Consider the following 56,065-nt stretch of genomic DNA (forward strand, 5'->3'; position numbering starts at 1 on the left):
GCTGGTGCTATCCGTTGCGCAACGCTGCGCCCAGTTGTGTGAGGAGCGAGGGATGAACGATACCGCACGCCTAAGCTCCGGGCTGCGCGGTATGCGCGTGGGCGGCGGCCTAGTCTTGGGTGCGGGCTTGCTCATATTCTCGCTTGTGACCTCGGAGAGTATGGATTGGAGCCCGCTCGGCCTAGGAATCCTCTTCGGCGCCTGTGCCGCGGTGGCCTTATCGGGCCTGTTTCCGATCGTGGCGGCTTGCATGCTGGCCGTTGCCCTTCCGCTTGTGTGGTTCACTCCGGACAAGACGATGCAGCTCGGATCGCTCTCCACGTTCATCGTGCTGCTCATGTTGCTCTGGCACCGCCAGCGCGTAGCCGCCGCCTTTTTCGGTGTGTGGTATTACGTCTGGTCGGTAGTACTTATGATCCCCACAACCACGGGGACGGAACTTATTACCGGTGCCCTTGTGTGGGCGGGCCTGATGGCGGCCTTTGCGGTTGTTGGCGAACTCCTCGGGCGCCAGCTTGTCCAAAACGAGGAGCTGGAGATACGCCGCCGTCAAGAGCTCGCCGATCAGCGGCAGGCAATTGCCCGGGAGCTGCATGACACGGTGGTGTATTCAACCACGATGATGGTGATGCGGGCTGAGGCAGCAAAGCTCCACATAACCAAGGATCCGTCGCATCCGGAGGCGGCTCAGGCGCCCGACGCGGATTTCACGGCCGATCTGGACTTCATTGCCAACACGGGCCGGCGGGCTACTGCTGATCTGCGATCCATGCTTGCGGTGCTTCGGATGAACGATTACGAAACCGCAGATGCAGCTCAGCGCTTCACTATCCCGCAAACCTCGTTTGATCGCGTCCTAACCGATCAATCCCACAAGGTGCGCGAGGCCGGCCTCACCGTCCAGATGGCGGTTGAAGGAGATCTGGGTACGTTGCCGGAAGAGGTTGCATCTGCGCTCTCGATGATTGTCACGGAGGCGTGCTCCAACATGGTCAAGCACGCCGCGCGTGACGTCCCGGCAACGATCATGATCGAAGTCAACGAGGATGCCGTTGAAGGGGCGTTCGTCAACGGTTTGGCCACGGCACGTAGTGGCAAAGAGGGGCCGGGCTACGGCCTTGTTGGGGTCCAAGAAAGGGCCGAGGCGCTGGGCGGAACAGTGGATATTTCCACCACCGATTCGCGCTGGATTATCCGAATCTCAATTCCGACCAAGAGATGAGCAGTGAGCATGATGAGTGAGAGTGGGGGAGAAGCGATTCGCGTCGTCGTCGTCGATGATGATGATCTCGTACGTGAGAATATACGTACGTACCTCGCGGGCGCGCCGGATATCGAAATCGTGGGTACGGGGGCTACCGGTTTCGAGGCGACGCGGCTAGCCGGTGATTTGGCGCCGGATATTCTCATGATGGATATTCGGATGCCGGTCATGGATGGGATTTCCGCAGCTGAGCAGATTCGCCAGTTGTATCCGGCCGTCAAGGTTGTTTTACTGACTACTTTTGACGACGACGACGCCATGCTCGCGGGCCTCCACGCCGGCGTTTCTGGATTTCTGCTCAAAAGCACATCGCCGGAGGATCTAGTACACGGGCTGCGGCAAGTAATGGACGGCGGAACCGTGGTTTCCCCAGGGCCCACGGCACGGCTGGTCCGCGATTACCTCGTGAGTCCGCAGCCGACGGAGCGCATCGAGATCGAGTTTTCGATGCGTGAGCAGGAGGTTCTGGACTTATTGTGTCAGGCCTACACGAATCAGGAGATCGCGGAGAGGCTGTTCGTGCGCGAATCCACGGTGAAGTCTCACGTCTCCTCGATCATGACAAAACTGGGTGTGAGCAGCCGCCTGAAGGTGGTTGTTCGTGCACATGAGCTTGGACTGGTGCGGCATTAGGTCCGAATGACGGGCCGCGAGTCTCAAAGGGTGGGCAAATAGGGATCTTGCTGGCTCTAGTTTCGGGGGCCGAGGGCTAGTAAATGGCGCATTGGTGCGGCTCTCCAACTTTAGTAGGAATAGAAATTCCTACTTTCGGGGGAGAGACTCGGGTGAACTGTCCGGATACTCTTTGTTTATCGGATAAAGGAGGGTTTCGATGGCGAAGACTGCAGCTTTGACTGCCGCCGTTGGCTTGGTGTTGGCTGGCGCGGTTGGTCCTATTGTGGGAACTGTCGATACTGCGGTAACGGATACAAGATCTCCGGTATCGGTTACCGAGGCGCAAATTCGGCCTATGTTCCTCTGCTCGTGGTTCCCCTACCTACGTCCGCTCTGCAAGGGTTAGCCCTCCAGAGATAAAAGAATAGGTTGGCCAACGGTTGATGGATGGGTTTTTCGGATACGCCCGTCTACCAAAGGTGCAAGGCTGATCGTCTAGGTGCGAGGCTCGAATGGAGCGTGAACATTCGAGCTTCGCACTGTTTTATTTGCGCGGTCTTGTAGGATGCACATCAGAGATGTGGAGGTAAGGCATGCCAAAGATTGAGGCGCCAACAGTTCGTGAGCATCACGCCATGGTCAAGGCCAAGCTCATTGGGGCAACCGAGGCGATACTTCGCGAAAAGGGGCCCGATAGCCTGAGTGCGGGTGCAGTAGCTGAGCAGGCGGGAATTGCCCGCAATTCGATCTATCGGTACGTCGATTCGGTAGATGATCTCAAACTTCTGGCGTTAGAACAGCACGTGCCCCGCTGGTCTGAGGCCGTCTTTTCGCAGGTTGATCCCGAGGCGGATCCGGCGGAGAAGCTCGCTAGCTTCGCAGTGGCGAGCCTCCGGCAAACCCAGGATTCTTCGCACGGGTTCCTCATGAGCCTCATGCGGACGGCCCGGCCGCGCAATACTTCCCACGTACGCATGCAGGCTGAGGGTGAAGTGAAGACGATTCACTCTCAGGTATTCGGGTTTATTCGGGAGCAGTGGCAGGCCCTCGATGTTGCTGAACCGGAGGTGTGGGCCGGGTACGTGCACGCGATCATCTTCGATTCGTTCGGTCAGGCTGAAGCCGGAGCGGATGTTGAGAAGTTGGCCGGGCCACTGCACGATTCGGTCTTGGCGCTCGCCCGGGCGGCCGCGATGGATAAGGTTAGGTAATGGAGAAAATCAAGGTAGCAATTAACGGATATGGCAATCTTGGGCGGGCCGTAGAGCTTGCCGTGACGGGCAGCGAGGACATGGAGCTGGTTGCCATCTTCACGCGCCGCGACCCGGCGGATCTGGAGACGGCCAGTGGACTCGCGGTGGCGCAATCCGAGATGGCCAAGTGGGTTGGCAACATCGATGTGTGCATCAACTGCGGCGGGTCCGCCACCGATTTGCGCCATCAATCCCCTGAAGCCGCCACTCTGTTCAACGTTGTGGACACCTTTGATACTCATGCCGCGATCCCGCAGCACTTCGCGGTTGTTGATCAGGTGGCGCGTGAAAACGATCGCCTCGCACTTATCTCTACCGGGTGGGATCCAGGCCTCTTCTCCCTCAACCGCCTGCTTGGGGAGTCCATTCTCCCGCAGGGCGAGACCTACACGTTCTGGGGACCGGGCCTATCTCAGGGGCACTCCGATGCGCTGCGGCGGATCGATGGCGTGGCCTCGGCCGTGCAGTACACGATCCCGAACGAGGATGCGCTTGAGAGCATCCATGCTGGGGAGCAGCTTGAACTGAGCACGCGAGACAAGCACCGGCGCGAGTGCTGGGTTGTGTTGGAGGATGGCGCGGATGGAGAGGCCATTCGCGAGCAGATCGTCACCATGCCCAACTACTTCGCCGAATATGACACTACGGTCAACTTCATCAGCCAGAAGGAATTCGACCGCGACCACACGGGAATGCCCCATGGCGGCACGGTGATCCGGCAAGGTCAGACGAGCGACGGTACCTCACAGGTTATGTCCTTCAAGCTCGCGCTCGATTCGAACCCAGAGTTCACCGGTTCGGTGGCGTGTGCAACCGCTCGGGCGGTTGCGCGGATGGCCGCCGAGGGGGCGCGCGGGGCGATCACGCTGTTTGACGTGCCACCCGTGAAGTTTTCGCCGGAGGCTCCTGAGGCGTTGCGTAAGCGCCTGCTCTAGCGCCTCCCGGGAGTGCGTCAAGTCCGGGGTACCCCAACCCGGGAGTGCGTCAAATCTCGGGGTGGAGGGGTACGTGGGTGGCCGCCCGGTAGAGCCAGCTCTACCCAAACGCGATAGGTGAATCCATAGCCTCCCGCCGCTCCCGCGGGTTGAATGGAGCTATGACAACGGAAGCAATGCTGGCGGGGCGGGGCCTCGTCAAGAAGTTCGGTTCGGTCCCGGCCCTCGCTGGCGTAGATATTGATATCCCAGCCGGGCAAACACTGGCGATCATGGGGCCGTCTGGCTCCGGTAAGTCCACGCTCCTACATTGCCTCTCTGGGATTCTTGCGCCAAACTCCGGCGAGGTCACGCTGGGGAATCGGCAGGTTTCGGGACTCTCGGATGCCAAGCGCTCTCAGCTCAGGCTCCACGAGTTCGGATTCGTCTTTCAGGACGGCCAACTGATCCCGGAGCTCCCAGCCCGTGAGAATGTGGCGCTTCCGCTCATGCTTAGCGGAACGTCACGCCGGCAGGCGCTGCGTGCGGCCGATGAGTGGTTGACGCGCCTTGGCCTCGAAACTGAGTCCCAGCGCCGCCCCGGCGAAATGTCAGGTGGGCAGGCCCAGCGGGTTGCAATCGCCCGCGCGCTGGCCGTGAACCCTTCGGTGGTCTTTGCCGATGAGCCCACAGGCGCTCTGGATCAGGCCACGGGCCACGAGGTGATGCAGCTCTTGACTGTAACCGCACGCCGCACCGGATCCACGCTTGTTCTAGTGACGCACGATCCGCAGGTCGCAGCGTGGTGCGATCGCCTTGTGGAGATTCGTGACGGCAGGATTCATGCTGATTCGGCAGCGGAGCGCGCTCAAGCAGACGTGCAGGTGGAAGCCGGTGAGGCCCGATGAAGCAGGCACTACGGCTGGCCCCCTCGCTCACGGCGGCACGGCTACGTTCCCGCACGGGAGATGCATGGTTGGACGTTCTGGCCGTGCTGTCTTTTACCCTCTCAACCGTCATGGCATTAACACTGTCGGGCGGTATATGGATGTTTTCCCAGTGGAGCGCCCATCCTACGGCCCATCAGATCGCACTAGGAAGCGATACTGGCTGGGGCACAGACGGCAGCTTCCTTGATCTGTATCTCTCGCTGGCTCTCACGGCGGGAGCACTCCTCGTGTTCCCAATCTTTACGCTTGGTGCCTCGGCGGCCCGGCTCGGAGCACGCGGCCGCTCCCAGAGGCTCTCCTCACTGCGCCTTCTCGGGGTGACGGGCGGACAGACCATCGCAATGTCCCTCGTAGAAACCGTGGTGCAGTGGACGATTGGTGCGGTGATCGGCACGATCGCCTATTACCTCTCCCTGCCGCTATGGGGGAACATCACGTTCCTCGAGGAGCAGATCCATCCATCCGAGATGATGCTGCCCGTTGGCCTCCTCGTGCTTGTGCTAGCCCTACTTTTCGTAATCGCCCTACTCTCCACTGTGATGGGCCTGCAGCGCGTGCGCATCTCCCCGCTTGGGGTGGCCCGGCGCGAAGCCTCTCCGGCGATGAAGCATTGGCGGCCTCTCGCTTTCGCGGCGGTACTAGTTTTCTACGTGATATGGGCACAGAAGAACCCTGCCCAAGTGGGGAACTCGGCGCAGTACATGGTCATGGCGGGAATGATCCTCCTAGTGGTGGGGGCTATTTCGGTTGTGGGGCCGTGGATACTCCAACTCTTTGCATACCCCGCAACCAGAACCAGCTCGGTTCCACGCCTGTTGGGAATGCGTCGCATCCTCGATGATCCTCGCGCGGCTTGGCGCACGGTGAACGCCATCGCGCTGCTGTGCTTTATCGCGGGATCCGTGGCAATCATCCCAATGGAAGCCGGAGAATCGGATGCTTTCCTCTTCCAGGACATCTTTACTGGTGTGATGATCACGCTAGGCTTTGGCTTCGCTGTGGCCGCTTTGTCCACTCTCATGAACCAATCCTCCACTGTGTTTGATCGAGCACCCGAAACCGCTGCCCTGACTCAGGTGGGTTTCCCGCATAGAGTGTTTGCATGGACACGGATGTATCAGGTGATGATGCCGCTGGTGCTGGCGGCGCTTGGAGCCTCGGCTCTGGGGCTCGGGCTCGGGGTGGTGTCATCCACAATGCAGGTGTCCATGTCCGGAGTCACCAGAGTTGTTATTACCGTGCTCATTGGCGTGGGCCTATCCGGAATTGCTCTGGCCGTGTGTCAGCCGCTTGAACGCCACGTCCTTGCAAACCGTGGCCGTGCCAACGATTAAGCCGCAGGTTGGGACTGACGGCCTTTTCAACGGCGGTTTTGTGTGAAATTCTTGAAGGGTTGAACGATTCAAGTTCGCAGTGCATCGAGACTCGACATAAGGTAGATCCATGATTATCGCAACACCTGTTACGCCAGACGGTCAAGTTGACCATAGCTGGGGCAAGGCCCCACGCGTGGCCATCACTGACATTGAAGATGGAGTGGTCCAGAGCTGGGACGAACACGAGGTGGGCTGGGACGTCCTCCACGACGAGGGTGCTCATGGAAGCCACCACGCACGCATCGTCAAGTTCCTACGCGAAAACAACGTTGATGCCGTGATTATCAACCACTGCGGCGCCCCTATGCTCAACACGATGCAGAAGATGGGCCTCATTATCGCTCTCGATGCTGAAGGGCCGGCACGCGATGTAGCCCTCAACACTTCCCCAAAGATTCAGGACATCCTTAACATGGAGGCCGGTGGCGGCTGCTGCGGTGGTGGCGAAGCTGGCGGCTGCGGATGCGGTGGCGGCGCTGCTGACGAACTGCCGGAGCTAGAGCTTGAGCCCGCGGGCGCTGGCGGCTGCGGTTGTGGTGGCGGCGGTTGCGGCTGCGGCGGCCACTAAGAACTAATCCCCGGAGGCTTTACGCTTCCGGGGTTTTTCTTTGCCCTCCCATGACAATCGTCATGATCAGCTAATGATTCCTGACAGTTCCTCCTGCCCTGCAAACTCGGCACGATGGAAACATGAATACAGAGCAGAAAGCCGTCAGTATCGAGGCGGTGACGAAGCGCTTCGGTAGCCTCACGGCAGTAGACGATGTCAGTTTTACCGTGCCCGTTGGGGAGGTTATGGCGTTGCTGGGCCCAAATGGTGCCGGCAAGACAACCCTCCTCGATATGATCTTGGGCTTTACCAAGCAGAATGCAGGAAGGATCGAGGTCCTCGGCTCCCAGCCAACGGCCGCCACTACGGGTGGAAGGGTTGGGGCTGTGCTCCAAACAAGGGGCCTACTCGATGACCTCAGCGTTAGGGAAACCCTCCAGATGGTGGCGGCGTGCCACTATCGCCACCTTCCGGTGGAGGACGTGATGGCCCGCGCGGGCATCGATACGTTCGGTGGCCAGAAGGTCAAGAAGTGTTCGGGAGGTCAGGTTCAGCGGCTCAGGTTTGCCCTCGCGCTCCTGACAGATCCGCAGCTCCTCATCTTGGATGAGCCAACGGCTGGCATGGACGCGAGCGCGCGGCGCGATTTCTGGAATTCGATGCACGCGGAGGCCGAACGCGGCCGCACGATCGTGTTCGCCACCCACTACCTTCAAGAGGCGGATGACTACGCGGATCGCGTGGTGCTGCTGGGCAAGGGCCGAGTTGTGGCCGATGGTTCAGTGGCTGATATGACGAACGGTCATGGAAAGACCGTTGAGGGCATTTGGCATGGTCGGACCGAAGGCTTGGAGCCGGAGGAAGTATGCCGTCGCTTCGGTGGCGATAACATCCGCTTCGAGTACGAAGGCGCTCGTATCGCCTTCACCACGAGTAACTCGGACGCTCTCGCGCTCTTCCTCTTGGAGCGCTCCTTGATCAGCGATGTTCGGGTAACGCGACCCTCGATGGAGAATGTGTTCTTTGAACTGACGGACGATCAAGCTAGGAGTGAACGATAATGACAACTACGCTCTCTCAACCAGCAAGCAAAACTCAGATCCTGTTTCGCTACACCGCGTGGGAATTCTGGCGCAACATCCGGATGATCGAATCGGCGTTCTTCGTGGTTGTACTGCCAGCGGCCATGTACCTCATGTTTGGGGTGGGAATGAATCAGGGCCAAGGCCAGGCCAGCAACGGTAACGTGCCAGCCTATGTGATGACCTCGATGGCCGTGTACGGCGCGGTGGTTGCCACAACAGCTATGGCGGGTACCGCCGCGGTGGAACGTGATTATGGATGGGGACGCCAGCTGTCCATGACGGGTCTGTCTAACGCAGGGTATTTCACGGGTAAGACCCTCATGTCCGTGGGAGTCGCAGTGATGCCGATTCTTGTGGTGTTTGCCCTAGGGCTAGTTACCGGCGCGGAGTTGGACGGAACGTGGCGCTGGTTTGCCACGGGTGCCCTTACGCTCCTAGTAGCTCTTCCGTTCGCCCTCTACGGCATGGCTATTGCCCTGATCTTCCGTTCTGAAACAGCGGTTTCGGCAGCCTCGGGCCTGCTTGTAGTGTTTGCCTTCTTCGGGAACCTCTTCGTTCCCCTATCCGGCACGCTCCTCGCGATCGCGAAGTTCACGCCCCTGTACGGTGTGGCAACCCTAGCGCGCTGGCCCCAGATGGAAGGGTTCATAATCCCACTGGACGGAACGGGCCCGGGGTACCGGCCAGAGTACGATTCACTTGGGCTCTCCATCCTCAGCCTCGTGGTATGGACTGCCATCTTCGGAGCGATCTGCATGGTTGCCAGCCGCCGCCGGACCCAGCGCTAATAGACTGATACCGTGAGCCCACGTCTAGGATCCTGGGATCCGCCAGATTGCCAGACTCCCGCCGAACAGCGCACCACGCTCTTATACGGCGGGATCTGGCTTGTGTTCATGTTGTGGCCGCTCGCCATCATCGTCACATCGGGAGCGGGCGCGCTCTGGACGGTGATCGGTGTACTAGCACTACTAGTATTCGTTGCGGTGTATCTATTCGCTCTCACGCATCCGAAGATACTTGCATCGGTTCCGCGCCCCATTTCAACCCTCCTGTACACGGCCATTATGGCGGCAATGGTGGGGTTGATGATGCCGGCTGCAGGTGTCGCGATCCTGACCTCCTCGCCATTCTTCATGGCCCTCTGGCTCTTTTCTTACAAGCTAGGCATAGGCGTGGTCGCGGCCCTGCTCATTGCGATGTCCGCTATTCTCACCGGGCACATCGTCTACCCAGATCACCCCACCGCGGCGCTAGAGATTCCGGTGGGGATGACGTTCATCATCCTCATAATCGTCCGTATCAGCACGGAGCGCGATGAGCAGGACCGCCAGCTGAGCGAGAATCTCGCACTGTCCGAACAACGCGAGGAGCTCGGCCGCACCGTCCATGACGTGCTCGGCCATTCCCTGACCGCGATCACCGTTAACGCACAGCTTGCCCGCCGTCTCATCCGTACGGATCCGGAAGCCGCAGAGGAACAAATCGACTACGTGCTCTCCACGGCTAGGAAGGCTTTGGGGGAGGTGCGCCAGACCGTCGTCGCCCTAAACCAACCGGAACTGGCCGAACAACTTATGGTGGCCCGCGAAGTCTTGAGGCACGCTGGAATCAGTGCGCGCGTCCCAACGGAACCTCCCGAAATCCCGGAGAAGGCCGGGGAGTTATTCGCGTGGTGCCTTCGCGAGGGGGTCACGAACGTGGTGCGCCACTCTGGGGCCAAATCGTGCCGGATTAGTTTGGGGGAGAGTTATTTGAGGGTCGACGACGACGGCACTGGCCCCGCCGGGCCCGAGGGAAATGGACTCCGCGGGCTTCGCGCACGGGTGGAGCAGTCGGGCGGGACGCTGACAGTGGAGGATCATCCAGATCATCCGGGTACGCGCATGGAGGTAACGTTATGATCCGGGTGTTGATCGCTGACGATCAGGAGCTTGTGCGGGCCGGGCTGGCGGCCCTGCTGAACCTCGAAGGGGATATCGAGGTGGTGGCGCAGCTGGCCTCAGGTGAGGGCTGCGCCGACGCCGTGCGGGAGCATGGGGTGGACGTAGCGCTGCTGGATATCGAGATGCCCGGGATGGATGGGATCGCGGCAACCGAGGCGTTGGCCGGGCTGTGCAAGGTTCTGATCGTGACAACCTTCGGCCGGGCCGGATACCTCCAGCGTGCAATGGAGGCGGGGGCCGCGGGATTCATGGTCAAGGATGCTCCGTCCGAGCAGCTCGCGGAGGCTATCCGCAAGGTGGCGGCTGGCGGTAATGCGGTGGATCCGGGGCTTGCGGCGGAGGCGCTGGTGGCGGGTATCAATCCGCTGACTGAGCGCGAGCGGGACATCCTTCGCATTGCGATCTCCGGGGCTTCGGTCAAGCACATTGCTGGGGAGCTATACCTTTCCCCGGGGACAGTGCGCAATCACCTCTCCTCCGCCATCGGCAAGACGGCGACGGCGAACCGGACTGAGGCCGCGCGGGTAGCTCAGGCCAAGGGCTGGCTGTAAGGCACGCCCGTCTAAATGCCGGCAGCTGGCGCTGGGGCTCTCCAAGGGGTTGAAGCGGTTTCGGGCGCGGGAAGTGAGGAGGCGTTCCCAATTCAGGTCGCGGTTCCGTATTCACATTGTGGTTCAGCATGAGGCATATAACCTAAATACTCGGCAACAAGGTGAATCCTGAACGGGTAACTGACGATGCGCAAGTTGGATATGCTGGCTCTGTAGGTAAGGGGAGCGAAGATGCATCCAGTCGGAAAACGTTGCATTTATTGGGCTATTGGTCTTTTTATCGTGGGTGCGCTCGCGATTGTATTTGTGCCGGATATCGTGTTTGCCATAACAAACTATTTGGGTGTGAACGGGTCAGCTGGCGTTTATCCCGTTGAAGTGATCCTGACGATCATCCGCTGGGCGGCCTTCCCCACGGGTGCTGCACTCATTGGTGCCGCGGTGGTGATTCAGGTTCTGGCGCCGCGATCGGACGAAGAATCCGAGGATTAGGGCCGACTAATGGGTGAATGGCACTGTCTGGGTAACGTTACCGGTATGAGTTGAACTGATTTCGTCGATGCTTATATTGCCATCGTGGGAGAGCCTAAGACCAATGACAGCTCACGTTTGTTCCACGTACACTGGTGGCATGTCTATGAGTGTTGCTGAGATCGAACAGGCAATGCTCGCGCTTGATCGGCGCGACCTTGCTGCTGTGGTTCACCGCGGCATTCAAGCGCTCGATAATGGTGACGTGAACGAGCCACAAGAAGAAATCGATGCGGCTTGGCGTGATGAGCTCAGTAAGCGCATTGACGATCTACGAACTGGCAAGGCCGAGACGATCCCGGCTGAAGATGTGTTCACGCACATTCGTGCAAAGCTTGCGGCTCGTCGCCAGTGAGACTCGTCCGCCGTTTCCATTCTGAGGCAGAGTTGGAATTCGAAGCCGCCGTTGATTGGTACGACGTCCAACAGCCGGGCCTCGGTGACGATTTCCTTCAGAGTGTCGAAGAAGCTTTAGAATTTGTCCTCGAATGGCCCTCAATTGCACCAGTGGTTTCTGGCTGGGATCAAGAGCCCGAGGTGCGCACCCAAAGTGTTGCAAGATTCCCATATCAGGTGCATTTCTTCCTCATAAATCATGAACTCATAATTGTTGCAATCGCGCACCACCGTCGCAGGCCGAACTACTGGAAGGGCCGTGTGTAGTACGCGCAGAAGCGGCACTCATTGGTGCTGCGGTGGTGATTGGGGTTCTGGTGCCGCAGTCTCTGAGCTCACCAATCTTGGGTTGAGGTTACCGCCTTGGGAGGCCAATATAGCGGCAACCCACAGCGGAAGAGGCAACCCAAGTTGAGGCTGCTGCCACAGTGGGTAGGGCGGAGGATTCGCCGCGCCAGACTGCTAGGATGCGAGCGCTCTAGGCCGCGAGGGCGCACTAGGCCGTGAGCGCCTCCACGGGAGAGATCTTGGCGGCCTTACGGCCCGGCATGAGCGAGGCCACGATGGCGGCCAGGATCGCCACCGCCACCACACCAATAACTTGCAGCCACGGGATCACGATGACCGTTTGGGCAACATCGAACGGCATAGCCAGCGTTCCTACCCAGCCGAAGAAGATGCCGAGGGCAACGCCGATTATGGCGCTGGAACCAGCGATGAGCGTTGCCTCTAGTACGAGCATGCGCTTCATCTGCTTCTTGGTGAGGCCAAGGGCGCGGAGCAGCCCGTTCTCGCGGGTTCGCTCGAATACGGAGAGCGAAAGGGTGTTTGCCACGCCCACCAGAGCTACAAGCACCGAAACAGCCAGCAGCCCCACAATCACCAGGAGCACGGTATTGATCATTTGGGTGTACATCGCACGCTCGGCGGCTGCGCCGCCCACATCTAGATTCTCGTCCATTGAGGTCAGCGAATTCTGGACCTCGGTTGCGTCCGCATCGTCCGCGAGCTTCACGTAGATCTCGCGGATGCTGGATGAATCGGTTACGCGATCGAAGTCCTCGGGAGAGATGAGGATCTGATCGGTATCCTCGTCCTGTGTGACGGCCAGCTCTTCGCACTGGGTGTCCCCGCAAACTTCTAGGGAATCGAGGTCCAGATAGCTCGGCACGCGGGCCTCACCGCTCTCAATCACCGGGACGGTTGAATGCGCCACTGAGTTGAGATCGGGCTGAGCTAGTACGGCGACAGTTTGATCGTCTTCGGTAGCCTTCGCTGGATCGCCCAGAGTGAGCGTGTTGCCGCTCAGAGTGCCGTCGGTGCCGCGGACTTCTACCGCCGTGTCAACACCCTCGGTCCCATTCACCCGGTCAACAACGTTCTCCGAGATTCCGGAGCTTGTGGCCACGAGATCGTAGGGACGGTGGGAATCCACCTCAGTCAGGAGCGTCTCACGCATCGATCCGGCAGCAACCGCCATCGTGGTAATGAGGGTGACGCCTAAGATGATTGCTGTGCCAGTGGAGCCGGTTCGCTCCGGATTGCGAACCGTGTTGGAGCGGGCCATGATGCCCACGACGGAACGGAAGGGCGCGCCAAACAGATAGGTGACCTTGGGCAGAATAACGGAGCACACGAGGAGCGCCCCGATGAAACCGAAAACGCCGGAGGCGAAGGCGACGAGGAAGCCAATATCCTCGCCCATATCGATCCCAAAGTAGAGTCCTGCAAGCGATACGGCCACGATGGACGTTCCAACAACAACGCGTACCTTGTGGCTGCGCTTAGCAGCTTCGGCATCAAGGGGAACTAGCGCCTCTATGGGTGAAACCTGCGTGACACTGCGGGCAGGGCGGGTCCCAATGAGGAAGGTGAGTAAGGTGCCCACGATCCAAACGATCGCCATCTGCCCGAGGTCCTGCATGGCGAAACCCTCGCTAAGGCCGTCGGCCACATCGATCCACACCAGCACAAAGGAGCCAAGCACGGCCCCAACCACAATGCCGATCAGTGAGGATACTGCACCAACCAATAGAGTTTCGCCTCGAATCATCCCGCGAACTTGGCGTGATGTGGCGCCGAGGGTGCGAAGGAGCGCGAGCTCGCGGCGGCGCTGCTCGAAGATGATGCGGAAAGTTGTGGACACCACGATGGCAGCCACGGCAAGCGCGATCACCGGGAAGACGAGCATAAAGACCGTCATGGTTCCCTGCCCGAGTTGCATCTGAGTGAGATCCTCGTCCATCGCATCCGCGCCGGACTGGACGGTCACGCCGGGATCGTCAATCGCCGATTCAATAGCCGCCGTCAGCTCGCCGCTTCCGGCTACGTAGAGGGCGTTAGGTTCGAAGGTTGGGTCAACGGCGCGAAGCGCTTGGGCGCTGGCTACAGTATCCGTACCGGATGTGGTGCCGCCTGACGATTCGAGGATCCCGGAGACTTGGAGGGTGTGCTGGTCCTCGTCGCCCCATGCACCCTGTGCAGTTACGCTGTCTCCAACGCCCACGCCTAAGGCATCGGCGTTGGCTTGGCTCAGTGCTAGCTGGTCAGGGCCGGATGGGAGAGAACCCGATACCAGTTCCTGCGCATGAGCCACGCTCACCGAGGGCGAAACCTTTCCTTCAGAGGTGCGAATATCCCAGTATCCATAGCCAAACTCGCGCACCGAATCGACGCCGTCCACGCCTTCGACAACTGCAATGTACTCATTGAGGGGACGCTCTGAAGGATCGTCATAGTTCAGGGCGACCACAGCATCCACGCCCTCGTACTGCTGGCGCACGGACTTGGTCAAAGAAGCATTCAGTCCTGACGATAATGCAAGGGCAACCACCACGAACGCCATCGAAATAGCTACGGCCAGTGCGGTGGCCATATACCGGCGCGAATGCGCCCTGATATTTGCTCGGAGAAGTTCTCCCATTGCTAAATCTCCCTCAGCTGATCGGCTGTGGGGTGATCGAGCGAGGCGGAGATCTTCCCGTCCCGCACCGCGAGAACCCGATCGGCAATCAGAGCCGAATTCTCATCGTGGGTCACCATGATGACGGACTGCCCGAGCTTGTCCACGGCCTCACGGAGCATTGAAAGAACCTCGGCGGACGCCTGCGAATCCAGATTTCCGGTGGGCTCATCGGCCACGATCACGGCCGGGCGCATGAGAAGGGCACGGGCCACCGCCACGCGCTGCTGCTGGCCACCCGAGAGCTCGGAGGGCCGGTGAGAAAGGCGTTCGGAAAGCCCAAGTGAAGAAGCGATCTGATCGAACCACTGTGGATCCACGCGCTCGCCCGCCAGCTTCAGCGGTAGGAGCATGTTTGCCTTGGCATCCAGCGTGGGGACAAGGTTGAAGCTCTGGAATACAAAGCCGATGCGTTCGCGGCGTAGGCGGGTGAGGTCGTCGTCGTCCAAATCCGTAATCTCACGTCCTTCGATCTGGACGGAGCCCTCGGACGGGGTGTCCAACCCGGCCAGAACGTGCAGCATGGTGGACTTGCCGGAACCGGATGGCCCCATGATGGCGGTGAAGCGGCCGGCTTCGAAGCCGACGGACACGTTGTCGAGGGCCACAACGCGCGTGGCGCCGCTGCCGTAGATCTTGGAAACGCCGTTCAGGGCGACAATGGGAGTGCTCATGGTATCTATTCCAACGCATGGGCCAGGGGCAGCGGGAGTAGGTGAGCTATCTTCTTGAGGTAGAGCCAGCTCTACCCTCTAAGCTAGGTGGTGGGAAGAGAGGAAGGCATGGGGATGCGCAAGATTAAGTGGCTGATTGCCGTACCGGTAATCGCTGGCGCAGTAGCGGCCCTCCTCTTAGGAGCTGGCTTCATCTTAGGCACTGGCGGGAGTTCGATGGCCTACATCGCCAGTTGGGGAGCTGCCGCGCTGGCCGCACCTTTCCTCGTTTGGAAGCTGGTGGAATGGGCGGCACGTAAGATCACCGCGGCGGTGGATCCGCGCGAGCCTGCCGAGATAGCTGCCCTCACCGAGTCAAGGCGCGAAATCGTGCGCGCTTTTGAGATCGAGCGGCGGCGGATCGAGCGCGATCTTCACGATGGGGCACAACAGTATTTGGTGACGTCATCCATGGCGGTGGGCGAGGCCGATCTGATCCTCGAAACCGGCGGGGATGTGGACGCGGCGCGAAAGCTGCTGGCAAAGGCTCAGGACGATGGCGCGGCAGCTCTACGGGCGCTGCGACACACGGTGGCCGGCGTGCATCCCAAGGTGTTGTCCGATCTGGGGTTGGAGGCGGCCGTGCGCAACCTCGCCGCCGATAGCCCACTGGAAGTGACCGTGCGCGTACCCCACCAACTCCCCGAGCTCCCCGAGGGCGTGGTGGCCGCGGGCTACTTCATGGTGGCCGAGGCCCTGACTAACGCCGCGAAGTACGCGGGAGGCGCATCAGTTTCGATCCTTCTGGTGGCCGATGACGATTTACATATTAGTGTTGTCGACGACGGACCCGGCGGCGCCGTGATATCTCCCGATCATGGGTTGGCCGGCATGAAAGAACGTTTGGCCGCGTTTGGTGGAAGCTTCGGCGTGATGAGCCCGCCGGGTGGGCCAACAACCGTACAGTGTCAGATCCCGCTGCTACTGCGGCAGGGCGAATTTGGAGTGGTGATTGATGAAGCTGATCGTAGCTGACGATTCGGCGCTGTTTCGCGAAGGTTTGATCGGGCTGCTGGAGAGGCAAGGGCACGAGATCGTGGCCTTCGCGGCGAGCGCCCCCGAGCTCGAGACTGTGGCCGCAGCAAACGAGGCGGATGTGATCGTGACCGATGTGCGCATGCCTCCGCGTATGGCCAACGATGGGTTGGCCGCCGCCGTGGAGATCCGGAAGAAGCAGCCGGAAACCGGGATCATGGTGCTCTCACAGTACGTGGCCCCGGCCTACGCCTCTGAACTCTTTAAGCCGGGAGCTCCCACCGAGGGCGTTGGCGGCCTCGGGTACTTGCTCAAGGACCGGGTCGCGCGGGTGGCCGATTTCATCCGCTCGCTTCAGGTGGTGGGCGCCGGCGGGGTGGTGGTAGATCCTGAGATTGCTACAGCCCTCGTACAGGGCCGGCCATCCCGGCTGGACGTGCTGTCCCAGCGCGAGGAAGAAGTCTTGGAGCTTATGGCCCAGGGCCTGTCCAACCAGCAGATCTGTGGCAAGCTCTATCTCTCCAGCGCGGCAGTGTCCAAGCATGTGGCCGCCGTATTCTCGAAGCTGGGGATGGCACCTGGCGAAGACAACCGGCGGGTTCGGGCGGTTTTGGCCTACCTCACCGAGAAACAGGGAATGTAGTTGGAGGATCTGCCGGTTTCAGCCAAGATCGCAGATATTCGGGCGGCACTCGCGAGTGGCGCCGTAGTTATTCAATCGCCTCCGGGCACAGGTAAGACTACGGTGGTTCCTCAGATAGTTGCCGAGCAGTGCTCAGGGCGGGTGCTTGTGACGCAACCGCGCAGAGTCGCTGCCCGGGCGGCGGCGCGGAGGATTGCTGATCTACGCGGTGAGCGGGTGGGCAAATCCGTGGGTTTCTCCGTGCGGGGTGAGAGCCGCGTGGGGCCGGATACGCGGATCGAGATGGTGACTCCGGGCGTACTGGTGCGCCGCCTGCAACGCGACCCTGAGCTGGCTGGCGTTGGCGCGGTGATCCTAGATGAGGTTCACGAGCGACACTTGGACAGCGATTTGGCCATGGCAATGTGTGTGGACGTGCGGGACGCGCTGCGCGATGATCTCCTGCTCATAGCCATGTCCGCCACCGTGGAGGCGGAACGGACCGCTCGCTTGATCGGCGGCGAGACCGTGGACATCCCGGGGGCGATTCATCCGGTTCGGACGGTGTGGACACCGCCGCCGCGGGGGATGGAGCCCCTCGGGGGATACGGCGTGCGGCGCGAGTTTCTTGGGTGGGTGGCTGATACCGTGACCCGCGCGCTGGCGGAGGTTCCCGAGGGCGATGTGCTCGTGTTTCTGCCGGGAGTGCGGGAAGTTCGTGAGGTTGCGGGCCTCGTGGGCCGCAATGCGGAGTTGGCTGTGCTGGAGCTGCACGGCTCGCTCTCCGCGGCAGAACAGGATCGTATTTTCGAGGGGTCGGGGAGGCGACGGGTCATCGTGGCCACCGCCATCGCGGAGTCCTCGTTGACCGTTCCGGGCGTGCGGATTGTGGTGGATGCTGGGCTTTCACGCGAGCCGCGGATGGACTACGCGCACGGCATGGGTGGGCTGGTAACGGTCCGCGAATCGCAGGCAGCTGGCACCCAGCGTGCCGGGCGTGCCGGACGATTGGGGCCCGGCAGCGTCTATCGCACGATGGACCAGACCACTTGGGCTCGCCTTGCTCCTCAGAGCGAACCGGAGATCCGAACCGCCGATCTGACGGACTTCATGTTGGAGGCCGCGGTGTGGGGCGCGCCTAGCGGTAAGGATCTCGCGTTGCTCGACGAACCGCTGGAGGCTGGGCGTGAGGCCGCCGAGGAGGTCCTGCGCGGGATCGGTGCAGTGGATGAAGAGGGTAGGGCCACCGGACTGGGGAAGCGTATCGCGGAGCTTCCCGTGGGCCCGCGTATCGGCCGGGCGCTGCTCGAATCGGCACCTGAGATGCCGGCGGCGCAGATCTGCGCACTGATTGAGGAGAACGTGCGTATTCCGGACGCTGATCTGGTGGGCAACTGGGCTCATGCCACCCGCAGCGCTCCAAACTGGAAGCAGCAAACAAAGCGGTTGCAGAAGATGGCGGGCAGCTCTGGCGAATTGGGTAGCCTGAGCGAGCCGACCGAGCGACAGATCGCCGCCGTGATCATGCGGGCCTATCCGGATCGGGTAGCCCGGAGGCGGCGCGGGACGGGCCGCTACCTTCTTGCCAATGGTGTGGGCGGCGTACTCCCGGAGCACTCTCCGCTTCAGGGCTGCGAGTGGCTCGCAATAGCTCAAATCGATCGCGGACAGGGCCGGGCGGACGCCATGATTCGCATGGCAGCACCGCTGGATGAGGACCTTGTGGATACCCTCCCCGTGACCACACAACATGAGGTGACATTCTCTGGCGGCAAGCTCCGCGGGCAATCACGGAGGATGGTGGGGGCGATTGAGGTTGCCGTCGTCGGTGAAAAAACAAATCCGGAGGCGGCTCGAAAGTGGGTTTCCTCAGGGAATCTGGTGTTTGACTGGACGGAGGCGGCAACGAAGCTGCGGCAGCGTATGGCCTTCTTGCACCGTGCGTTGGGGGAGCCGTGGCCGGATGTGAGTGACGCGGCGCTGGCCGAGCGGCTGGAGGAGTGGGCAGGGCTGGAAATTGAGCGGTTTATTCGGGGCGGGAAGCTGGCGCCGGTGAGCCGTGGACAGTTGGAGCGGCTCTTCCCATGGCCGGATGCGGCCAACATTGACGTACTGGCACCGGAGAGAATTGCGGCGCCGAGTGGGCAGAGCTTCGCGGTGGACTATTTGGGGGAGCGCCCCAAGATTCGGCTACGGGTTCAGCAGGCGTTCGGATGGACCGAAACTCCCGAGATCGCGGGGGTTCCTCTGAATCTTGAGCTACTTTCGCCCGCCTCGCGGCCCGTGGCTATCACGGACGATCTGGCGGAATTTTGGGCGGGGGCGTACGCCCAGGTTCGCGCAGAGATGCGCGGGCGGTACCCGCGCCATCCATGGCCCGAGGATCCGGCACATGAGAAGCCGACGAATCGGGCGAAAAGGAAGGCATAATTTACGGTAGTGGAGGGACAACGATATGACTGATGCTACGGTAACGCTCATTGTCATGGGCGTAGCGATTGTCGCGTTTATTTCCAACCGTTTGCCGGTGGCGTTGTTGCCATTTTGACAGCCCTGTCCCTGTATGGGCTTGGTGTTTTAGACCTTGGAAGTGCGGTGGCTGGCTTTGGTGACCCGGCCGTGCTGTTCTTGGCCTCGCTCTTTGTGGTAGCTGAAGGCCTAGATGCCTCGGGTATCACGTCGTGGATAGCCCGTTCCATCACAGCACGGGTGCACGGGGAAACCGCGCTAATGGTAGCTCTCATGGTGGTGACTGCCGTTCTGGCCGCCCTTCTCACTCCCAACGGTGCGGCGGCGGCCATGGTTCCCATCGTCTTGACCTCGGCCAGATCCATTGGCGTGAGCCCCGCCAAAATGCTCATGCCCGTTGCCTTCGCGGCAAGCGCCGGAGCTTTGCTTACTCTGTCCGGATCCGTGGTGAACGTTCTCGTATCCCAGACCGCTCAGGAGGCCACAGGTCAGGGCTTCGGCTACTTCGAGTTCGGTATCGCGGGTGTCCTCCTCGTGGGTGGCTCAATCCTTGCAGTTGTGACCGTACAGCGCTGGATCCCAGTGGAGCGCGATACGAAGCAGACGAAGGACTTCGGGCGGCATGTGGACGCTCTTGTAGAACATTATGAGCTAGAGCAGGGCTTTTACCGGCTGCGGGTGGATGAGGAGTCCGGGGTGTCCGCTCAGGGGTTGGGCAGTAGAGCGGAACTATACGCGGTTCAAACACCGGACGGCGGGGTTCGTGGGCTTGACGAGGATCTGCATACAGGCGACGAGCTGCTGGTGACCGGACAGGATGAGGACATTGAGGAACTGGTTCGTTCGGCCAACCTCAGCATTGTCCAAACCCCGCTGCGCCGTTCAACTCAATCTCAGCTGGTGCTGGAAGAGGCGGGGGCTGCCGAAGTGATTGTTGCCCCGCGTTCAGCGTTGGCCGGGCGGTCGGTGTTCACTGGCATGCGCATCGGCACCGTGACCATTCTGGGTATACGACACAAGGGCAAGGATGCCCGGACCGCGGAGGTGGAACTTCAAGAGGGCGATACGCTGCTAGTGCACGGACCACGGGACGGGATCTTCCGGCTGGTGGACTTTCAGGAGGTTGTTCTTGTGGACTGTCCTGAATCCATGCGGCGGCAGCTGGCGCCCTTGGGGCGGCGGGCATGGGTGGCTGGGGCCATCACGCTGGTCATGATCGTTGCCCTGTCCGCCAATCTGCTAGAGCCAGCGGTTGCGGGGCTTCTAGCGGCGTGTGCGATGGTGCTGGTCAAGGTGGTGAGCGCCGAACAGGCCTATCGAGCGATCTCATGGCAGATGCTGGTGCTCATCGGGGCACTCATTGCGCTTTCAACCGCGATCACCTCGTCCGGGGCGGCAGAGCTTCTTGCTGATGGGGTGCTGTCTGTTGCGGGAGGTGGGGGAGTTGTTCCGGTTCTCGCAGTGGTTTTCTTGGTGACGGCCGCCCTCGGTCAATTCGTCTCAAACACCGCGTCTGTGCTTGTGATGACTCCCGTGGTGTTGGCGATCGGTGAGGCGTCTACGATAGATCCGCGCATGATGCTCATGTCTTTGGCCATCGCCTCGGGGGCGTCCTTCCTCACGCCTATCGCCACGCCCGCTAACATGATCGCCGGAGCAGCCGCCGGCTATCACTTCTCCGATTACTGGCGTCCTGGCCTTGCACTCATGGCCGTGTGGTTCATAGTGGCCGTCTTCTTCGTACCGATTGTTTGGTAGCTAGTCCGCGGCTCGTTCGAGGGTACCTAGCGTCTCGCCATCCGCGCCGAGGATTGTCAAGGTATCGCCGTCCAGCGTGGCGGAATCTAGCCCGGACAGCCAGGCGTCTACATCCGGGCAGGCCATCATCGTGGAGGCGACGGGGGAGAAAGAGATGTCTTTGCCGTCCTGAGTCCACGAACTTGTGAGGCGGTTGCAGCCGTCGGTTCCGGATACCTTGCCGTCCTCCTCGAACGTGAGCGACGGCTGACCCTCCGCGTCCTCACCCCATGTGCCTACCACAGTGTCCGAGCTGGAACAGCCGGCTAGTCCGGCGCTTGTGAGGCTTACTGCTGCGAGAATGGAAAGGATCCGGCGGTTCATGCTTCGATTGTTCCACGTGTATACCCTTCGGGGCTACGACGCGACTTCGTCTTCTTCTTCGAAGCTAGCCGCCAAGACGTCCGCGTTGGCCGCAACTTGGCGAATCACCCGCAGAATGCCCGAGCGGGTCATGCCCTGGAACGGGAGGCTGGAGCGCAGGGATAGGGCACCGTCTGCGAACACCACGCCGCCCTCTAGGAACTTGGCGGCTTCCTCCATTGCCTCGCGCACCTGAGCATCGCGCGGCGATTCGATGATGGGGGCGGTGATGTAGGCGATCTGGCCTAGTTCTCCTACCGGGGCATAGGCCACGGTAACGGTGCGCTTCCGCTTCTCCGTCTTCCACTCCACGGTGAAGCTGAGCGCTCCTGAACCGGTTTCTTCGGCGTCCATATCCCCGATTAAGGCGTCTTGAAGGCTCTGCCAATCATCGATGACGCGCTCGCGCTTCTTCCCGAACATCAGATCTCCCTCATGAGTGCGTGAGCCTCAGTGACAGCTAGGCGAATAGCCTGATCTAGGCGTTCCGCTTCTAGGCCCGCGAACGGCAGGGCCTGATGGAGGTGAACTGTTTCGTTCATGATCCGCAGGGCGCCGAGCGGGAGATCCTCGGAGGCCGCTGCCAGATGCAGGAGATCCGTCTTATCGGCCGGGGCGATCGGGGAGGCGATGTGCACTACCGTGTACTCCGGATCCGCCGTCGATTTACCGTTCCAGACCATCGCGGGCCCGGCTTCGAGGCGCAGGCGGGCATGGATTGAACTGGAATCGTCCGATTCGAAGGTCTCTTTCACGTGGGCAAGGCATTCGTCCCAGGAAGCAAACATGGGTACTAGCCTAGCGGAGTTCCTCGGCTAGGAGATTGCGCGGCGTGGCAAGCGTGCGGACGCGGGCCAGAATCAGATAAGACGCCACCAAGATGACTAGGTACGGAATCCCCGCAATCCACACGGCGGGAAGGATCCAGAGCATAGCAATGAAGATCGCGACGGCCGCAACGATCACGAGGATCGGAACGGCGGGCGCACCCCACAGGTGGTGCTTCGTGATTGGTAGGCCCGCGCGGGCCCTCTTCTGCCGAAAAACCATGTGAGTGATCATCACGATGATCCACGTGACAAGAACGCCAGCCGTGGCGGCACCATAGAGCTGCATAAATGCGCTGTCCGGGCTCACGAGGGAGAGGATCGAGGCGAGCACCATACCGAGCGTCGCGATAAGCACCGCCCCACGCGGCGCACCACTCTCAGACGTGCGCGCCGCCCAGCGCGGGGCCATGCCATCGAGAGCGAGCGAATGGATCATCCGAGAAGAGGAGTAGAGGCAGCCATTGGCTGCCGAGAGAGCGGCCACGATGAGCACCGCGTTCATAATGTGCGCGGCCGCGGGAATGCCAGTGGCATCCAGGACTGCAACGAAGGGAGATTCCAGTACCGTCCCGTGCGAGGCCGCGGATGTAGTCCACGGTTGGAGCGTCACGATGATGAGCATCGCGACGATGTAGAAGAGGAGCAGGCGCCAGATCATGTTCCGGGCCGCGCGCGGTACATCGCGCTCGGGGTTCTCGGATTCGGCGGCACCCACGGAAACGTTTTCAATGCCGCCGAAGGAAAATACGGCCATGCAAGCCGCGGCGAGGATCCCGCCCAGCCCGTAGGGAGCAAAGCCGCCGTGAGCGGTCAGATTCGAGAAGCCCGCGGCAGGATGATCGGGTAAATCCACGAAAATCAGGATGATCCCCAGAACGATGAACACGGAGATGGCCGTGACCTTGATGAGGGAAAACCAGTACTCGCTCGAGCCATAGAGCCGCACTGTCGCCAGATTGAGTCCCACGATGAACAGGGAGCACAGGATGGTGCCCAGCCCAAGCGGCAGGCCCGGGAGCCAGAACCGCAGGTAGGTGGCCGTGGCCGTCACCTCAGCACCCACGGCAATCAGCATCATAAACGCGAAGTTCCACCGTGTGACATACCCGCCGAACTTTCCCAAATACGAGGCGGCCACTGCGCCGTGCCCGCCGGGGACCGGATGAACCGTCACCATTTCGGCCAACGCCCACACCACGGAAAGTGCCATGAGCCCGGCCAACGCATAGGAAATAACCGTTGCCGGCCCGCCCAGTGCGATCGTGGAGCCGGATCCCAAAAAGAGCCCGGTGCCCAACGCCCCCGAGAGACCAATCATCGAAACCTGTGCCGAGGTCAGGCGGCGGGAGAGTGATGTGTGCTGCTGGGTGTCCGGCATGTATTCCTCGTAAAACTAGCGGCTAGATCAACCTCTTTACCCTACGCCGCCGTGGAAACCCACTGCTAGGACGTTTTGTGAAGCCCGTTTTGATAGGCGCGGACCAGAGGAAGAAAAACATCGTCAATGATCGCAGTAACTGCGTCTATGTCAATCTTGCTCCCTGCCACGAGAATTTCGTCTCTTAATAGGCGCAGTGGGAGATTGATGACTCGATCCGGGAGATCAACGGTCAATTCACCGCGGTCCCGTGCTTGATCCAAGAGTTTTTTCATGACTGGATTGCCCTGAGACAGGACTTGATCGCGCAGTACGGCAAGATTCCGAGCATGCTCTCGAGGAAATACTCCCATCACGGCAATTAACGAAGCTATGCCCACCTTGTTAGCGATCACCTGATCAAGGAGAGTGAGGATGTCTGATCGCAGTGATCCTGTGTCGGGCAGAACAAAATCAAATGCTTCGAATTGCCTCTTCAGCGCCGCAACGGCCATCTCTTCGCGTGTGGACCAGCGCCTATAGAGGACAGGGCGTGACGTTCTGGCACGATTCGCCACCCCTTCAAACGTCAAGCCGTCCAGGCCCTGTTCCATGATTTGTTGCCAAGCGGCATCTAGGAGAGCACCTTCTAAGTCCGCTCCGTGACGCCTGACTGGAGCTGTTCGCTTTGTCATACTCATCCCCTCAAGATTCACTTGTGTATCTTACACAGGTACGCTACGGTCGGTCCATATGGAGATACGGGAATGTATCTAAGTGTCGCCCAGAGAAGAGAGCAGCAAATGTCAGCTCCAACAGAAAACCGGAGCCAGTGGGATCCACGCGCGGAGATTGGTATTGAGCCCGCACTGAAAGATCCGTGGTATGGCGCCACCTTTGGGCAGGCCCTGAAGCGCTACGTTCAAAAGGCGCTCCACTTCCGGGGCTACGCTTCCCGTGCAGAATTCTGGTGGGTGCAGCCAGTTCTGTTCATCACCAACGTCTGCCTGGTGGCCTTTCTGCGAAATGTTGTCTGGAATTCCGCGGGCGGCAATGTAGCGGTGTGGGCCGTCCGCATCACAGCGCTGATGGTTGTTTGGCTGATCCAGATCGCCATGCTGGTTGCCCAGCTCTCCCTGATCTGGCGGCGCCTCCATGACACCGGCCGTTCGGGAGCGTGCTTCTTTATTACGTTCGTTCCTGTGATCGGCCCCGTCATCACTGCAGTTCTTCTCGCGTTGCCAGCGAAGCCCGCTAGGCGCCGAGGGGAGTGGAGTGATATCGATGAATACGTCGTGGGCTGGTTGGGATGAATATACGAAAACTCCCCGCCGGGAGCGAATCACCGACAGGGAGCCTCTGCGCGCCCGAAGGGACTCGAACCCCCAACCTTCTGATCCGTAGTCAGACGCTCTATCCATTGAGCTACGGGCGCATGCCCCATTTTGGGACGTCCATAAGCATACATCCGTTGGAGAAGGACGGCCAAATCCCGCGTAATGGTACCCGTCACACAACAGAGTGCTTTAGTATTCCTTTAATCTTCTGAGTAGAAAGTTTACAATCGCATCATGACTAATAACGCTGAAGCACGCTGGCGTGAGTGGCACGATAAGCGCAATGAGGAGCTGGCCTCCAGCCATGGCTGGCTAAGCCTGATCTCCTTCACATGGCTTTCTGAAGAGCGCTCCGGGATCAGCAGTTTCCCAGGTTCGTGGTACGCGGATCGCGGGGAAGCGGCCGTGTCCTTCAAGGACGTTGAGCACGCCTATGCCCTGCCCGTCTACAAGGACGGCGAAAAGTTCACCGGCGAGGCCGTCTATGACCTGGCCGAGGGCGAGTCCCAAACCAATCTCGAAGCCGGCACCCGCGTGGCCGAAGTGGCGCGGCGCGGAGGCAAGTACGCCGTGCGAGTTCGCGATTCGCTGGCTCCCACACTCAAGGCCTTCACTGGCGTCCCCACCTTTGATTACGATCCGAACGCCGTAGTTTCGGGCCGCTTTGTCCCCTACCCCGAGCCGAGAGTGGTCCCGATTGAGACCGCACGATCCTCGGTAACGAGCGAGACCACGCTAGTTGGAGACGTTGTTTTTTCAATCGACGACGACGAATTCTCCCTCGCCGTTTCCCGCTCTGGCAGCGGCGATCTCATAGCTGTGTTCCATGACGCGAGTAACGGTGAGGAAACCGCCGACTGGCGGTTTGTGAGTGTGCCGGGGGATGACGTCGTCGTCGACTTTAATAAAGCCCTCAACTTCCCCGCAGCTTTTACGCCGTTCGGGACCTGCCCAAAGCCTCCGGAGGGCAACACTCTTGGGGTGAAAATCCTAGCCGGGGAAAAGCGCCCCGCGGAATGGATCGATCCTCACTCCCAGAGCTCTTTGTAAAGGTCTGTTGAGCTGGAGTTATAGAGGTTCGCGAGATCGTCGAAGCTGAGATTGAGAATCGTTGGATCGGACACCTCGCTTTCTGGGATGAGGAGTGAGACTCCCATCCCGGCGCGGTGATCCTCCACGCCGAACCCGAGTGCCTCGAGAATCGTGGGGTACAGGTGGGCCTGAGTGCCTTCTGTGCGGGCCAGCTCAACGCCGTCGGGGCTCCACATCGCGTTGAAGAGCGGGAGCTGCTGCTGGGCCGTCCAACTGAGGCTGCGCTTGTATTCGGCGATCTCCGCTGTAGTGAACGCCTGGTGGTCGGCCATCACCACAACCATCGTGTCATCGAGTATGCCTTCTTCATCCATGTAATCGATGAAATCTGCGACAATCTGGGACTGGCACTTTACCGTGTTCTTTTCCAGGCTTCCCGTCGTATCGGGGCAGTAGCCAAAATCCTCGATCGGAGCGTGGTTGTCCAGCGTGATCATGGAGAGAGTGAAGGGGCTGGCGGAATCGTGGAGCGAGCGAACCTCCTCCTTGGCGTTCTCGAAGAGGCGCTGATCGGAGAGTCCCCAGCCCGAGAACTGGGTTTCGCCGATGGACTTCCAGTGGTCGTAGCCGAGCACCGTATCGAAGCCGTGCGTGTTGAGGAACGTGCCCTTACTCGCGAACGATTCCGGGGCACCGCCCATGTAGACGTTGGTGTAGCCGGCCTCCTTGAGAACGTCACCTAGGCATGTGGCACCCGGCATGTAGGTGGCTAGGCCGTCACCGATGCCATTGTTGGCCTGCGGTGCCGCCTCCGTCATCACCATGCCCTCTGCCGGCTTGGGTGGGATGCCGCACTGGGAGGTAACCACTCCTCCCATCGTGTAGCCGTAGTAGGGGCTCATGGTTAGGTTGGGGAGGCTATCCCAGTTTGACGTGGATTCGTGCAGGGAGGCTAGGAGGTCCTCACCCATGTATTCGGCCGAGCCGAAATCATCATCCATAGACTCCAAGTAGATCAGCACGAGGTTCTTGGGGTCGTCGGGGGTGGAGGTGATCACCGGCTCCTTGTAATAGTCGGAGATCGAAGTGTTCGTGACGATGCCGCGGATGTAAGAGGGCAGGCCCATCGCCGAGGACGCGCTGAACGTGCCGGTTGCGAACAGGACGAGGCTTGTTGTGCCCGCGAGGAACCGGCTGTGACGGGCTACGAAGTTCTTGGGGGGATTCCGGCGGACCCATGTGTAGTAGATGAGGGCAGCGCCAGTCAGGAGCGCCAACGGGATGGCGACTGCCTCAATGATGAACGATCGTATAAAGGCAGGATCTGCGCCTGCCCCTTCGCCTCCTAGCCCCGGGATGTTCGCGATCATCTGCTGGAAGCTAATCTGGCCAAACGTGTTGAGCACCCAGATGCTTGAGCCGCAGAGGATGACGCCGAGAATCGCGGCAATCCAGCCGAGCCACGTGCCCGCCCGGTGGAGGGTGGAAGGTTTGGCTTCGTGCTTTGCTGCGGTGGGGGCCTGCTCGCGGGACGCTTCGCCACCTAAATCCGTCCTAGAAGACGGGGTTTCGCTCTCGTCTGCTGCTCCCACATCGTCCTCTCGTGCGGAATAACTGCTCCTACAAGTACACGAGCATATAGCGGGAAGCTGTGGAAATCACGGGGGAGAGCCGCGGGTGCGGAGAGAGGGCGCAGAAATTAGCGCGGTACAACAGGCCAAAAATGGCGGAGACGGGGGGATTTGAACCCCCGAGGGACTTTTAAATCCCTACCTTCTTAGCAGGAAGGCGCACTCGACCGGACTATGCGACGTCTCCGAGCACATGCAATCCTACCGGTCTGTCCGAGCCGATGACAATTCGAGACCAGCGGCGGCCTGTGACGTCCCTCGCAGGGAGGGGGCTCTGCGGAAGGTAAGGGATTCGAACCCTTGGTACGGTTGCCCGCACAACGGTTTTCAAGACCGTCACATTCGGCCGCTCTGTCAACCTTCCTTTGCTGAAAGAAATTCAGCACGTTAAGTCTAATGCAAAGAATCGGGTGCCCAAACATCGGCAGCGGAACAACCTAGGTTTTGTGCGCAAGATCAAACGAGGGACGCGGTCTGGGTCTTGTGGATTGATGGTCTTGGCGGCTTGGAGGTAAGTGCTTTTCGCCTAGATCAAGACCCGTGTCACCATAATCAATTCCCTAGTAAGAAGGTTTGGGAGCTCACCATCGGAATCCAGTAGCTGGATCAGCCACCTTCAACACCGCAGAAAAAGGTGTGGGAGGTGGTCGATAGGCTTAAGACATCGAAAGAAACTTCGAGGGTTAGAGAGGTGATAAGCGTGATGGATACGTTGTTTGATCAGGGATTGGCTCGGCCGCAGCCTGTGGCCGAGGGGCCACCGGATAGGGGGAAGTCGCCGCCGGGAAAGCCAAACCGGCCACCGGGTAAGAGTAAGTGGGTGCGGGATGCGGGGCAGGGCATCTCAGGTTTCGGGGAGTACGCCTCGGAGCGCGAGGATGCTCATACTGCTTTTGGGGTATTGGCCGATGCCTTGCGGGGTGTGACGGGTTTGTGCCAAGCAGTCTCTGTTGGTCAGGGAGGATTGACGGAGACGGTCGAACTCGTTACCGCTGTCAAGGAGGCCATCCGGCACTTGGACGGTGTAAAGCTGGCCGGTATCGCACGAATCGATGAGATCCAGAATCGGCAGGCCGAGGAATCGCGGAGTGGGAGGCGCCCGGCGCTACCTGGCGAGGAAGCGACCCTTGCGGCCTCACTGATGCGGGCAGGCAAGCAGTCTAAGGCTCAGACCGGGCGGGAAATGAAGCAAGCACGCGCGTTGTCTACATATCCCCTATTCGCGAAGGCAATTGAGAAGGGTGTTTTATCGGACGCTTACCTAGACGTCTTGACCTCCCACATTGGAGAGGGTTTGGTTCCTGCTGCCCAACGCGACGAGCAGAATCTGCTCGAGTTGGCGCTGGCCGAACCTGTTGAGTACTTCAAGAAGAAGGTGCGCTCGTGGCGAGTGGGGCAGTCTCCGGCCACCGCTGAAAAGGAAGCGGCCATCCAGGCCGCACAAGAATCCTTCAGCGTGTTTCCCGATCGCGATGGCTATCGGCTGTCTGGGTGGCTCACTAGCGCAAATGGGATTGCTCTCGCGAGCGCGTTACGGGAAATTGTCGGTGTTCCGACGAAAGATGACTACCGGCGGCCGCAGCAGCGGAACGCTGAGGCGCTCGTGACGCTGGCCAGTTCGCGAGTTCCGAGTGCGGCTGGTGGAGCGCCTAGTGATGCGGCTGCTGGAGCTGCGTCGCCTCGCCACGAGATCCTCGTCCACGTCCCCCTCTCCACTCTGGTTCAGGCCGAGAAGGCGATAGAGGCCGGATGCGCGGCGCTGAGTGAGCTGGACGGAAGCGGTCTGGCAATAGCGGGCAGAGAAGCAGGAAGCGACTGCGCTACGCGAGGTGCTGGGCTGGGGAGAGCTGGCGAGTGCCTTGCGTCTCGAGTGGGGCAGGAGGCTGATCTGGGGGCTGTACTAGGAGTGATTCGCGCCGGTGTTGAGACGGACATGTTGGACGGCTTCACCCCTGCATCTCTCCCCGACGGCAGTTCGCTTGCTCCCAGCCAGCTCGCGGAGCTGATGTGTGATAGCCATCTGACGCGTGCCGTGTTCACCGCCGCTGGGGAGCCGCTGGACGTTTCGCGGCGACAGCGCTTGTTCAGCCCGCGCCAAGCCAAGGCGGTGATTGCCCGAGATCGGCACTGTCAGTTCCCGGGATGTACCCGGGGCCCGGAGTACGGGGAGGTGCACCACGCCCAGCAATGGGATCGGAGCGGCCCAACCATAGTGGACAACGCGGTTCTGCTCTGCTTCGCACATCACCGCGTGATCCACAGCGAGCACATCACGATCACCCATCACACAGGTGGTTTCGGCTTCACCCGAAAGGATGGTGAACACATCGGGACGAGTAGGACCCGGCCGCTGATCGAGTAACCGAGTCCTCAACTGGCGCCTCGAGGGGAGTATTGGTCAACGTCTAGGGGCGCCCGATGCGAGCTTTGGTTCCTGAGTTACTTCCGGTTCAGATGGTGAGTTCTGTTTTTGGGACGACGACGAATCTTGCTCTCCCTGCACGAACCCGACGAGCAGTGGCAGCAGCAAGATCGCGGCCATGCCGGGAATGACTATGCCCGAATCGTTCAGCGCGAAGGCCAATGTGGTGCATACCGCGATGGAGATGAGGGCGGGCTTCAGCGCGGCTGACGCATGCCCAGAAATCTCCGTTGGTGCTAGCCAGCCCCAAGCGCTGAGGTAGGACATGCGGATGTGGTTCCACCAAGTTGGCTTCCAGCCCTTATCGATCGGTTCGCCAGCGTCCATCACCGCGTGCTTGCGAAGAATCTGGAGGAGTACCAGCAGAACGAGGAGGAGGGCAGCGAGCGTGACCCAACGATGAGTAGAGGAGAAGAGTAAGCGTAGGTTAGTGCCACCCTTACGGATGAGGATGTCCCAGAGTTCGCCCTGAAGTACGGAATCGAAGAAGCGGCCCAGATGAGTTCGCTCAGCGGCCGGGCGCAACCAATCGACGAACGCCAGGCCAGCCGCGAGCAACCCGGTAATTCCGACGATTCCGAGAGCCTTACCCCAGGACACACGAATTTTGCCTATGAGCATCATGAGCACGATGAGTGCTGGCAGGAAGGAAAGGGCTCCGCCGAAATCGGCGCCCATGGATGGCATGGCGTCAATCGCGGCAACGATGAGTCCGAGGAATCCAATGACTGCAAGAGCCCAGTTGCGTCCCGAAATCCGCGCTGAGGTGCGGCCTGAAATCCATACGCCCAAGAAGGACAGAATCACGAGTGCTCCGGTGGCTAGCAGCGAGTACGCCTCGTTGCCTAAACCGTAGAACCGCGCGGCCGTCAGGATGTTGAAGCCCATGGGTGAATCGGCCATGAGGTGTGATCCCGTGGCGGTATCGAGGAGGAGTACACCAGCGGTGAGACCCGAGATGGCAAGCAGGGGAGCCGTGTTTCTCAGCCTCTGAAGGTTAAGACAAATGAGTCCGATACCGCCGGCCAGAAGCCAACTCCCGCCTATGAGGGCAAGCGGCGGATTGCTCGTATTCCACCAGCTTAGGAGGTTGATGAGAAGACTGGACACGGGCACGGAGGCCAGTGTGTACCCAAGCCAGGACCATACGCGCCGCAACGGGAAACGCCGGTACACCGGTTGCATGAACAAGACCAAGCTCAGGAGGAAGAAGCCGATGGCCGTATTTGTGACGAACCGAAGGAAGAGCCCGCGGTTTGCCAACATCTCGCTTGAGTGAACTGCGTTATCCGAGAGGACGGTGGTGCGCTCGGCCAGAGTAGCAGAATCACTGTTGGATGTTATGGGTGCTCCGGTCACGTCGGTGGAGTCCAGCCCCAGCATGTCGAGGATTGTCGGAGCGATGTCGGTTTCGTGAATCAGCCCGGTCTGCCGCGTGGTGCCAGATGTCCCCAGAGCTCCCTCACCTTGATCGCCCACCGTCCCGGAGATGGCAATCTGGAGTGCTCGATCGTTCCCGAAATCGGTGAGGGAAGCTACGAGTACCTGTGTACCTTCGGGTACCTCACCAAGCACGGTGTCAACGCGTGCGGCGTTGTCTTCCGTGAGTTCCTCACGCATGGCATCGCGGGAATCTTCGTAATTCTCGCGTGACTCCTCTGTCTGAGCAGTTTCGAGGGACTGGATCGCATCCTCAAAGCTCATGCCCTCTTCGGGGAACTCTGGTTCGGGAGTTTCTTCGATGACTGGGGGTTCTTCAGTTTCGTCGTCCGGGGCACGGTTGGGATCGGGCAACGGGGGAAGCCCTTGTGCCAGCCGAGTCTGATTCTCTGCCTTACGCTGGGAGGATTCGCGCTGCAAATCGTTCTTGTAAGAATGGGTATCTGCATCCACTACCGTCAGTGCGTTATCTGACGCACTCTGGCTGACAATGCTGGCGAGCTCGGTGTTGTCCGACGGAGCCTCAACATAGTTCTCGGGAACGATGCCCGATTGGGGAGCAAGAACGTATGCACCGCCTGTGCCGACGGCCTGCGAAGAAACGTCACTGACCGAATCCCCAAACGTTCCCGGGGCTGCCCCAGCCGTCCGCTCTAGCGTGAGCGTTGGGTCAATGGCAAGCGCTTGAAGCGACTGCCCCCAGAACGTGATCTGGTGCCCGGCATTCACCTTTGGTTGGGGGCATGTGATCATAGACTGCGCGCTGGGATAGACCTGTCTTCCAGCTGAGATCTCCAACCACGAATCAAATGGGCAGCTCACCCCGCTTAGCGGCATGGGTGCCATGTTAGCAACGGTTCCATTGGTTGCTAGCTGTTCCAGATGCGGATAATTCTCTGCGTCCAGCCGGTTCCACGTGAGTCCACCGGTGAGGATCACGACTACATTGTCTTGGTCGGAGGAGGCACTTGCCGCCGTGGTCGGCAAAAAAAGGCACGACACAAGAAGAATCAGGACTCGCTTCAGCATCGTACTCACCACCTCAGTATAAGGATTCAAGGACCTCTGCTAGGCCGTCTTCGTCTACGGGTTTGGTCTGGGCGTTGGCAGCGGCAACTACGCGCGGGCTCGCGCCGCCCATCGCCACACCGTACTCCGCCCATCGCAGCATCTCGAGATCATTCCCGCCATCGCCCACGGCAACCGTGGCCTGCGGGGCCACCCCAAGAGCAGTGCGCATGTCCTCAAGCGCAGCGCCTTTAGAAATGCCGAAGGGGGAAACGTCCAGCCAAGCGGACCAACCCACGGCATACTCCACACCCTCCATGCCGATGGAACGTACGGCGGCATAGAGTTCTTCGGAGGTGAGATCGGTGGCTCGGACGGTCAGGCGGGTGGCGTTCTCTACGCCCAGCTGGTCTACCGGAAGAACAAGGTTCGGTCCCGAGAGCTCGCCGGGAGGGAAGGCCCGGTTGATCCGCCGCGGCCCGTCCAGCTCCTCAACTGCCAGAAGCGCCTCTGGTAGGGCTTCGTGCAGTAGGAGGATCTGCTCGCGCGGATCGAAGGTGGAATAGGAGAGCACACGGAAGTTGGATCCGACGTCTAGGCGGCGCAGCTTGGAGCGCGACTCAATGATCTCTCTGCCGCCCAGTACTGAGGTGGGAAGAAAAGTCTCGCCCAGTCCTAGAGATATGGCGCCGTTCGAGCACACGGCCACTCCCTCGGTCATTTCAAGCTGGCCCAGGGCGAGCTGCGTACCGTGGATTCCGCGCCCAGTGGCCAACATGAGCCGTGTTCCGGCGTCAATATGGGCGTGGATAGCCTCCTTGACGCGCTTGGATAGAGAGCCGTCGTGCCCCAAAATGGTGCCGTCGATATCTAGAGCGATCATGAGATCACTGCCAGCATGGGGTAGAAGATTTTCCATTAAGCCACCGGGTCGAAGTGGTCCTTTCCTCCAAGGTAGGGGCGAAGTGCCTCAGGGATATACAGCGAGCCATCGGCCTGCTGATGGTTTTCGAACAGGGCAACCAGCCAGCGCGTGGTGGCAAGGGTACCATTGAGCGTCGCGGCCGCCGCGTTTTCTCCCTCGAACTTCTCGCGGATACCCAGACGGCGCGCCTGATACGTGGTGCAGTTGGATGTGGAGGTGACCTCCATGAATCGATTCTGGGTGGGCAGCCACGCCTCACAATCGTACTTCTGTGCGGCAGAGGATCCGAGATCGCCAGCCGCCGTGTTGATGACGCGGTAGGGAAGCTCTACCTTCGCCAGCATCTGCTCTTCGAGCTTCAGGAGGCGATTGTGCTCCACGATGGAATCCTCCATGCGGCAGTACACGAACATCTCCACCTTATTGAACTGATGCACGCGGATGATTCCACGGGTGTCCTTGCCGTAGGAGCCGGCCTCGCGGCGGTAGCAGGAGGACCAGCCAGCATAGCGCCGTGGCCCGCCCGAAAGATCCAAGATCTCGTCCTTGTGGTAACCGGCCAGCGCCACTTCGGATGTGCCCACGAGGTACTGATCGTCTGCGGGCAGGTAATAGATCTCATCAGAGTGTGCGCCGAGGAAGCCGGTTCCGGACATGATGTCCGGGTTCACGAGGGTGGGAGTGATCATGAGCGTGAAGCCGTTGGCCTCGGCTACGTCCGCCGCCATAGTGAGCAGCGCTAGCTCGAGGCGAGCACCCACGCCCTTGAGATAATAGAAGCGGGAACCTGACACCTTGGTTCCACGCTCCATATCCAGAGCGTCCAGGCCTGTTGCCACATCCAAGTGGTCCTTCGGCTCGAAATCGAACTCGCGGATATCGCCTACATGGCGCAGGACCGTGAAATCGTCCTCGCCCCCGGCGGGAACGCCCGGTAGAACCACATTATCGATCGCCCTGTTCGCCTCGGTGTAGGCGGCGTCGGCAGCTTTCGCGGCCTTGTCTAGATCGTCGACTTCCTGCTTCTTCTGCTTGGCTTGGGCGAGGATCGCCGGGCGGTCCTCCTTCGAGGCCTTTCCGATAGACCGAGAGAGCTCATTCTGGGCGGCGCGGGCCGTCTCGAATGCTAGGAGGGCTGAGCGGCGTGCTTCATCGGCGGCGAGCAGCTCATCCACCAGCTGCTCGCTCGCACCGCGCCTGCGCTGGGATTCACGTACAGCTTCTGGGTTCTCGCGGACAAAACGGATATCGATCATAAGAATAAGGATAGCGGTTATGCTGTGGCCATGATATGGATCGCGCTGTTGGCGCTGCTTGTGGCCCTTGTGGCGTTGTTTGTCGCGATTTGGTTGCGGGGGCAAGTGCATGCCCTTCAGCTCGCTTTGCAGCAGTTGCAGGGAAACGAGCATGAACAGCCACGCGGAGACGGCCCCATCTGTGTTGTTTATAACCCCTCCAAAGACGCCGATTTTGAGGAGATGAAGCGGGTTGTTGCGGAGAGTGCCGCGGACGCCGGTTTCGAAGAGCCCATCTGGCTTGCCACCACCAAGGAGGATCCCGGGGTTGGGCAAGTTCGCCATGCGTTAGAGCTCGGAGCATCAGTTGTGATCGCCGCCGGCGGGGATGGGACCGTCCGGCTCGTGGCCGGTGAGTTGGCCGGAACTGGCGTTCCGATGGGGCTTTTGCCCGTTGGCACCGGGAACCTTCTTGCACGCAACCTCGGGCTCCCGCTCGATTCCATTCGCAACCTCGCCTCCATCGCGGTTACGGGGCGCTCCCGCCGCGTTGACGTGGGTTGGCTGAGCGCGGACGAAGGTGAGAAGGTTCCGTTCGTTGTTATTGCCGGGCTTGGTTTTGATGCCCAAGTGATGAATAGCGCCGACGACGATTTGAAACGCGTCCTGGGCTGGTCTGCCTATGTGGTGTCAGGTGTCAAACATCTCAAAGAGAAGAGGCTACAAGCCACTGTGGCCACGGGATCTCACGAGTTCCCCATTGAGGCGCGTTCAATCATGTTCGCTAATTGTGGCGGACTTCCCGGCGGGCTCATGCTGGCCCCCGATGCCCGCATTGATGATGGGTGGCTGGACATTGCCGTGATGGACACCAAGGGCGGTATCTTGGGTTGGGGTGATTTGGTGCGCCGGATCGGGCTGCAGAAGTTCGGGATGCAGGACAAGATGCTTCCCGAGGCCGGGTCCATTGACTTCCGACGCACGCAGAGCGCTCGTGTGGAGATTGAGGAACCTGAGCTCGTTCAAGCAGATGGAGACCCGCTGGGATGGGCGAAATCCGTGACGGCGTCGATTGAAAAGGGCGCGCTCCTGGTCCGCGTGGGCTAATCGAAGATCTCTACGTTGTGGCCCAACAGTCCCGCCACCCAACCGCGTGCCGAAATGAAGTCCGAATCCGCAGTGCCCGGCTGGGGCCGTACACGTTCTCCGGACGCCGAGGGATAGGACCCCAAGAAGATCACAGACGGGCACACTCGGTGTAGGCCCACGAGCACGGCTTGGATGCGTTCGTCTTCGATGTGGCCTTCGGCATCGATAGAAAAGGCGTAGCGTCCCATTAAGTCTCCGATGGGACGGGACTCGATGCGCGAGAGGTTCACGCCTCGCGCGCTGAACTGTTCGAGCATAGTGAGTAGCGCCCCCGCCTCATCGGACGGCAGCTGGACCATGAGCGTGGTTTTGTCCGCGCCCGTACGTTCCGGCTGGCGCCCCGGAACCGCCGCCATAATGAAGCGGGTTACCGCATTCTTATTGTCCGCAACATCGTCGCTCAGAATATCCAGACCATATTCCGCGGCGGTGGGTACCGGGCAGAGCGCAGCCTCGAAATCTGTGCTGCCGGATGCGAGGATCTCGGCTCCGGCCGCCGTGGAGGTGGCGGGCACGTGAATAACATCGCCCAAGTGATCGGTGATCCACCCGCGACACTGTGCCCACGCGTGAGGATGAGTGGCGATGCGGTGAATGTCACTGATAGTGGTCCCGGGCCGCACCGCCAGTGCGAAGCGGATGGGCACGAGCATCTCCGCTTTGATCTCGAGCGGCTTACCGTGCGTCAACGTATCTAATGTGGCGTTTACCCCGCCCTCAACGGAGTTCTCGATGGGTACTACCGCGTAGTCAACCTCTCCCTCGCGCGCCATCTTGAGCGCGCTGGGCACATCAAGGGCCGGGATAAGCTCGGCCGATTGGTCCGCTACCTGCGTGACGGCAGCATGGCAAAATGTGCCTCGAGGTCCAAGAAAGGAAAACCGTAAATGTCCGTCGCTCACCACGTAACCATACCGTAGATTAGTCTTAACTCATGAAGCTACGTGCGATCGCAGGGATACTGCTCGCTCTGTGCTCGATAGTTGCCGCACCGAGTGTGGCGGCGGAGGAGGAAGACCCCGTCGTCGTTATTGGTTTTTCGGGGCTACTGTGGCGGGACGTAACGGAAGAAAGCACGCCAAATCTATACAAATTCGTAGAAGACTCCAGCGGGGCGAACATGGTGGTTCGCACCGTAGAGGAGACCACGTGCCCAACCGAGGGGTGGCTCACGGTTGGGGCCGGGCAGCGGGCGATCGATCCGGTCAATGGCTGCCAGAAGGTTGGCGAGGGTGATTGGGCTGGCCTGAAAGAGGCCAATCAGGAGAGCAGTTATCGGGCCGAGCTGGGCCTGCTGGGCGATACTCTCCAAGATCAGGACGTTGCGGCCGTCGGGCCTGGCGCCAAACTAGCGCTCACCAATTCGGCGGGGGAATTTACGGGAGAATATAGCGATAACTACGCCGACGTGGCCGGGAGCGACCTCATCACCGTGGATCTCGGGGCGATCCGGTATCCCGGTGACGAACTGAGTTCTCACCAAGGGGACGAATATCGCCCGCGCGGGGCGATCGACAAGTTTCTTGCGGCCTTCAAAGGGACTGACGCACCACCTCCCGAGGTGGTGCCGCAGATAGAGGAGCTTGATGCTCGGTTCGGCGAGCTCATGACGGAAGTTCCCCCGAATGCCAAGATTCTGGTGACATCGGTTGGTGACGCTCAAGAAGCTGCGCCGCAACTTGGGTTCATGGCGGTGCGTGACGGTGAAGGGCTCGCCAGTTCGGATGCGACGCGTCAGCCCGGGCTAGTTCAGCTGACCGATGTTTTTCCCACTATCGTCTCGTGGCTTGAGCCGGACGCGCCGGTGTTGGAGCGAGTGGTTGGCTCGGAGATTCGCGGCGGGGATGGCGTAGTGGACGTGGCCTCACGGCTGGCCGATGATCAGGAGCGTTCGGAGAATGTAAGGCCCTTCGTGGGGCCATTCTACGTGGGGGTGCTGCTACTTGCCGCTGTGACGGGACTGGCGGCTTGGAGGGTTTTGCGCCGGGGAGGTCGCGTTCGTGGGCTTGGACGGTTCGCCGCGTGGGTAGCGTCCTTGCCTGTGGCATCGCTCCTGATCAATGTGTTCCCGTGGTGGCGGTTTGCCGTTCCTTGGATCGCGCTGTTTGCGGGGATGGGGTTGATTGCTGGCCTGATTATGGCGGTGGCCTACATGGTGCCGCGGCGGGACAAGGTAGAAGCGCCCATTGCTATTATCGGTGCTATCACGGCGCTCACGCTTATCATTGACGTGCTTGCGGATACCGTGACTAGCCACTATCCGCTTCAGCTCGCCTCCCTTCTGGGTACCCAACCTCAGGTGGGCGGGAGGTTTTATGGGCTGAGCAACGCGTCCTTTGCGATCATGGCTGTGGGGTTGCTTCTTGCCGCGTCATATGTGGCGGCGCGTGTGCGGTGGGGCGGCGTGTTCCTCGCGGTGGTGGGCGTAGCCGCGATTCTGATCGATGGGTCCGCGACCCTAGGAGCGGATTTCGGCGGGCCACCCGCGCTTGTTGTGGGGTTTGTTTTGGCGGGATTGCTTATATACCGGGTTCGGCTCACGCCCTGGTGGGTTCTGGGGACGCTGCTGGCGGCGGGGGCAACCTCGCTCGTGTTCTCCGTCATAGACTATCTGAGGCCGGCCGCCGAAAGGTCTCACCTCGGGCGCTTCATTCAGACGGTCATCGATGGCGGTGGGTTCGAGGTGATCACGCGGAAGCTGTCCCAGTCCCTCTTCGGCCTGCCATGGTGGATGGCCGTCTCCGTGTTCGTGCTTGCCGGGGTTGTGGCTATCTGGTGGTGGTATCACCACACGCCGCGACCGGAGAAGGAGGAGCCGTCCATTCCGCTATTACGCCACACCGCGTTCCCGATCATTGCCACACTTGTGTTTGGCATGGTGATTAATGACTCCGGTGTGGTGATTCCCGCTATCGGGTTAACTGTGGCGGGGCTGGGATGGGCGGCTATGTCCCTCGAAAGCGTTAAAGGGCGCGAAGTCCTCGCCGGCACCGCTGGGGCGGAGCCTGTGCGGGACGGTGACACGGCGTAACCGCCGCGAATCCACAGCCCTGCGCACTCCCTGATACTGGCTGGCGCGATGAAGGTTACCCGCGAAATCGTTGGAGGTGGCCCGATGCTGGAGATCGCACTCAACCTCTTGGAGTGTGTAGCCGGCAACCAGCAGATCGATAGTCATTCCCACTTCCACTCCCCAGCCTTTGGCGAGGGGACGCGCGGCCTCGAAGGCGGCGCGAGTGAGGCAACGCTGGCCGGAGATCGGTTGGCGCGGCTTCCAGCCCGTGGCGCGTTCGATTGCCTTGCGGGCTAGGCCCGTAACGAACCCGTGCCCGCCGGCGCCCTTCTGCGGGGGCAGCGCGGCGATAGTGCAGTCAACTTCTCCCGAGCGGACGGGCTCAACCAGAGGCGCCGTCTCGACAGCCGAATCTCCGAGGTCCGCATCAATAAACAGGAGGAGACGCGAGGGCCGTCCGGCAGTGTCACGCATGGCAACTACCGATGCTCCCGTCTCCATAGCGGAAGCCTTCCCCCGATTAACGGAGTGCCGAACAACGGTTGCGCCGGCTGTTCGCGCAGCGTGCAGAGTATCGTCCTCAGACCCATCGTCTACCACAACAACCAGATCAACGAATGGAATCGCGCGCGAGGCACGAATTGTTGCGCCAATCCGATCTTCTTCGTCCTTGGCGGGGATAATGACAGCTACACGTTGATCTTTCTCGGTCACGGCACCAGCCTATAACCAAAAGCAGATGAAACCCTGAATAATTTGAGAATTAGGCAAAATATCCTCATGGTGAGACAGGTATCTCATCGCAGCGTGACCTGACGTGACACAATCCCTGCCCGTGCCCTCTTCTCATCGGGCGTAAGAGGGTCCGTAGACTCAATGGCCTTGTCGAATTCTTTCGCGAATACGGCCAGTGGCTTCTCGAGTTCGTCGGCTTCGGATCCGGCCTGAAGCTGCCACACGGGGATGAGCAGTCCCTGAGCCCGGAATGCCCCAATGAACCGAGACTCATCGAAGGTGGCGGTGCCCGCTACACGCATGCGGGCCAGCGCATCCAGGATCGCGTCCCGCGGCTCGGGGCGCACGTATCGCACAAACTCATGAGACATGCGGCACCAGTAGGCACCGGGCACTCCGGCCACGGCCTTTGTGGGAATGAGCTGCTCGCGAGAATCGGCTAGAGCCCGCTGGTTCTCGGGCTTATCCACCTCTTCGGCGGTCATCCAGAAGGTGGGTTCCTCGTGCAGTGCGAATTCGCCGAAGCTCTCGACAATATCCTGAAGGCGTGGCCCCGGTTCTGGCTGCTCGGAGAGTTCGAGGCTGGTTCCGGGCTCGAGGTCTAGGCCACGCAAAACGCGCGTGGCAATATCGAGCGAGGGATCACCCGAACTCATCACCGTCTGCACGGCCACCAGCAACACACCGTCCTCGCGGCGGATCGCCGAGGCCATCCCGGGAAGAATCGTGGCGAAGGTGACTTCGTGCCCGCTAGTGAGCTGAGCCTCTATGGTTGCTAGCGGCAGAATCTCGCGCATAGCCACGAGTTCGGCTTCAGGGTTGAGCCCCTCAAAAGGACGCTCAACGAAGGGGATGACGGTGCGCTTCTTCTTAGACATTGTGACCTTTCTTCGATACCGGGTATCAGTCTATCTCCGAGAGTCCCACCACAACTCATTGAAACAACCTGAGAAAGAGCGTAGATAATTCTGGTTAATATGCGAAAGGGTGGCAAAGTGGGCAAGACCGGGAAATCATCAAACACAGTAATGACGGTTTTCCTAGGGCTCCTAGCCGCCCAGTTCGTTTCCTCAATGTCTAACACGATCATCGCCAACGCGATGCCGGTGATCGTGGCGCAGATTGGCGGCAACGCCGTCCAGTACACGTGGGTAGTCACGGCCGGCATCTTGGCCAATACCATCACTACTTCGGTGATCGGTAAGCTTGCAGACCTTTTCGACAAGAAGAAGCTGTTCATTGCGTCGCTCATCCTGTTTGCTACGGCCTCCATCCTCTCGGGTGCCTCGCAAACCGCGAACCAGCTCATTGCCTCCCGTGTGCTTCAGGGAATCGGCATGGGCATGATGATTACCCTCACCACGGTCATTATGGCCACCATCGTTTCCCCGCGAGAGCGTGGCAAGTACAACGGCTATATGGCGGCAACAATGGCGGTGTCCACGGTGGGTGGCCCGCTCATCGGCGGGCTCATCGTAGATTCGCTTGGTTGGCAATGGTGTTTCTGGATACCGGTTCCCTTCGTTGTTATCGTGATGTTCGTGGTGGGCCACCAGCTGAAGGTTCCTACGGTGCACGAGGGCAAGGCCCACGTTGATTTCCTCGGAATCGCACTGATTGGAGCCGCGGCGGCCTCACTCCTCATCTGGATCTCCTCTGAGGGCCGCGACTTCACGATCGGTTCACCGATCTCGATCGCCCTTATCGCCATCTTCATAGTCTCCACAGCGCTCTTCATCTTCGTGGAATCGCGAGCCACCGAACCGCTCATCCCGCTCTACCTGTTCCGCAACCGCACGATCGTGCTTTCCCTCGTCGCGTTCATCGCTCAAGGCATGGCGCAGTTCTCGATCGCTGTATTCTTCGGCCAGTACTTCCAGTATGGCCGCAGCTATACGCCCACGGCCTCGGGTCTCATGACCCTCCCGCTGATGCTCACGATGATGGCGGCTTCCACGATCATTGGCCGGCGCACCACGGCCACCGGATATTGGAAGCGGTACGTCATGGGCGGGCTTTCGGCCATGGTGATCGGCATGCTTATGTTCTGGCCCGTCACGGCTACCACCAGTCTGGTCTACATTGGCGTGGCGATGGCGATCCTTGGCGGCGGAATGGGTGCGATGAACACGCTGATGGTGGCCATCCAGAACCTCGTGGGCCTCAACATCATGGGAGTAACAACTTCCACGGCCATGTTCTTCCGAACCCTCGCCGGAGCGCTCGGCATCCAACTTCTTGGCCGGGTGTACCAAGCAAACGTCAACAACGATATCGTTGACCAGCTTGGGTCTATGCCCACCTCCACCGGAGGCACGGGCGAACTCGACTTCGCCGCCCTCCCGGATCCCGTCGAAGCGGTAGTACGCGCCTCCTACGGCACCGAGCTAGGTATGGTTTTCCTTGTAATGGCCGGGTTTGCACTCGCGGGCTTGATCGCGGTGGCTTTCATCAAGGGGACTTCCTTGCGAAGCTCCATTGACTTGGATCAGGTGAAGAAAATTGTGGCGGACGAAGAAACCATTATCGAGGGTACGAGTTTAGATATTAACGACGGCGACGAATCGCCCACTCGATAGTATCCCTCGTATAAAAGTCTCGAGCCGGCCTCTCTGACAGCGCCAAATCATGGCGTCCACCCGAGATCTCCAATAGCTGGGCTTTAGGGGAGAGCAGCGGGGCTAGGCGCTTCATATCCTCCACGTTGAGGACGCAGTCTGAGGTTAAGAGGTCCTCCGGCGAGGGCTCCTCGTAGTTGCCCGAGCGGTCCGAGTGAGCCACAAGCAGCGGCTCGTAGATACGAACTCTGGCTGCGGCCACATCCGCCTGGGCTCGCCTGACTGTTCGCCAAAAGCCCGCACGCACCTTGAGGTTATCCACCCGCTTATGTGCCGTGTTGAAATGCCACGCATTGTGGAGGTTACGGGCATAGGCGGGATTGAGACGGGAGATGACGAGGCGTGGGGACACCTTGCCTAGATGATCGTTGGCCTCGGTCAGGGTAGTTTTCTCGTACTCAGGCCCGTTGTGGTCTAGCCACGGGGAATTGAGGATCACCGAGCTGACAACGCCCGGATTCTCGCTGGCCCACAAGGCAGCCTGCAGGCCGCCCGTCGAATGCCCGATGAGGATGACGTGGGTGGCTCCAAGATTCTGTTTGGTGTAATCAATCGCGCAAGAAATCTCTTCGTTGCGGACGCGTAGATCGCGAATATCATCTCGAGAAGCCTCGGAGCGCAATGCTCGTCCCGAGCGCCGAAATTCTAGGCCAATTAGCGGGATGTCATATTCCGCCCAGGCTGCGGCCTGCTCCGTATGGAAGAAGGAATCCTGAAAGCCGGGCAGATAAAGTGCCACCGTGCCGGATCGGCTCACACGCTCCTTAGCGTCAGCCTCGTGCACCAAAACGGCAACGTCGGGGCGGGTGGCTCCGCCGTCGTCGTCCTTCAAAAACAGCGTTCTGGCCTGCCATGACGAACCGAGGTAGTCAGGAGCCGGGCCAAACATGGATCAGTCAACCACGCCGTACAGACGATCGCCCGCATCGCCCAAGCCGGGCACGATATAACCTTTTTCGTTGAGGTGATCGTCAAGCGCGGCCATGAAGATAGTGACGTTCGCGCGGTTTCCGATGGCCTTCTCTAGGTTGCGGAGGCCCTCGGGTGCGCCGAGCAGGCAGACGCAGGTGACGTCGCGAGCGCCGCGTTCGAGGAGGTAATTGACTGAATCGATGAGGGTGGCGCCGGTGGCCAGCATCGGATCCAGCACATAGCACTGGCGGCCCGAAAGATCGTCCGGGAGCCGGTTCGCGTACGTGATTGCTTGGAGCGTTTCCTCGTCGCGCTTCAGGCCAAGGAAGCCGATCTCCGCCGAGGGGAGCAACTTGGACATACCCTCAAGCATCCCGAGGCCAGCGCGAAGGATTGGGACCACGATCGGGCGGGGCTCGGCTAGCTTCACACCCGTGGTTTCAGTCAATGGCGTCTGGATTGTGATTTCTTGAACTCGGGCATCGTGCGTGGCCTCGTACGCTAGCAGGGTGACTAGCTCATCAACGAGTTGCCGGAACACCGCTGATGGAGTGTTTTCGTCACGTAGAAGCGTGAGTTTGTGAGCTACCAACGGATGATCAATGATCTCAATGCGCATGGCTTAAATAATACACTGGCCACATGCGGGAGAAGGAAAATTTCTGGCTCGGGGAGGCGATGGCGCTGGCCGGCCGCGCACTCGATGGTGGTGACGTCCCGGTGGGCGCGCTGGTTGTGGGGCCTAGCGGAGACGTTGTTGGGATCGGATGGAACACGCGGGAGGCCGATTGCGATCCCGCCGGGCACGCGGAGATCATGGCGTTACGTGCGGCAGCTAAGGAGTTGGGGACGTGGCGGCTTGAGGGATGCGATCTGTACGTGACACTCGAGCCGTGCACCATGTGTGCCGGGGCAATCATTGGGGCCCGGGTGCAGCGCGTTGTGTTTGGGGCGTGGGATCCGAAGGCGGGGGCCGCCGGGTCCGTGCGTGATGTGCTGCGGGATTCACGGATGAACCATCAGGTTGAGGTGGTGGGCGGCGTGCGCGAGTCAGAGTGTGCGGCGCAGTTACGCGAGTTCTTTGGGAGGGAATAGCTGGCGCGGGCTTATCGTTCACGCACCATGACACATGAGTGGTTTTGGGTGGAACTGGGTACGCAGGTGGACATATTGCAGCTGAGGCGGCGAAACATGGACTGGCTGTGACCTCGTGGTCACGGACACTGCCAGATTAGCAGATCGGCGGCGTTGCCTATCGCACCGGTGACCTTCTAAATCCGGCAGTGCTCGCGGAGGCCGTGGCGGACGCGGATGTTGTTGTGGGAGCCCTTTCCCCACGCGGGGCGCTGGACGGAAAGCTTCGCGAGGTCTACGCCAAAGTGGCTCGGTTGGCGGAGGCCGCCGGGGGACGTTTCGGGGTCGTGGGCGGCGCAGGGTCGCTTCAGGTCTCCGAGGGTGGGCCAACCGTCGCGTCCGGCCCAGATTTCCCTGAGGCGTTTAGGTCTGAGGCGGCGCAGCTCGCTGCTGTGCTTGACGATCTCCGGGGGAGCGACGAGGGACTCGATTGGTTCTACCTCTCTCCAGCCGGAACCTTCGGCGCGTACGCTCCCGGCGAGGCAACCGGAAACTACCGGGTTGGTGGGGAAGTACTTTTGACCGACGACGACGGCGAATCATTCATCTCCGGCGCCGATTATGCGCTGGCTTTCGTGGACGAAATCCTCAGGCCGGCTCATCACCGTGCACGGTTCACTGTTGCATACTGAGTGAGACGTCACCTCGCCTGATTGGCGCAGGTGTGCGGCTGTGAGGTAATCTCATTAGCCGAGGTAGCGTGTCCGAGCGGCCGAAGGTGCAGCACTCGAAATGCTGTGTGGTGTCACAGCCACCGTGGGTTCAAATCCCACCGCTACCGCCATTACTTTCCCCCGGTATAGCAACGAAAAGCGGTGCCGGGGGTTAATTCTTGAGGCGTAGCGGGTCACCTGCGCGGTACAACGAAACGAGTTCATGCATTCGCGGCTCATTGGTCGGGCCGTTGGGTGGTTACCTCATTCGTATCGAAGAGTGACACGCCTTGGCTCTACAAAGAGTCGATCTGTGCCGATAAGGTCCCTGTATGGCAGGTTTTCATCACATCGAACTGTGGGTTGCCGATCTTGAGGTAGCCAAGAGTGAGTGGGGATGGCTTCTGGGACGCCTTGGTTTCTCACTCGAGAGCGAGTGGCCGGAAGGTCAGTCGTGGGCCGTCGGCGATGCCTACCTGACTTTCACAGTCTCGCCGAACCTTTCGGCATCCGCGCATGATCGACGGCGTCCCGGCATGAATCACATAGCTTTTCATGGTGGAACGGCGGCCGAGGTTGACGAAACTATGGAGCTGGCTCAGGAAAACGGTTGGCGGCCGTTGTACCAGGAGCGGTATCCGCATGCTGGTGGGCCCGATCATTACGCTGGGTGGCTGGAGAATTCTGCAGGCTTCAAGGCTGAGGTTGTTGCAGACCAATAGTGCTCGTGGTTTCCCCAGCTGTCCTTCGTGCGAAGTTTATCCACAGGTGGTTTATGGATGCTTGTGTAGGCCGAGTGAGCATGCCCTACTTGTGTGATGACAGCATCGATTCATGATCTCCTCACGTCGGTCGAAATTGATAAGCCTTCGCGAGAACACCCCGAGCGACATAGCCTGATTCGGATACGTCGTGGCGTTTATGCTCCGGAGGGGCTATTTTCGTTCGCAAAAGAAGCATGGGAGGTCCGGGACCTTGCGTCTATCCTTCGGGCCTTCGCGGTTCAGGCATCCTGCCGTGACTCGACATCGTTGGTTTTCACTTCCGAAATCGCGCTCAAACTACAAGGGTCCTTTACGTGGATGAATACGCCGGACATAGTGTTCCGTCGCGCTGACTCACGGAGGTCCCATCATCCGAAAACGGTGGCACCGCTCAACATTAGAGGAGCCAGTGTTTCTGCGGTTCAGGAAATTGAGTTGCAGAGTATCCCGATAACGAATGAGGTTCTTACCGCGCAATCCGTTGGTGTTCTGCCAGCATGGGCAGCGGCAATTGACTGCGCGAGAGCTGAACACCCATTGATTGGAATCACCGCAGTGAGTTCCGCCCTACACGCACATACTCGTTTTGATAGGCGGGAGTCGGCGCGTGGGCGCGCCGAGGAAGCAGAGCTTAAGCGATCCATGCTTGATTGCCTCGATTCAATGGCGGGATATAGGGGTGTGCGCTTGGTTAGGGAGGTAGTACTGGCTGGCGATGCAGGTATTGAGAATCCAGGAGAAGCATTCCTTTTATGGCTGCTCCATTGCCTCTTAACATCGAGCCCCGAAGACAGGGCACATCTTGTTGCTCAGTTCCATATCCCTGTCGGACCTAATAATTACTACCCGGATATTGCGTTGCCTCATAGGAAGGTGCTCTTTGAATTCGATGGTAAAGGTAAGATCGGGGGTAACGAAATAGAGTTCTTGACTCGGCAGAACGATCTGCTAGCGGCCGGATGGAGACCGATCCGAGTGAACATCGCGGAGCTGAAATCACCGAACGTTTTGAGTGACCGGCTAACGCGAGAGATGCGGAAGTTGGGAATCCCTGCCTCTCCTCCGTCAGGGAGACTCTGGAAACCGCCGACAGCCGATATTATGGACGCCCGGCGTAGGCACTAGAGTGAGCACGCCCGTTACACCTTGACCAGTACCGGTAGAACGGCTGTGCTCGCGGTCAAATGGGCGTGCTCACGAGGAGAGGTCTTGCGGCACTAGGTAAAACAGGCGTGCTCAGGGTAAAGCGGATGTGCTCATGAACAGCGCGAGCCCCTTAGACTCCTAGCTCCCGCTTTTTGGCCCCGGTAAGCGGCTCAGGTGCCTTATTCTCGGGACCGCCGGCAACGGGATCACGCGAATCCACGAACACGGCCCGGGTGATGAACCCGGAGAAGGACCGCCGGTTGGCCGTGAACGGCACCATCACCACGGTAAGGAACAGAATCACCGCAGAAACCAGCCCAATGACACCCTTGGCGGTGCTCCCATCGCTCAGAAAATCGGTTGCCACCCAGGGCCCCACAACGATCAGCGAGCGTGCGATGCGCATCACCGGGTTGGAATCCGTGAGAGTGTTGCCGTCGACCCATTTCGGAGTGAGCCAGACGATCTTCTGCCCGGCTGACGCCCCGCGCCCACCCGCGGCCGGCACCACAAACACCGACAATACGGGCAAAACCACGGACACTATCAGCACCCATTGCGGTTGCTCCTGAGACACCGCGCCCCGGGTCAGCAGTTCGTAGACGTTATAGGCCACTGAAACGGCCGCGCTGAGTATGAAGAAGAGCGCGGCATCGATTGCCATGCCCGTCCAGCGCCGCCACACCGTGACCTTGCGCGGTTGCAGCCGTTTCTCGCTGGCGCGCTTGGCACTCGGCATCCACCATAGGAAAGCTGGCGCCAAGAGTGCGCCGATGAGCGCGCCCAGCGTATTGGTGATCACGTCATCCACATCGGCTACACGAATCGCGCACGGGTAGATCCCCAAAAGGCCCGTATATTGCAAAGATTCGATGGCGAGGGAGGTGAGGAGGCCCGCAGCAGTCGTAAAAACCACTCCGCGCCCAAAGTACCTGCGGAGGATCGCACCGAACGGGACAAACAACACCACATTAAAAACAACCTGCAGAACAACTGGGCTGCGGGCGGACTGGGTGAGACTCATGCCCGCGGTTTTACGCCGGATGTCATCGACGAACTGGAACGGATTCGTGTTCGCGCGGGCCGCGTGTTCGGCGCACCAAGCGGCGCCATCAGAGGGAAGTGGCACGAACGTGTAGACCACCAGTGCCGATCCGTACACGCACACGGCCAGCCAGCCGATCATGCGGCGCGCCGTGAACTGCCCGTATCGCACGTACTGCCAGATCAGGCCAGGGATGAAGAGCAGTAAAAAGACGGCGGCGCCGATAATGATCGAGATTTCGGCGTTATCAAGCCATACCGTCATGGGGCTGCCTCTCCATTATTGCCGACGCCGAGTTTCCGCCATCGTATCGCGAGAACCCCGTTGTTTCACCTATTCAACGGCCAAAGGCAAGAATTTGTCCGCTTTGTTCGTGATGATACTTTCGACGCCCAGTCCGAGCAGTTCACGGGCGCGGGCCTTCTTGTTCACCGTCCAGACGCCCACACGGAACCCTTCGCGGCGGGCGATAGGGAGGAGCGAAGGGAGGCGGAGATGGTCCTTGGGGTGGATGTAGGTGGCGCCGCAACCGTGGGCCACACCGATCCAGTCTTTCGCCAGATGGCGGGGTTTGAACAGGGCGGCGATCGTGTATTCCGGGGCCGCCTCGTGAAACTGGGCGAGGAGGTCCGGGTTGAAGGAGGAGACAATGATCTCGATGCCGGGGTTTAGGCGTGCAAGCTGGGGAAGAGTGGCGGCGATCATCGCTTCAGGGACAGCATCGGATTCTTTGCCCGATTTCAGCTCCACATTGCAGTTCATACCCGTGCGATTGAGGAAATCGATGAGGGAGGCGAGCGTGGGGAGCGGCTCGCCGGCGAAGGCAGGGCTGAACCAGGATCCTGCGTCGATGGCAGGAAGATCCTGTGAAGTGCGGGCGGATACTGGGCCGGAGGTGTTGGTGGTGCGGTCCAGCGTGGCGTCGTGGAGCAGGATCGGTGTGCCATCCTTGAGCAGGTCAACGTCCGTTTCGAGCCATTGAACGCCCGTGCGGTAAGCCAATTCAAACGCGGCCAGGGTGTTTTCCGGTGCGCGCCGGCACAAACCGCGGTGCGCAATAATCTTCGGTCCCTCCGAGGGCAAGTGAGCCTGAGCCATGCGGCCATGTTAGCGCCGCCGGGTAAAGAACAGGATAAGTTGCGGTGAAGGGGGTGGGGTTGGGAAACGGTTCATAGGCTTTCTCAGTGGGGTTGTAAATAGGTACAATCGCTGCGGGAGAAATACACGGATTAGGGCGTGTAATTTAGTTCTCGGTTGAAGGAGATATGACGAGCACTGTAGTTCCCGTGGCTTTCACGCGGCGCGAGCGGACGAACTTCGATCGGCCCGCCGGAGAGCCGCGCCTTGTTGACAAGTTTGGGCGCGTTGCCACGGATTTGCGCGTGTCTTTGACCGATAAGTGTAATCTTCGGTGCCAGTACTGTATGCCGGCCGAGGGTATTGATCCGTTGCCCCACCAGATTTTATTGAACGACGACGAAATTAATCGCCTCATTCACATCGGCGTGCAGAATCTGGGAATTGAAGAAGTCCGGTTTACTGGCGGCGAGCCGCTGCTGCGCAAGGGCCTCGAAGGGATTGTGGAGCGGACTGCGGCGCTGCGAACGTGGTCCGGGCAGAAGCCCGATATTTCGCTCACCACTAATGGACTGGGCCTCAAGCATCGCGCGGGGAAACTCAAAGCGGCAGGACTAGACCGAGTCAATTTGTCCATGGACACGGCGAGTCGTGAAACCTATGCGGCCATGACGCGACGCGATCGATTCGAGGATGCCCGCGCCGGGGCACGGGCTGCTGCCGATGCCGGGCTGACCCCCGTTAAGGTAAACGCCGTCCTGATGCACGGCATCAATGATAAGGATGCGCCGGACCTGCTACTCGAATCGCTGGTATCCGGATATTCGCTTCGCTTCATCGAGTACATGCCGTTGGGGCCGCGCGGGCAGTGGAAGCGCAACGAGATCATTACTGCTGACGACATTTTGGGGATGCTTGGAGAGGCTTTCGATCTGACGGCGCGTCCGGCCGCCGAACGCGGGCCGGCTCCGGCCGAGCTGTGGGACGTTGCTGCGGGCGAAGTTGACGGTGTGGGGCATGAGGCCGGTACCGTGGGGATTATCGGGTCCGTGACGCGGCCGTTCTGCGGGAACTGCGATCGGACTAGGCTTACGGCCGATGGTCAGATCCGTGACTGTCTTTTCGCCAACACGGAAACTGACTTGCGTGGGGCGCTGCGCGGCGGCGCGAGCGACGAAGAGATCGCTGATCTTTGGCGGGACGCCATGTGGGGCAAGCAGGCGGGCCACGGTAGCGATAATCCGGCCTTCCTCAATCCCACGCGGCCCATGAGTGCTATTGGAGGATAACCCGGGTTTGCGTCAACTCTCTGGGGATAAGGAGGATGGTATGAACACGACAGTGCAACTGCGCTACTTCGCCGGTGTGGCTGAAGCGGCAGGCACCGCAGAAGAAAACGTTGAGGTCGCGGCTGGCACGACTGCGGCGGGCTTGCGAGACCAGCTCGCGGCGCTCCACGGGCCAGACTTCGCGCGGACTTTGGGCGTGAGTGCCCTCCTCAGCGACGGCGTGCGGGTTGGTGATGACGCTGAACTACCCAGCGGTATTCGGCTCGAAGTCCTTCCGCCCTTCGCTGGGGGATAGTTAGGCGGAACCCGTCCACTCGTGTGAACCATCGTCAAACTCCTGACGCTTCCACACGGGAAGCTGGAGCTTAACCTGTTCCACCGCGTCTTCTAGCAGGCTGAATGCCTCGGCGCGATGGGAAGCGGAGACTGCGGCACCAAGTGCGACATCGCCCAGCTCTAGGTGACCAGCGCGGTGTTGAATCGCAATTTTGCAGGCCCCGCTGCCCTTGGCAACATCTGCTGCAATGCGCTGGACCACCTGATTGGCGTCCGGATGCGCCTCGTAATCTATCGAGACAACACCATTGCCGTCATCGTGGTTACGGACGCGGCCATTGAAGGTAACGATCGCCCCGGCGGAATCGTCAGCCACTAGCTCTTCGAGGCGTTCCATTGATATTGGCTCAGTGGAAACGCCTGCGAGTACCACGGCCGCGTCCGAGCCATCGTTGACGCCGCGGTGTTGGATGGCCCAAGTGGCCTCGTCGTGGCTAGTCATTCGTGGTCTCCGTCCGCCATCTGTTCAACGATATGCGCAAGCAACGGCCCAACGGCCGCGATTGCGTCCTTGACTCCGCCTTGCGAGCCGGGCGCATTCATTACGAAGGCTCGATTACCTCCGAACTCGGCGACGCCGGCAACCCCACGTGAGATGGCAGCGGTGGGCACTCTCGGATTATCCCGCATGAGATGCTCGATGCCCCACAGCCGTTGTTTGATGAGCGGCTCGGTGGCTTCGGGCGTGAGGTCACGGCTGGTGATGCCGGTTCCTCCAGTGGTAAACACCACCTCGGCGCCTGAATAGATGGCGTTGGTGATCATCTCACTGACGGATTCCACTCCGTCGGGCACGACGATTGGCCCGCTAACGGCGCCAAACTCCGCGAGGAGAGAAGCCGCGAGTGGGCCAGAAAGATCCTCGCGAGCGCCCGCGGATACGCGATCTGACACCGTAATGAGCGCAATTCGGATGGTCTGCATGCGTGCCATTCTAACGGGTAAGGTTCATTCCATGACTTTGCTTCCGCTTGTATCCCTAGTCTCTTTGTGCGCATCCACATGTGCTGGCTTGGCCGTGGGTTTGAAGGAGAACTGACATGTTGAAGGAAGTTTGCCGGCATTACGCGGATGTTGTGGGCCTTGCCGTCCCAACACCAGCCACCCAGATCCCGCTTGCGGACGCCCGGGGCTTGATCCTCAGCGAGGACGTTGCCGCCCGTTTCGCGATCCCACCGTTCACGAATTCGGCGATGGACGGATTCGCGGTGCGCGCGGCTGACGTGGCCCCCGGCGTCCCGCTCCAGATTGAAGCGGATATCGCGGCCGGTTCACATTCGGAACTGCCACTCACTCCAGGTTCCGCCCAGCGGATCATGACCGGCGCTCCACTCCCAGATGGTGCGGACGCCATTCTCCAGGTGGAACTCACGGAGGACGCCGCGAACAACATGCTCCCCGCCGCCCCGGAAAGCGTCACGCCAACGGCCACCCTCGCTGCTGGAACCCACGTGCGTCCTGCTGGAGAGGACATCGCCGTTGGTGCTCCCGCCTTTGCCGCTGGCACGCTCCTGACGCCCGCGCATCTAGCTGCCCTGGCAGCCATCGGATACGCGGAGGCCCCGGTCCACGCCCGCCCGAGCGTGGGCATCATCGCAACCGGAGACGAACTCCGTGCCCCGGGGGAACCATTAGCAGCTGGCCAGATCCCCGATTCCAACTCGGTGCTGCTGCGCCACCTCGCAGCCGAATCCGGCGCCACCCCCGTCCCATTCACCTGTCACAGCGACACGGTGGAAACGTTCCTAGCCGGCATCGCCGAGATCGTGGATAACGCGGACATGATCGTCACTTCCGGTGGCGTAAGCGCCGGCGCGTTCGACGTTGTGAAGGCCGCGCTCCGTACCCTCGGCGTCGAGTTCACGAAGGTTGCAATGCAGCCCGGCAAACCGCAGGGCTTCGGCCTCCTTCGCGATTCTTCCGGGCGCGCGGTGCCCATCATCTGCCTGCCCGGCAACCCCGTGTCCGTGTTCGTTTCGTGGCAACTGTTTGGCCGCCCGCTACTCGGGGCGATCTTCGGCGAACCTGCGGGCAGCTACGAGTCCCTGTTCCGCACAGCCCGAGTGGGTACAGGGTGGTCCCGAAAGCCCGGACGCACCCAGTTTTTGCCGTGTATTTTCGATCGCGACGGCGCAGTCGCTCCCGCAACGTCTGGCGGCTCTAAATCGCATCTTATAGCTGCGCTGCCGCTGGCAACCGGGCTGGCAAGAGTACCAGCCGATGTGGCACAGGTTCGCCCCGGCGATCTGGTTCACGTACTGGTGTTGTAGAGATCCGTATGAATGGTGATGAAGGAATGAGTCTATGAGTGAGAAGGGCATGAAGTTCACCCACCTACAAGGTAACGGCGAAGCCTACATGGTGGACGTGACCGCGAAGGTTCCCACCGTGCGCGAGGCGACAGCTATCGGCAAGGTACGGTGTTCGCCCGAAGTGCTGGAGGCACTGCGCGACGGAGCGGTCCCCAAGGGTGATGTCCTAGCCGTTGCGCGGATCGCGGGCATTGCTGGTGCCAAGAAGGTACCGGAGCTTCTGCCACTTGCCCACACGATCGGCGTGCACGGAGCATCTGTGGACGTCCAGCTAGAGGACGATCACGTGGCTCTCAGTGCCACGGTGCGCACCGCAGATCGCACCGGTGTGGAGATGGAGGCCCTCACGGCCGTATCCATCGCGGCGCTCGCGATTGTGGATATGGTCAAGGGCGTGGATCGCTCGGCCGAAATCACGGACTGCAAGATCATTCATAAGGCCGGCGGCCGCTCAGGGGACTGGTACCGCCCGGGATTTACTGATCACTCGCGGGGCGCATGAGCTTTTCGGCGATGTCGGGCGGGAGTTGCTTGGCCAGCTCGGGAGGGATGCGGGAGCCGAACGGGTTCTCGTCGCGGAAGGAGCACACGGGGCACAGCTCGCCTCGGCCAGCTGGGAACACCGAGCCGCAGTGGGCACACACCCGCGTGGACACGCTGGCGAGGGGATAGACCCGTTCTTCCAGTACGTCTTGGAGGTCCATCTGGCCGCCGGTAGTGATGGCCTGAACTGGGCAGAACCTCACGCAGGCTCCGCAGGCGCGGCATAAATCTGCCGCTTGTGAGAGCTGGTGGACCGTGGTGCCGTCGGGCATCTGCGTACGAGTGAGCGTAAGCGCGTCGTTTGGGCAGCTGCTCACGCATACCCCGCAGGCGGTGCAGCCCTTGACTGATAGGCGAATGCCGTTCGCACCCTGTGGAATATCCGGAATCCTTGGGATGAGCCCACGCTCATACAGGGAACGGAGAGCGGAGATGGTGCGGGTTTGGTCGTCGTCGTCGGGATTAATCGCGCTATGCGTAGCCGTGCCAAACAAGGCCCGGCGCGGAAGCGGAACTGCCTCCATGTTGATGGTTTCGCCGTGGCGCATGGAACGTTTGCCGGGCTGTACCTCGCCAACGAGGCCCGGAGTTAGCTCTTGCCACAGGCGGACGCGTTGATCGGCTTCGGTGCACGGCACGTACTCTACCCGGGTGGCGCCGCAGGCGAGGAGCTGGGCCGGCAGGCCGAAGGTGGCGTGTGCTAGGCAGGAATCGAGGATGATTCCGAGTTCCCTGTGACCCGGTTCGGGCGCGGGGGAGTGCGGGCATGCAACGATGATTCGCCGGTAGGGATCATGGGCCCCCAGCCAGCGAAGCACACCCGAAAGCGAATCAGCCATTGTATTCAGCGAAACTCTCGAGTTCGGCCAGATAGCCTTGAGTGAGTAGTGCAATGGCCTGATACGTGAGTGTTTCGGCGTTTTCTTTAGTTTGGGCGACGACGACGTTTCCCAACGGCCCAACATGCTCCCGAACAAATGTGAGGAGGCCCTTGGCTTCGGCGCTTACATCAACTCCTGCCCGGTACTGCATGGCGATCGAGGTTGCCACGTGCCCGGCATAGGCCAGTTCGGGGCCGATGTGATCGGCCGGCGCGTCCGCCACTTGCGGGGCTGAGAATTGATCGCGCTGGTAGAGGGCTGCGTTCGCCGCTGCGGCGGAGGAATTGCCGCGGGCAGATTCAGTGGGCAGAACGCTCGGCTGATAGCCGTAAAGATTGAGCCACTCGCTCCGCAGGGGACCTTGATGATCATGCCCGGAAAGTAGTAGCGCTACGCCCTCTTGGGATACCTCATCGCGCAGGGGCCAGACGGCCAGAAGGTCCGGATTAAAGATGTTGTCTAGCATCCCGAGTGTTGGCGCTGCGGCGTAGAAGCCGGAGATGACGGAGGCAACGGTTCCCAGGCGGACTCCACGATTGACGATGTCATCGGGCGCCGGGGTGGCGGTGGGATCGAACTCGCTCACTGTGCGTCCTCCTCGATGGCAGCGGTCCATGCCTCGATGGCACCCAGAGTCATGAATTCGAGCCCGCGCATCCAGTCTGTGGTGGTGGCCTCTTCGGCCTTGCGCAGCATATCCGGTGCCCAAACGAGAAGATGATCCCGGGTGAATTCGGTGGCGATCCGGACGTAGCGCTCTGCGGTCAGAGCGGCATCCTGCTCTAGGGCGGTGAGTGCGCTGACGCAGGCCTGAGCCAGAAAATCGAGCTCTAGGCCGATGTGATCGTCCGGTTCACGGTTCAGGCGCGGGGCCTGGAGCCCGAGACGGCGGTATTGTTCGCGGACTTCCAGGGTCTCCTCATCAAAGACCAAGCCCTCTTCACTGCGGTGCACGGATTCGAAGGGTGCGACTTTGGCGCCTGCGCTAATGCCGTAGAGAAGATCGTGATCGCGGTGGATATCCGAGGCGCTTTCGCCGCGTGCCACGCTGGTGCGCCAAGCTTCAATACCTGCGGCGGTGTATTTTCCGGTCGCAGGTTCGGGCCATTCGTCGAGCAGGTCAACAACCTGCTCGATTGTTTCCGGTGTTGCCGGGGTAATTTGCAGGCGCCCTAGCGTGGAGAACGCTGCAGCGAACGCATCGAGCTGGTCAAATGTAAGCACGGTTCCTCAATTCGGATCTAGAGTTCCGTCGCCGCAATGGTACTCGAATTTCTGAGCAGTGCGGCTATGAAAGAGAAGGCGGGCCGGTGCTTGACCGGCCCGCCCCAGAGTGAGTGAGTCTTATTGTCCTAGCAGGTACTGCGTGGTGTTCAAGCCTACGTGCCACAGTCCCTCGTAATGAAGGCCACGGCCCAGAAGCTCGGAGGCAACAGCCAGTACGAAGGCAATGCCGATGATCCAAGCCAGTGCACGGTTGGGCTTGTCCGCAGTGCGAGCCCGCATGAACGCAAACACGCCGGTCAGGATTACCACTGCCGCCAGGAGGATGAGGCGCCAGGTAAGAACCGGTCCCTGCATTTCGTTTGCAACGTCCTGAGCTGCTTGCTCTCCAGTTGCGAGCCATCCCAGGTAGATCGGGTATGTCACGAGAATGACAACACCAGCGATCGCTGCCGAAAGCGAGATGCCCTGCAGAGACTTTGTGGTGAAGCCGGTCAGTTCATCGGTGAGGGGCTCATCCGAGATGAGGCGAAGCCGCTTTGCCCAGGTGGACTCCGCTCCGGCATCGCGCTTGGCCTGCATATTCCATGTAACCATGAGTGCAAGGCCAACAGCGAGGGATCCGGTGAGGATCGCCGAGGCGAAGAAGAAAACCCACACGGAGGCGTTGTGCCATGCGGGGATG

General features: G+C 60.4%; 55 protein-coding genes and 4 tRNA genes (1 of these 59 cut by a window edge). 32 read left to right on the forward strand and 27 right to left on the reverse strand.

Features of this window, described 5'->3' with window-relative positions:
- Window positions 1-52: 52 nt before the first annotated feature.
- The 14 genes from DD236_RS00790 (at window position 53) to DD236_RS00855 (ending at window position 11,390) form a co-directional block, all read left to right on the forward strand.
- Window positions 53-1,222 carry a sensor histidine kinase gene (locus DD236_RS00790; RefSeq protein WP_109092487.1) on the forward strand — a complete coding sequence of 390 codons (1,170 nt, stop codon included), beginning with the start codon at window positions 53-55 and terminating at the stop codon, window positions 1,220-1,222.
- A gap of 9 nt (window positions 1,223-1,231) precedes the next feature.
- Window positions 1,232-1,897 (forward strand): response regulator, encoded by a 666-nt coding sequence (locus tag DD236_RS00795; RefSeq protein WP_109092488.1) that lies wholly within the window; start codon window positions 1,232-1,234, stop codon window positions 1,895-1,897.
- A 199-nt stretch (window positions 1,898-2,096) separates the two neighbouring features.
- Window positions 2,097-2,285, forward strand: coding sequence for a hypothetical protein (locus tag DD236_RS00800; RefSeq protein ID WP_109092489.1), 189 nt, complete (start codon window positions 2,097-2,099; stop codon window positions 2,283-2,285).
- Window positions 2,286-2,472: 187 nt separating this feature from the next.
- The gene (locus DD236_RS00805; protein ID WP_109092490.1) at window positions 2,473-3,090 is read left to right on the forward strand and encodes a TetR/AcrR family transcriptional regulator; all 618 of its coding nucleotides are present in this window, start codon (window positions 2,473-2,475) and stop codon (window positions 3,088-3,090) included.
- Window positions 3,090-4,067, forward strand: a complete 978-nt coding sequence (locus tag DD236_RS00810) for a diaminopimelate dehydrogenase (RefSeq protein ID WP_109092491.1) — start codon at window positions 3,090-3,092, stop codon at window positions 4,065-4,067. The genes DD236_RS00805 and DD236_RS00810 overlap by 1 nt, the downstream gene beginning before the upstream one ends.
- Before the next feature lie 161 nt (window positions 4,068-4,228).
- Window positions 4,229-4,954 carry an ABC transporter ATP-binding protein gene (locus DD236_RS00815; protein ID WP_109092492.1) on the forward strand — a complete coding sequence of 242 codons (726 nt, stop codon included), beginning with the start codon at window positions 4,229-4,231 and terminating at the stop codon, window positions 4,952-4,954.
- A complete protein-coding gene (locus DD236_RS00820; RefSeq protein ID WP_109092493.1) occupies window positions 4,951-6,330 on the forward strand; it encodes an FtsX-like permease family protein in 1,380 nt (459 codons plus the stop codon). Before DD236_RS00815 ends, DD236_RS00820 begins: the two co-directional genes overlap by 4 nt.
- A 109-nt stretch (window positions 6,331-6,439) precedes the next feature.
- Window positions 6,440-6,940, forward strand: a complete 501-nt coding sequence (locus DD236_RS12125; protein ID WP_207785641.1) for a NifB/NifX family molybdenum-iron cluster-binding protein — start codon at window positions 6,440-6,442, stop codon at window positions 6,938-6,940.
- 122 nt (window positions 6,941-7,062) lie between these two features.
- On the forward strand, window positions 7,063-7,983 hold the full coding sequence (locus DD236_RS00830) for an ABC transporter ATP-binding protein (protein WP_109092494.1): 921 nt from the start codon (window positions 7,063-7,065) through the stop codon (window positions 7,981-7,983).
- Window positions 7,983-8,795 carry an ABC transporter permease gene (locus tag DD236_RS00835; protein WP_109092495.1) on the forward strand — a complete coding sequence of 271 codons (813 nt, stop codon included), beginning with the start codon at window positions 7,983-7,985 and terminating at the stop codon, window positions 8,793-8,795. The genes DD236_RS00830 and DD236_RS00835 overlap by 1 nt, the downstream gene beginning before the upstream one ends.
- A 12-nt stretch (window positions 8,796-8,807) precedes the next feature.
- Complete coding sequence (locus DD236_RS00840) at window positions 8,808-9,911, forward strand: sensor histidine kinase (protein ID WP_109092496.1); 1,104 nt, start codon at window positions 8,808-8,810, stop codon at window positions 9,909-9,911.
- Window positions 9,908-10,504 (forward strand): response regulator transcription factor, encoded by a 597-nt coding sequence (locus DD236_RS00845; protein ID WP_109092497.1) that lies wholly within the window; start codon window positions 9,908-9,910, stop codon window positions 10,502-10,504. Before DD236_RS00840 ends, DD236_RS00845 begins: the two co-directional genes overlap by 4 nt.
- Window positions 10,505-10,735: 231 nt before the next feature.
- The gene (locus DD236_RS00850; RefSeq protein ID WP_109092498.1) at window positions 10,736-10,996 is read left to right on the forward strand and encodes a hypothetical protein; all 261 of its coding nucleotides are present in this window, start codon (window positions 10,736-10,738) and stop codon (window positions 10,994-10,996) included.
- 139 nt (window positions 10,997-11,135) lie between these two features.
- Window positions 11,136-11,390 carry an addiction module protein gene (locus DD236_RS00855; protein ID WP_165819780.1) on the forward strand — a complete coding sequence of 85 codons (255 nt, stop codon included), beginning with the start codon at window positions 11,136-11,138 and terminating at the stop codon, window positions 11,388-11,390.
- A 537-nt stretch (window positions 11,391-11,927) separates the two neighbouring features.
- Here the strand turns inward: DD236_RS00855 and DD236_RS00865 are convergent.
- Both DD236_RS00865 and DD236_RS00870 read right to left on the reverse strand, forming a co-directional pair.
- Window positions 11,928-14,354 (reverse strand): ABC transporter permease, encoded by a 2,427-nt coding sequence (locus tag DD236_RS00865; protein WP_109092501.1) that lies wholly within the window; start codon window positions 14,352-14,354, stop codon window positions 11,928-11,930.
- Window positions 14,355-14,356: 2 nt separating this feature from the next.
- Entirely contained in the window at window positions 14,357-15,067 is a 711-nt protein-coding gene (locus tag DD236_RS00870; protein WP_109092502.1) for an ABC transporter ATP-binding protein, read from the reverse strand.
- A gap of 114 nt (window positions 15,068-15,181) precedes the next feature.
- On the opposite strand from DD236_RS00870, the gene DD236_RS00875 reads away from it, so the two are divergent.
- The 4 genes from DD236_RS00875 (at window position 15,182) to DD236_RS00890 (ending at window position 20,930) form a co-directional block, all read left to right on the forward strand.
- Window positions 15,182-16,081, forward strand: a complete 900-nt coding sequence (locus tag DD236_RS00875; protein ID WP_243409864.1) for a sensor histidine kinase — start codon at window positions 15,182-15,184, stop codon at window positions 16,079-16,081.
- Window positions 16,062-16,724 (forward strand): response regulator transcription factor, encoded by a 663-nt coding sequence (locus DD236_RS00880; protein ID WP_109092503.1) that lies wholly within the window; start codon window positions 16,062-16,064, stop codon window positions 16,722-16,724. The genes DD236_RS00875 and DD236_RS00880 overlap by 20 nt, the downstream gene beginning before the upstream one ends.
- Window positions 16,725-19,133, forward strand: a complete 2,409-nt coding sequence (hrpB, locus tag DD236_RS00885; RefSeq protein WP_109092504.1) for an ATP-dependent helicase HrpB — start codon at window positions 16,725-16,727, stop codon at window positions 19,131-19,133. It abuts the gene before it with no gap.
- 114 nt (window positions 19,134-19,247) lie between these two features.
- Window positions 19,248-20,930 (forward strand): SLC13 family permease, encoded by a 1,683-nt coding sequence (locus DD236_RS00890; RefSeq protein WP_109092505.1) that lies wholly within the window; start codon window positions 19,248-19,250, stop codon window positions 20,928-20,930.
- Here DD236_RS00890 and DD236_RS00895 read toward each other — a convergent pair whose 3' ends face one another.
- The 5 genes from DD236_RS00895 to DD236_RS00915 form a co-directional block, all read right to left on the reverse strand.
- A complete protein-coding gene (locus DD236_RS00895) occupies window positions 20,931-21,293 on the reverse strand; it encodes an META domain-containing protein (protein WP_109092506.1) in 363 nt (120 codons plus the stop codon).
- Window positions 21,294-21,326: 33 nt separating this feature from the next.
- Window positions 21,327-21,755, reverse strand: coding sequence for a hypothetical protein (locus DD236_RS00900; protein WP_109092507.1), 429 nt, complete (start codon window positions 21,753-21,755; stop codon window positions 21,327-21,329).
- The gene (locus DD236_RS00905) at window positions 21,755-22,120 is read right to left on the reverse strand and encodes a hypothetical protein (RefSeq protein WP_109092508.1); all 366 of its coding nucleotides are present in this window, start codon (window positions 22,118-22,120) and stop codon (window positions 21,755-21,757) included. The genes DD236_RS00900 and DD236_RS00905 overlap by 1 nt, the downstream gene beginning before the upstream one ends.
- A gap of 10 nt (window positions 22,121-22,130) precedes the next feature.
- On the reverse strand, window positions 22,131-23,540 hold the full coding sequence (locus DD236_RS00910) for an amino acid permease (RefSeq protein WP_243409865.1): 1,410 nt from the start codon (window positions 23,538-23,540) through the stop codon (window positions 22,131-22,133).
- 65 nt (window positions 23,541-23,605) lie between these two features.
- On the reverse strand, window positions 23,606-24,214 hold the full coding sequence (locus DD236_RS00915) for a TetR/AcrR family transcriptional regulator (RefSeq protein WP_165819782.1): 609 nt from the start codon (window positions 24,212-24,214) through the stop codon (window positions 23,606-23,608).
- Window positions 24,215-24,322: 108 nt separating this feature from the next.
- Between DD236_RS00915 and DD236_RS00920 the strand changes: the two genes are divergently transcribed.
- Window positions 24,323-24,832, forward strand: a complete 510-nt coding sequence (locus DD236_RS00920) for a DUF805 domain-containing protein (RefSeq protein ID WP_165819783.1) — start codon at window positions 24,323-24,325, stop codon at window positions 24,830-24,832.
- Window positions 24,833-24,881: 49 nt separating this feature from the next.
- Here the strand turns inward: DD236_RS00920 and DD236_RS00925 are convergent.
- Window positions 24,882-24,954: transfer RNA gene (locus DD236_RS00925), tRNA-Arg, on the reverse strand.
- Between the two features lie 136 nt (window positions 24,955-25,090).
- Here DD236_RS00925 and DD236_RS00930 point away from each other — a divergent pair.
- Window positions 25,091-25,906: a DUF1684 domain-containing protein gene (locus DD236_RS00930; protein ID WP_109092511.1), complete on the forward strand. Its 816-nt coding sequence runs from the start codon at window positions 25,091-25,093 to the stop codon at window positions 25,904-25,906.
- Here the strand turns inward: DD236_RS00930 and DD236_RS00935 are convergent.
- From DD236_RS00935 to DD236_RS00945, 3 genes are all read right to left on the reverse strand, one after another.
- On the reverse strand, window positions 25,885-27,480 hold the full coding sequence (locus tag DD236_RS00935; protein WP_109092512.1) for an LTA synthase family protein: 1,596 nt from the start codon (window positions 27,478-27,480) through the stop codon (window positions 25,885-25,887). The genes DD236_RS00930 and DD236_RS00935 overlap by 22 nt on opposite strands.
- Window positions 27,481-27,612: 132 nt before the next feature.
- A tRNA-Ser gene (locus DD236_RS00940) sits at window positions 27,613-27,706 on the reverse strand.
- Window positions 27,707-27,796: 90 nt separating this feature from the next.
- Window positions 27,797-27,883, reverse strand: a tRNA-Ser gene (locus DD236_RS00945).
- 339 nt (window positions 27,884-28,222) lie between these two features.
- Between DD236_RS00945 and DD236_RS00950 the strand changes: the two genes are divergently transcribed.
- A complete protein-coding gene (locus tag DD236_RS00950; protein ID WP_243409917.1) occupies window positions 28,223-29,881 on the forward strand; it encodes an HNH endonuclease signature motif containing protein in 1,659 nt (552 codons plus the stop codon).
- A 36-nt stretch (window positions 29,882-29,917) separates the two neighbouring features.
- Here the strand turns inward: DD236_RS00950 and DD236_RS00955 are convergent, their stop codons facing one another.
- From DD236_RS00955 to serS, 3 genes are read right to left on the reverse strand one after another with little or no spacing between them, the layout of a single operon-like run.
- Complete coding sequence (locus DD236_RS00955; RefSeq protein WP_133246023.1) at window positions 29,918-32,419, reverse strand: MFS transporter; 2,502 nt, start codon at window positions 32,417-32,419, stop codon at window positions 29,918-29,920.
- Between the two features lie 4 nt (window positions 32,420-32,423).
- A complete protein-coding gene (locus DD236_RS00960; RefSeq protein WP_109092515.1) occupies window positions 32,424-33,308 on the reverse strand; it encodes an HAD family hydrolase in 885 nt (294 codons plus the stop codon).
- Window positions 33,308-34,570: a serine--tRNA ligase gene (gene serS, locus DD236_RS00965; protein ID WP_109092516.1), complete on the reverse strand. Its 1,263-nt coding sequence runs from the start codon at window positions 34,568-34,570 to the stop codon at window positions 33,308-33,310. The genes DD236_RS00960 and serS overlap by 1 nt, the downstream gene beginning before the upstream one ends.
- A gap of 30 nt (window positions 34,571-34,600) precedes the next feature.
- Here serS and DD236_RS00970 point away from each other — a divergent pair, with 30 nt between their 5' ends.
- The gene (locus tag DD236_RS00970) at window positions 34,601-35,656 is read left to right on the forward strand and encodes a diacylglycerol/lipid kinase family protein (RefSeq protein WP_133246024.1); all 1,056 of its coding nucleotides are present in this window, start codon (window positions 34,601-34,603) and stop codon (window positions 35,654-35,656) included.
- On the opposite strand, the gene pheA is transcribed toward DD236_RS00970, so the two are convergent.
- Window positions 35,653-36,600, reverse strand: coding sequence for a prephenate dehydratase (gene pheA / locus DD236_RS00975; RefSeq protein WP_243409866.1), 948 nt, complete (start codon window positions 36,598-36,600; stop codon window positions 35,653-35,655). The genes DD236_RS00970 and pheA overlap by 4 nt on opposite strands.
- A 32-nt stretch (window positions 36,601-36,632) precedes the next feature.
- Between pheA and DD236_RS11940 the strand changes: the two genes are divergently transcribed.
- Window positions 36,633-38,729, forward strand: coding sequence for a hypothetical protein (locus tag DD236_RS11940; protein ID WP_123072367.1), 2,097 nt, complete (start codon window positions 36,633-36,635; stop codon window positions 38,727-38,729).
- On the opposite strand, the gene DD236_RS00980 is transcribed toward DD236_RS11940, so the two are convergent.
- Window positions 38,616-39,425: a glycosyltransferase gene (locus DD236_RS00980; RefSeq protein ID WP_109092519.1), complete on the reverse strand. Its 810-nt coding sequence runs from the start codon at window positions 39,423-39,425 to the stop codon at window positions 38,616-38,618. The genes DD236_RS11940 and DD236_RS00980 overlap by 114 nt on opposite strands.
- 83 nt (window positions 39,426-39,508) lie before the next feature.
- Complete coding sequence (locus DD236_RS00985; protein ID WP_109092520.1) at window positions 39,509-40,324, reverse strand: DUF5926 family protein; 816 nt, start codon at window positions 40,322-40,324, stop codon at window positions 39,509-39,511.
- Window positions 40,325-40,474: 150 nt separating this feature from the next.
- On the opposite strand from DD236_RS00985, the gene DD236_RS00990 reads away from it, so the two are divergent.
- The gene (locus DD236_RS00990) at window positions 40,475-42,025 is read left to right on the forward strand and encodes an MFS transporter (protein WP_165819784.1); all 1,551 of its coding nucleotides are present in this window, start codon (window positions 40,475-40,477) and stop codon (window positions 42,023-42,025) included.
- Here DD236_RS00990 and DD236_RS00995 read toward each other — a convergent pair.
- Window positions 41,994-42,953, reverse strand: coding sequence for an alpha/beta hydrolase (locus DD236_RS00995; RefSeq protein ID WP_109092522.1), 960 nt, complete (start codon window positions 42,951-42,953; stop codon window positions 41,994-41,996). The genes DD236_RS00990 and DD236_RS00995 overlap by 32 nt on opposite strands.
- A gap of 3 nt (window positions 42,954-42,956) precedes the next feature.
- Entirely contained in the window at window positions 42,957-43,595 is a 639-nt protein-coding gene (gene upp / locus DD236_RS01000; protein WP_109092523.1) for a uracil phosphoribosyltransferase, read from the reverse strand.
- A 23-nt stretch (window positions 43,596-43,618) separates the two neighbouring features.
- On the opposite strand from upp, the gene tadA reads away from it, so the two are divergent.
- The 4 genes from tadA (at window position 43,619) to DD236_RS01020 (ending at window position 45,485) form a co-directional block, all read left to right on the forward strand.
- Window positions 43,619-44,071 (forward strand): tRNA adenosine(34) deaminase TadA, encoded by a 453-nt coding sequence (gene tadA / locus DD236_RS01005; RefSeq protein WP_109092524.1) that lies wholly within the window; start codon window positions 43,619-43,621, stop codon window positions 44,069-44,071.
- A gap of 143 nt (window positions 44,072-44,214) precedes the next feature.
- Window positions 44,215-44,742 (forward strand): NAD(P)-dependent oxidoreductase, encoded by a 528-nt coding sequence (locus tag DD236_RS01010; protein WP_273488567.1) that lies wholly within the window; start codon window positions 44,215-44,217, stop codon window positions 44,740-44,742.
- Window positions 44,743-44,804: 62 nt separating this feature from the next.
- Window positions 44,805-44,894, forward strand: a tRNA-Ser gene (locus DD236_RS01015).
- Window positions 44,895-45,095: 201 nt separating this feature from the next.
- Complete coding sequence (locus DD236_RS01020; protein ID WP_109092525.1) at window positions 45,096-45,485, forward strand: VOC family protein; 390 nt, start codon at window positions 45,096-45,098, stop codon at window positions 45,483-45,485.
- A gap of 1,318 nt (window positions 45,486-46,803) precedes the next feature.
- On the opposite strand, the gene DD236_RS01030 is transcribed toward DD236_RS01020, so the two are convergent.
- Window positions 46,804-47,982 (reverse strand): VanZ family protein, encoded by a 1,179-nt coding sequence (locus DD236_RS01030; RefSeq protein WP_109092527.1) that lies wholly within the window; start codon window positions 47,980-47,982, stop codon window positions 46,804-46,806.
- Between the two features lie 69 nt (window positions 47,983-48,051).
- Window positions 48,052-48,816, reverse strand: coding sequence for a glycerophosphodiester phosphodiesterase family protein (locus tag DD236_RS01035; protein WP_109092528.1), 765 nt, complete (start codon window positions 48,814-48,816; stop codon window positions 48,052-48,054).
- A gap of 167 nt (window positions 48,817-48,983) precedes the next feature.
- Here DD236_RS01035 and moaA point away from each other — a divergent pair, with 167 nt between their 5' ends.
- Window positions 48,984-50,084, forward strand: a complete 1,101-nt coding sequence (gene moaA / locus DD236_RS01040) for a GTP 3',8-cyclase MoaA (RefSeq protein WP_109092529.1) — start codon at window positions 48,984-48,986, stop codon at window positions 50,082-50,084.
- A gap of 40 nt (window positions 50,085-50,124) precedes the next feature.
- Entirely contained in the window at window positions 50,125-50,379 is a 255-nt protein-coding gene (locus DD236_RS01045) for a MoaD/ThiS family protein (RefSeq protein ID WP_109092530.1), read from the forward strand.
- Here DD236_RS01045 and DD236_RS01050 read toward each other — a convergent pair whose 3' ends face one another.
- Both DD236_RS01050 and DD236_RS01055 read right to left on the reverse strand, forming a co-directional pair.
- Complete coding sequence (locus DD236_RS01050; RefSeq protein WP_109092531.1) at window positions 50,380-50,862, reverse strand: molybdenum cofactor biosynthesis protein MoaE; 483 nt, start codon at window positions 50,860-50,862, stop codon at window positions 50,380-50,382.
- On the reverse strand, window positions 50,859-51,344 hold the full coding sequence (locus tag DD236_RS01055) for a MogA/MoaB family molybdenum cofactor biosynthesis protein (protein WP_243409867.1): 486 nt from the start codon (window positions 51,342-51,344) through the stop codon (window positions 50,859-50,861). Before DD236_RS01055 ends, DD236_RS01050 begins: the two co-directional genes overlap by 4 nt.
- A 116-nt stretch (window positions 51,345-51,460) precedes the next feature.
- On the opposite strand from DD236_RS01055, the gene DD236_RS01060 reads away from it, so the two are divergent.
- Together DD236_RS01060 and moaC are read left to right on the forward strand one after the other, a co-directional pair.
- Complete coding sequence (locus DD236_RS01060) at window positions 51,461-52,690, forward strand: molybdopterin molybdotransferase MoeA (protein ID WP_243409868.1); 1,230 nt, start codon at window positions 51,461-51,463, stop codon at window positions 52,688-52,690.
- 49 nt (window positions 52,691-52,739) lie between these two features.
- Window positions 52,740-53,234 (forward strand): cyclic pyranopterin monophosphate synthase MoaC, encoded by a 495-nt coding sequence (gene moaC, locus DD236_RS01065; RefSeq protein ID WP_109093242.1) that lies wholly within the window; start codon window positions 52,740-52,742, stop codon window positions 53,232-53,234.
- Here moaC and DD236_RS01070 read toward each other — a convergent pair.
- The 4 genes from DD236_RS01070 to DD236_RS01085 all read right to left on the reverse strand — a co-directional run.
- Window positions 53,209-54,114: a 4Fe-4S dicluster domain-containing protein gene (locus tag DD236_RS01070; protein WP_165819785.1), complete on the reverse strand. Its 906-nt coding sequence runs from the start codon at window positions 54,112-54,114 to the stop codon at window positions 53,209-53,211. The genes moaC and DD236_RS01070 overlap by 26 nt on opposite strands.
- A complete protein-coding gene (locus DD236_RS01075) occupies window positions 54,107-54,742 on the reverse strand; it encodes a molecular chaperone TorD family protein (RefSeq protein WP_165819786.1) in 636 nt (211 codons plus the stop codon). Before DD236_RS01075 ends, DD236_RS01070 begins: the two co-directional genes overlap by 8 nt.
- A complete protein-coding gene (locus DD236_RS01080; RefSeq protein ID WP_109092535.1) occupies window positions 54,739-55,380 on the reverse strand; it encodes a TorD/DmsD family molecular chaperone in 642 nt (213 codons plus the stop codon). The genes DD236_RS01075 and DD236_RS01080 overlap by 4 nt, the downstream gene beginning before the upstream one ends.
- Before the next feature lie 120 nt (window positions 55,381-55,500).
- Window positions 55,501-56,065: the 3' portion of a dimethyl sulfoxide reductase anchor subunit family protein gene (locus DD236_RS01085; RefSeq protein WP_109092536.1), read on the reverse strand. Its footprint extends 431 nt past the window's final position; only the last 565 of its 996 coding nucleotides appear in the window; the start codon falls outside the window, past its right edge; its stop codon occupies window positions 55,501-55,503.

The sequence above is a fragment of the Ancrocorticia populi genome (assembly GCF_003123745.1).
Classification (GTDB): domain Bacteria; phylum Actinomycetota; class Actinomycetes; order Actinomycetales; family Actinomycetaceae; genus Ancrocorticia; species Ancrocorticia populi.

Excerpts from the sequence above, each read along its gene's own strand:
- moaC (WP_109093242.1), top strand. The coding sequence starts at position 52,740 with ATGAAGTTCACCCACCTACAAGGTAACGGCGAAGCCTACATGGTGGAC.
- DD236_RS00960 (WP_109092515.1), bottom strand. The coding sequence starts at position 33,308 with ATGGAAAATCTTCTACCCCATGCTGGCAGTGATCTCATGATCGCTCTA.
- DD236_RS00895 (WP_109092506.1), bottom strand. The coding sequence starts at position 21,293 with ATGAACCGCCGGATCCTTTCCATTCTCGCAGCAGTAAGCCTCACAAGC.
- DD236_RS00910 (WP_243409865.1), bottom strand. The coding sequence starts at position 23,540 with ATGCCGGACACCCAGCAGCACACATCACTCTCCCGCCGCCTGACCTCG.
- DD236_RS01050 (WP_109092531.1), bottom strand. The coding sequence starts at position 50,862 with ATGACTAGCCACGACGAGGCCACTTGGGCCATCCAACACCGCGGCGTC.
- DD236_RS00950 (WP_243409917.1), top strand. The coding sequence starts at position 28,223 with ATGGATACGTTGTTTGATCAGGGATTGGCTCGGCCGCAGCCTGTGGCC.
- DD236_RS00985 (WP_109092520.1), bottom strand. The coding sequence starts at position 40,324 with ATGTCTAAGAAGAAGCGCACCGTCATCCCCTTCGTTGAGCGTCCTTTT.
- DD236_RS01060 (WP_243409868.1), top strand. The coding sequence starts at position 51,461 with ATGTTGAAGGAAGTTTGCCGGCATTACGCGGATGTTGTGGGCCTTGCC.
- upp (WP_109092523.1), bottom strand. The coding sequence starts at position 43,595 with ATGCGCATTGAGATCATTGATCATCCGTTGGTAGCTCACAAACTCACG.
- DD236_RS00870 (WP_109092502.1), bottom strand. The coding sequence starts at position 15,067 with ATGAGCACTCCCATTGTCGCCCTGAACGGCGTTTCCAAGATCTACGGC.
- DD236_RS00790 (WP_109092487.1), top strand. The coding sequence starts at position 53 with ATGAACGATACCGCACGCCTAAGCTCCGGGCTGCGCGGTATGCGCGTG.
- DD236_RS00970 (WP_133246024.1), top strand. The coding sequence starts at position 34,601 with ATGATATGGATCGCGCTGTTGGCGCTGCTTGTGGCCCTTGTGGCGTTG.
- DD236_RS00990 (WP_165819784.1), top strand. The coding sequence starts at position 40,475 with ATGACGGTTTTCCTAGGGCTCCTAGCCGCCCAGTTCGTTTCCTCAATG.
- DD236_RS00805 (WP_109092490.1), top strand. The coding sequence starts at position 2,473 with ATGCCAAAGATTGAGGCGCCAACAGTTCGTGAGCATCACGCCATGGTC.
- DD236_RS00875 (WP_243409864.1), top strand. The coding sequence starts at position 15,182 with ATGCGCAAGATTAAGTGGCTGATTGCCGTACCGGTAATCGCTGGCGCA.
- DD236_RS01030 (WP_109092527.1), bottom strand. The coding sequence starts at position 47,982 with ATGACGGTATGGCTTGATAACGCCGAAATCTCGATCATTATCGGCGCC.
- DD236_RS00800 (WP_109092489.1), top strand. The coding sequence starts at position 2,097 with ATGGCGAAGACTGCAGCTTTGACTGCCGCCGTTGGCTTGGTGTTGGCT.
- serS (WP_109092516.1), bottom strand. The coding sequence starts at position 34,570 with ATGATCGATATCCGTTTTGTCCGCGAGAACCCAGAAGCTGTACGTGAA.
- DD236_RS00930 (WP_109092511.1), top strand. The coding sequence starts at position 25,091 with ATGACTAATAACGCTGAAGCACGCTGGCGTGAGTGGCACGATAAGCGC.
- DD236_RS00835 (WP_109092495.1), top strand. The coding sequence starts at position 7,983 with ATGACAACTACGCTCTCTCAACCAGCAAGCAAAACTCAGATCCTGTTT.
- DD236_RS00795 (WP_109092488.1), top strand. The coding sequence starts at position 1,232 with ATGATGAGTGAGAGTGGGGGAGAAGCGATTCGCGTCGTCGTCGTCGAT.
- DD236_RS01070 (WP_165819785.1), bottom strand. The coding sequence starts at position 54,114 with ATGGCTGATTCGCTTTCGGGTGTGCTTCGCTGGCTGGGGGCCCATGAT.
- DD236_RS00855 (WP_165819780.1), top strand. The coding sequence starts at position 11,136 with ATGTCTATGAGTGTTGCTGAGATCGAACAGGCAATGCTCGCGCTTGAT.
- DD236_RS00845 (WP_109092497.1), top strand. The coding sequence starts at position 9,908 with ATGATCCGGGTGTTGATCGCTGACGATCAGGAGCTTGTGCGGGCCGGG.
- DD236_RS00915 (WP_165819782.1), bottom strand. The coding sequence starts at position 24,214 with ATGACAAAGCGAACAGCTCCAGTCAGGCGTCACGGAGCGGACTTAGAA.
- DD236_RS00920 (WP_165819783.1), top strand. The coding sequence starts at position 24,323 with ATGTCAGCTCCAACAGAAAACCGGAGCCAGTGGGATCCACGCGCGGAG.
- DD236_RS00830 (WP_109092494.1), top strand. The coding sequence starts at position 7,063 with ATGAATACAGAGCAGAAAGCCGTCAGTATCGAGGCGGTGACGAAGCGC.
- DD236_RS00850 (WP_109092498.1), top strand. The coding sequence starts at position 10,736 with ATGCATCCAGTCGGAAAACGTTGCATTTATTGGGCTATTGGTCTTTTT.
- DD236_RS01035 (WP_109092528.1), bottom strand. The coding sequence starts at position 48,816 with ATGGCTCAGGCTCACTTGCCCTCGGAGGGACCGAAGATTATTGCGCAC.
- DD236_RS11940 (WP_123072367.1), top strand. The coding sequence starts at position 36,633 with ATGAAGCTACGTGCGATCGCAGGGATACTGCTCGCTCTGTGCTCGATA.
- DD236_RS00815 (WP_109092492.1), top strand. The coding sequence starts at position 4,229 with ATGACAACGGAAGCAATGCTGGCGGGGCGGGGCCTCGTCAAGAAGTTC.
- DD236_RS00820 (WP_109092493.1), top strand. The coding sequence starts at position 4,951 with ATGAAGCAGGCACTACGGCTGGCCCCCTCGCTCACGGCGGCACGGCTA.
- DD236_RS01055 (WP_243409867.1), bottom strand. The coding sequence starts at position 51,344 with ATGCAGACCATCCGAATTGCGCTCATTACGGTGTCAGATCGCGTATCC.
- DD236_RS00995 (WP_109092522.1), bottom strand. The coding sequence starts at position 42,953 with ATGTTTGGCCCGGCTCCTGACTACCTCGGTTCGTCATGGCAGGCCAGA.
- tadA (WP_109092524.1), top strand. The coding sequence starts at position 43,619 with ATGCGGGAGAAGGAAAATTTCTGGCTCGGGGAGGCGATGGCGCTGGCC.
- DD236_RS00810 (WP_109092491.1), top strand. The coding sequence starts at position 3,090 with ATGGAGAAAATCAAGGTAGCAATTAACGGATATGGCAATCTTGGGCGG.
- moaA (WP_109092529.1), top strand. The coding sequence starts at position 48,984 with ATGACGAGCACTGTAGTTCCCGTGGCTTTCACGCGGCGCGAGCGGACG.
- DD236_RS00900 (WP_109092507.1), bottom strand. The coding sequence starts at position 21,755 with ATGTTCGGGAAGAAGCGCGAGCGCGTCATCGATGATTGGCAGAGCCTT.
- DD236_RS12125 (WP_207785641.1), top strand. The coding sequence starts at position 6,440 with ATGATTATCGCAACACCTGTTACGCCAGACGGTCAAGTTGACCATAGC.
- DD236_RS01045 (WP_109092530.1), top strand. The coding sequence starts at position 50,125 with ATGAACACGACAGTGCAACTGCGCTACTTCGCCGGTGTGGCTGAAGCG.
- DD236_RS01020 (WP_109092525.1), top strand. The coding sequence starts at position 45,096 with ATGGCAGGTTTTCATCACATCGAACTGTGGGTTGCCGATCTTGAGGTA.
- DD236_RS00865 (WP_109092501.1), bottom strand. The coding sequence starts at position 14,354 with ATGGGAGAACTTCTCCGAGCAAATATCAGGGCGCATTCGCGCCGGTAT.
- DD236_RS00880 (WP_109092503.1), top strand. The coding sequence starts at position 16,062 with ATGAAGCTGATCGTAGCTGACGATTCGGCGCTGTTTCGCGAAGGTTTG.
- DD236_RS00905 (WP_109092508.1), bottom strand. The coding sequence starts at position 22,120 with ATGTTTGCTTCCTGGGACGAATGCCTTGCCCACGTGAAAGAGACCTTC.